The following is a 56,422-nucleotide window of genomic DNA, read 5'->3' as shown; positions in this document are numbered from 1 at the left end:
GGTGGCCACGATCGCCGCCGCTACCGGTCGCGCGATCGGGTATCGGCCGGCGAGCCTGGACGAATACGCCGCCGCGATGTCGGAGATGGGACTGCCTCGGGAAGTGGTCGACTCGCTGACCTATCTGTTCGGGACGGTTCTCGACGGCCGCAACACCGCCGTCACCGACGGTATCGAGCGGGCATTGGGGCGGGCGCCGCGATCGTTCGCCGACTATGCCCGCCGGACCGCGGCCGAGGGCGGGTGGCCGGTGACCGACGGTGGCGAGCCGGCCGGTGTGCCGCGCGGGTGATCGGCGATGCCGGTGATCGTGCGTGATTTCCCGGGGTTCCGTCGTCCCGCCGGTGCTGGGAAGCCGGTTGCCGCACCGGCCGCCATGGGCGATCGTCGTGGCATGGATGCCCTCGCCGACCTGCTCGACGGCCCGCGCGCTCGCGGTGCGTTCGTGATGCGCTCGCTGCTGGACCCGCCGTGGTCGCTGCGGATCCAGGACCGGGCGCCGCTCACGGTGGTGGTGGTGACCCGTGGATACGCCTATCTCGTACCGGACGGCGACGATCCGATCCGGCTCGAGGAAGGTGCGGTCGCGATTCTGCGCGGTCCGGATCCGTACACGGTGGCCGACGAACCGTCGACCCCGCCGCAGGCGATCGTTCACCCCGGGCAGACCACGACCACTCCGGACGGTGAACTGCTCTGTGAGACATGGGATCTCGGGGTTCGCAGCTGGGGGACGAATGCGGCCGGAACCACCGCGCTGCTGACCGGAACCTACGAGGTCGCCGGAACGGTCAGCGACCGTCTGCTGCGCGCACTGCCGCCGCGGGCCGTCCTCGACGGTCACGAGGTCGACGAACGTCTGCTCGGCCTGCTGGTCGACGAAGCCGGCCGCGACATCCCCGGGCAGGCATCCGTGCTCGACCGGCTGCTGGATCTGCTGACCATCGCCGCACTGCGCACCTGGTTCGCGCGGGCGGAGGCGCCGCAGTGGTACAGCGCCTACGCCGATCCCGTTGTGGGCCAGGCGTTGCGGCTGCTCGAGCACAATCCCGCCCACGATTGGACGGTCGCCGAGCTGGCGGCGACCGTCGGCGCGTCCCGGGCGGCGCTCGCGCGCCGGTTCACCGAACTCGTCGGGGATCCGCCGATCGCCTACCTGACCGAATGGCGGCTGGCGCGAGCCGCGGACCTGCTGCGCGGGACCGACGCCACCATCGAGTCGATCGCGCGGCAGGTCGGTTACGGGACGGCGTTCAGTCTGAGTGCCGCGTTCAAACGGCGTTACGGGGTCAGCCCCGGTATGCATCGGCGCACCGAAACCCTTGCGGCGGAACCGGAACGGGACGCTGGAGCAGGCGGCTGACGAGCCTTCAGCCGGCATGTCGATGGGCCCGCGCCGGGTGTTTTCCGGAGCGGGCCCATCGGGCGGGTGCGAGTTCAGTGTGCGGGGCGGCGTTCGTAGGCGATCCAGGCGAAGACCGCCATCAGGATCAGCGGGAAGATCGCGCCCGCCGGTGCGTCCATGACGAAGGCCTGGGTAGCAGCCGCGCAGACCATGGTGATCGACAGCCCGGCGGCGGCGAGCCAGGACAGGCGCGGCACCAGCAGGCCGATACCGCCCGAAATCTCCACCAGGCCGGTGAAATAGCGGAACCAGTCGCCCCAGCCGATGTCGTGGAAGATGCGGACGGCGTCGGACTGGCCGACCACCTTCGGCAGTCCCGAGGCGACGACGAAGAACAGGCCCAGCACGATCTGCAGGGTCCACAGCACGCGCGTGCGGATCTTGCCGGGACGAGTGGCGACGGACGGGGCGGAGGCGGTGATGGCGGTCATGATTCGGTGTCCTTCCGGATGCTCGGTGTCGGTTCGAGCGCGCTCACCACAGAAGACGGGCCACCCCGGAAGAATTCATCGGTCAGGAGAAAGCGGATCTCAGGGCGCTCAGGTGCACCCGGCTGGCTGTGGCCGCCGTCTCGGCCGACCGATCGCGAATCGCCTCGAACAGCATCTCGTGGGCGTGATGGTCCGCGGCGGGATCGGCCATCGGCCGCATGCGCAGCATCTGCGTCATCGCGCGGTGCACGCGCGGGACGAATGCGTCGAACAACTGCAACAGCACCTCGTTGTGCGCCGCCGCGATCACCGTGCGGTGAAAGGCGGTATCGGCGTCGACGAGATGGTCGACCGAATCGTCGGATCCGGCACGCACCGCCAGCGCCTTCCGCATGATCCGCAGGTCGGCGGGGGTGCGCCGCTGCGCCGCCAGAGCCGCGGCTTCGGCCTCGATGGCGATGCGGGCCTCGATGACGGCGGCGATGTCGGCACGGCGCAGCACCTCGTCCCAGTCTTCGGCCACCTCCAGCGCGGTGACGAAAACGCCTGCCCCCTGGCGGCTTTCGAGCACGCCCTGACCGGACAGTTCCCGGATCGCCTCGCGCAGCGTGGAGCGTCCCACGCCCAGCTGGGCCGCGAGGGTCGTCTCGCCCGGCAGTTTGTGTCCTAGCGGCCATTCACCCGAGCGGATCCGGTCGAGCAGGAGCTGAGCGGCCTGGGCCGCCAGCGGTTGCCTCTGCACGGTCGCCATCGGCCCTCACCTCTCTACTTGTCTGAGGAGTTGTTACTCGCTATGGTAGCCGACATGGGACAGGGACTGCTTCTGCTCGGCCGCCGCGGCGGGGTCTGAACGACCGGCACCCTGCCCGCGGGTTGCTGGGCTGCGCCGGTCGACACCTCCGACGCAGAAAGCCGATCCCGTGCCCGACCACACTCCCCGCTGGAATCGCCAGCGCCACTCTGCCATGCCCTCGCATCGCTATCACGATGTGTATCACCGAGTTTCGGTGCCGCTGACCGAGCGCAACTGGCCCTCGAAACGCCTCGAATCCGCCCCGCTGTGGGTGCCGGTCGACCTGCGCGACGGCAATCAGGCCCTCGCCGAACCGATGGATCCGGTGCGGAAGCGCCGATTCTTCGAGATGCTGGTCGCGATCGGCTACAAGGAGATCGAGGTCGGCTACCCGAGTGCCTCGCAGACCGATTTCGACTTCGTCCGCCTGATCCGCGACGCCGAGCTCGCGCCCGCCGACGTCACCTTGGTCGTCTTCACCCCGGCCCGTGCCGATCTGATCGCGCGGACCTTGGAGTCGGTGGAAGGGATCCCCAACGACGTGGTGATCCACATGTACACCGCGACCGCGCCGCTGTGGCGCGATGTCGTGCTCGGACGGTCCCGGGCCGAGGTGGCGGAGATGATCCTCGCGGGCGGCCGCGAGATCGCGCGGCTGGCCGGCGACCGGCCGAATCTGCGATTCCAGTTCTCCCCCGAGGTTTTCATGCTCACCGAACCGGATTTCGTGCTGGAGGTGTGCGATGCGATGACGCAGCTGTGGGACGCGGGCCCGCAGCGCCCGGTGGTGCTGAATCTGCCGGCGACGGTCGAGGTGGCCACGCCCAATGTCTACGCCGACCAGATCGAATACATGGATCGCAATCTGAGCCGCCGCGACGGTGTGATCCTGTCGGTGCATCCGCACAACGACCGCGGCACCGGCATCGCCTGCGCGGAATTGGCGATGCTGGCCGGAGCCCAGCGCGTGGAGGGCTGCGTCTTCGGCAACGGTGAGCGCACCGGAAACGTCGACATCGCGACGCTGGCCTTGAATCTGCACGCCCAGGGTGTGGACCCGATGATCGATTTCTCCGATATCGACGGCATTCGCCGCACCGTCGAGTACTGCACGCGGATGCCGATCCCGGAGCGACACCCCTACGTCGGCGATCTGGTCTATACCGCGTTCTCCGGGACGCACCAGGATGCGATCAAGAAGGGTTTCGCCGACCATCGCCGGCGGGCCGAGCTGGCCGGGGTGCCGGAATCCGAGATCGAGTGGCAGGTGCCGTATCTGCCCATCGACCCGGCGGATGTCGGACGCAGCTACGAGGCGGTGATCCGGGTGAATTCACAGTCCGGCAAGGGCGGTATCGCGTATCTGCTGCAGACCGGATACGGACTGGAGCTGCCGCGACGGTTGCAGATCGACTTCGCCCGGCACGTGCAACGCCATACCGACGATACCGGCGCCGAGGTGAGTGCGCGGTGGTTGTGGGAGCTGCTGCAGCAGGTGTACGGCCCGACCGGCGACGGTATCGACTGCGCCGGAGGCCGGATCCACTGGCGATTCGGCGAGTCCGGCGACGTGGTGATCACCGCGCCGAATGCCCGGGCCGAAATCGAGACGACCTGCACGGCCGCCGATGCCAATCAGCTCACGGAAATAGTTGCCGCACACGGCATCTCGATCGAGCCTTTGCAGTCTACCCACCATCGGCTGCCCGCCGGCGCGGGTGCGGAATACGTGGTCTACGGCGAGTTCCGGGTCGGCGGTGACACTCGATGGACACTCGCCGTCGCCGATACGGTCGCGGCGGCCGAATCGGCGGCGACGATCGCGGCCGCGCAGCGCGGGCGGATCCGCGCCGAGATGACGAGCTGACAGCTCAGGCCGACCGCCCGACCTCCGGGGCGCGCGGACTGCGGCGGTAGGCCGAGACCGCCGGGGAGTCGCGCAACCACAGCCGCCACGGGCGGTCGGCGGCCAGGCTCACGCCGACGCGGGGGCCCACCCCGATCGCGGCGGAGTCGGTGATCTCGGGGCCCAGTTCCAATCTGATCGGCGCCGCGGGGTCGAACAGGGCGGTGCCGTAGTCGGAGAGCGAAATTCCCAGGGCACTGCCGAAGTTGCCGGGCCCGCGCGCCAGATCGGTATCGGCACGGGCCGCGGGGCGCCGGGAGCGCGCGGCCTCGTGGCCCTCGATCACCTCGCCGGCCCGCAGCAGCACGGCACTGGCGACGCCGTCGGGGCCGCTGGTGACGTTCACGCAGGTGTGCATGCCGTAACTGAAGTAGACGTAGAGCACGCCGGGCGGACCGAACATCACGGCGTTGCGGGGGGTGCGCCCGCGGCCGGAGTGGGCCGCCGGGTCGTGCCACGGTCCGGCCGGGTCACCGCCGTACGCCTCGACCTCGACGATGCGCACGGCGACCGGGCCGGACCGCATCGTCGCGCCCAGTACGCGGCGAGCGGCGGCCAGCGGTTCCACGGCGAGTTCCTCGGCAGACACGGGTTCTCATTCTTACTCGAGCACCCGTGGTGACCGACGCCACGCCCGCCGTGGACGGGGTTCGGTCAGAGCCAGCGCTCGACACCGCCGTGATGGGAGCAGGTTCCGCTGCGGTGGCGGCTGTAGCTGTAGGTGCCGTCGCCGCACTGCGCGGTCGCGCCGTCGGGATCCGAGCCGGGACGCGGGACGCAGGCGTGGTCGACGTTCTCGTAATCGCCTGCGGGGCAGGAGATGAAGGCCGGGGCGGCCGTCGCGGTCGCCGTGGGGGCGAAGACGGCGGCAAAGCCGACACCGGTGGCGAGCAGCCAGCCGGTCAGGGTGGTTCGGCGGGTGCGGCTCGCTACGCTGTGCACTTGTGAAACTCCTACCATTCTAATTTCGGCCGGAACTGTCCCGGCGGATGACAAAAATAGCGCATCCCGTAGCCGCACAGGACATTTCGGGCGAATCGGTGGTACCGGCTCTACTGCGGTGGGCGCAGCCCGGCGAGTTTGTCGGGGTTCACCTGAAAGCGCAGGTTCTGCACCCGACCGTCGAGGATGTCGAAGGTGAGCGCGCCGACCGGGAATCCGCCGATCTCGCCGACCACGCTCAGTTCGCCGTTCAGCACCGCGGCCCGCATTCGGATCCCGGTCAGGATGGGTTTGGCCAGCACACCGAGCAGCCAGCGGGCGACGTGGTCGGGGCCGTGCAACGGGCGGCGGGCCGCGGTGACCTTGCCGCCGCCGTCGCTCCAGAGGGTGACGTCGGGGGCCAGCAGCTGCATCAGCGCGTTGACGTCGCCGCCGTTGGCGGCCGCCAGGAACCGCTCGGTGATCTCCTGCCGCGCAACGGGATCGGTGTCGTAGCGGGGCCGGCGCGCCTGCACATGATTGCGGGCGCGATGCGAGATCTGCCGGACGGTCGGCTCGGGGCGATCGAGAAAGCCGGCGATCTCGGCGGGTGAGAATCCGAAGACGTCGCGCAGCACGAACACCGCCCGTTCGACCGGGCCCAGTGTCTCCAGCACGACCAGCATGGCCGTGGACACCGTGTCGACGATTTCGACGCGCTCGGTGGCGTCGGGTTCGCTGAGCAGCGGTTCGGGCAGCCACGGGCCGACATAGGTTTCGCGTACCGCGCGGGCGCTGGTGAGCCGGTTCAACGACAGGTTGGTCACCGTCCGCACCAGGTAGGCCTTGGGGTGGCGGACCCGCTCCCGGTCGACCTCGTGCCATTTCAGCCAGGCGTCCTGCAGCACGTCCTCGGCGTCGGCCACACTGCCGAGCAGTTGATACGCGGTGGCGAACAGCAGCGGGCGATGCGTGTCGAACGCATCGCCGGGGTCCGCCGGTGGGTCCGCGGGCCGCGCGGTCACCGCACCGGCGTCCTCGGCGTCACCGTCCATGCGCTCATCCTCTCCCGATCGATCGAGGGCCCGCAATATCGGTGCAGGTCCCTCACGCCGCGATCCGGCCGGCCGCGCGCGTCGCGCGTCCCCCTCGCGACAGCGTGACCGACACATTGGCGCGGCGGCTCAGCCGGAATGTGGGGACCGGGCTGCTGCTCACGAACTCCTTGTAGCGCACCGCGGCGCGGCCCTTCAGGTAGGCGCGGCGGGGGCTGTCATCGGCGTGCGTGAATCCGATGACCGCATCGCGGCGGCCGAGGCTGACCGGCTGATGGAAGTATCCGAACCGGAACGGCCGCACCGACTTTCCGCGCAGCCGCCGCGCGATGGCGTCCGCGGCGTAGGCGGCCGTCGGCATACCGCTCTGGCAGGTGCCGTGCATACGCCCCCACGGCTGGGTGATGGCGGCGGCATCGCCGATGGCGTAGATGTCCGGATGCGAGACCGACCGCAATGTCGCGTCGGTGACGACGGCCCCCGCCGCATCCGTGGTGATGCCGGCCGCGGCGGCCAGGGCTGCTACGCGCACTCCCGCGGTCCACAGCGTCAGCCCGGCGGGCACCATCACGCCGCTGTCCAGGCGCACCGCGTCGGGTAGCACCTTCGTGACGCGAGTTCCGCTGCGGCGCACGATGTTCAGGCGGTCCAGGGCACGCTCGACGTAGGCGCGCGGGCGCTCGCCCAGCATGGCGGCGGGTTCACCGGTGCTGATCAGGGTGACGGTGAGGGCGGGGTGGGATTCGGCGATCTCGGTGGCGGCTTCGACGCCGGTGAGACCACCGCCGCAGACCGCGACCGCTCCCCCGCCGGCCTCGAGTTCGGCGAGACGCTGCGACATCCGATGCGCCGTGCGCGGATCGTCGAGGGTCCACGCGTGCTCGGCCACACCCGGCACGGTGGTGGTGTCGGCGCGGCTGCCGAGGGCGTAGACCAAGGTGTCGTAGCCGAGTTCGACGCCGTCGTCGCAGATCACGCGATGGGCGACCGGGTCGATCGCGGTGGCGGCGGCGCGGCGGAAGGCCACACCGGTTCCGGCCAGCAGGTCCGGGATCCGGTGATCGGCGAGTTCGGCGCCGGCCGCGACCTGATGCATACGCAGCCGTTCGGTGAACCGGTCCGACGGGTTGACCAGCGTGATGTGCACCGCCTGCTTGCGGGTGCGGCGCGCGAGCCGGATCGCCGCCAGCATTCCGGTGTAACCGGCGCCGAGGACGACGATCTCGTGCGGACGCCCGGCGTCCGGCTCGAACCGAGTCTCGTGGTTGCTGCGCTGGGTCTTCCGATCACTGCGCTGGGTGTCGCTCATGGTCCTGTCCTTTCGCGGCGGGTCGACTGTGCGATTCGGTGATGGGACAAGTCGGCCGCGGCTTTCGTGACACGTCCCGATGTGATGCCGATCACACTCTCGGGAACAGGCCGGATACCCGCCCGGTTGACATGTCGGGACTTCCGGAAGACGCGAATGAGGTGACCATGGCCGTACAGGTCGAGATCTGGACCGATATCAACTGCCCGTTCTGCTACCTGGGCAAGCGGCGCTTCGAGCAGGCGCTGGCCGGCTTCGAGCACCGCGACCAGGTGCGGGTCGTGCATCGATCCTTCGAGCTGGATCCGACACTGCCGGCCGGGCACAGCGGCCCCGTGGTCGCCCATATCGCCGAGAAGTACGGCATCAGCGAGGCTCAGGCAGCTGCCAACGAACGCGGCATCGCGGCCCAGGCGCAGGCCGTCGGCCTGCCCTATCGCACCGAGGGACGCGACTTCGGCAACAGCTTCGACACGCATCGGCTGCTGCACTTCGCACTGGAGCGCGAGCGGCAGGAGGAACTGCTCGACGCGCTGTACGAGGGCAATTTCGCCGACGAGCGGCCGGTGTTCGGGGACCGGGAACGGTTGATCGAACTGGCCACGCGAGCCGGACTGGACGCGGCCGAGGTGCGCGCGACCCTCGACGACCCGCGGGCCTACGCCGAGGCGGTGCGCGCCGATGAACAGACCGCCGCCGAACTCGGTGCGACCGGCGTGCCGTTCTTCGTCTTCGACCGCACCTACGGCGTATCGGGGGCTCAGCCGCCGGAGGTGTTCACGCAGGCACTGGAGCGGGCGTGGGCAGATCAGGCCCCCGCGCTGCAGGTGCTCAGCGACGGCGAGACCTGCGGTCCGGACGGCTGCGTGGTCGAGCCGGGCGGGACCGCCGCGGCGCCGCCGCGCGATCACCACTGATCCCTCTTGCGTCGCGACCGGACCCCAGGCAGAATTCACCACACAATGAATTCAACGCTCGGTGAATAATCTCGCCGGTCGTGTGACGTGAGAGGTGGACCGTGGCGAACCCCGATTCGTCCCCGGCGATCACCGTCGAGCACCTGCGGGTGCGTCGCGGGGGACATGAAGTGCTGCACGATATTTCGCTGACCGTTCCGGCGGGCAGCATCACCGGCCTGCTCGGGCCCTCCGGCTGCGGTAAGACCACCTTGATGCGCAGCATCGTCGGCACCCAGCTGATCGAGGCCGGCAGTGTGCGGGTGCTCGGCGAGGAAGCCGGCACCCGCGGACTGCGTGCGCGCGTCGGCTACGTCACCCAGGCGCCGAGTATCTACGACGATCTCAGCGTGCTGGACAACGTCTCCTACTTCGCCGCGCTGTACGGCCGCGACTCCGAAGCGGTGCACGCGGCGATCGAACAGGTCGGCCTGAGCCCGCATATCCGGCATCGCGGCAATCAACTCTCCGGCGGGCAGCGCACCCGGGCATCGCTGGCGTGTGCGCTGGTCGCCGATCCGGAACTGCTGGTCCTCGACGAGCCGACGGTCGGACTGGATCCGGTGCTGCGGGTCGAGTTGTGGAAGCAGTTCCACGAACTCGCCGCTCAGGGCCGCACACTCGTGGTGTCGAGTCATGTCATGGACGAGGCCGAGCATTGCGACCAGCTAATGCTCATGCGCGACGGCCATCTCCTGGCCCAGCTCACTCCCGACCAACTGCGCGCCGACACCGGCGAAACCAGTTTGGAGAACGCATTTCTCGCCCTGATCACGATGGGACAGCCGCGATGACAACGACATTCGCCCCGCCGTCACGCCCGCCGCTGCGCTGCTACACCGCGACCTCGGCGCGCATCCTGCGTCAGTTGCGCGCGGACCGGCGCACCGTCGCCATGCTGCTGCTGGTGCCGACTCTGCTCATGGCACTGCTGTATTTCGTCTATCACGAGACGCCGACGATGCCGGGAGCGCCGTCGCTGTTCGACCGCGTCGGCATCAGCATGCTGGGCATCCTGCCTTTCATCGTGATGTTCCTGATCACCGCGATCGCGATGCAGCGCGAGCGGACCTCGGGCACGCTGGAGCGGCTGATGACCACACCGCTGTCGAAGCTGGATCTGCTGGGCGGATACGGCACGGCGTTCTCCATCGCCGCGGCGGCGCAGGCGGGTCTGGCGTGTCTGGTCTCCTTCTGGTTGCTCGGATTGCATGCCGCGGGCAGCGCATGGCTCGTGCTGCTGATCGCCGTGGTGGACGCGGTGCTGGGCGTGGCGCTGGGACTGCTGGCGAGCGCCTTCGCGCGCACCGAATTTCAGGCCGTGCAGTTCATGCCGCTGGTGGTGGGCCCGCAGTTCTTCCTCTGCGGGCTGCTGGTGCCGCGCGATCAGCTGCCGCGCTGGCTGGAGATCATCAGCGATGTGCTGCCGCTGAGCTATGCGGTCGACGCGCTGCAGGAGGTCTCCCGGCATCCGGGCGCGACCGCCGCGATGTGGCGCGATCTCGGCATCGTCGCCGCATTCGCCGCTGTCGCGCTGGCTTTGGGCGCCGCCACCCTACGCAGGCGAACAGCATGAGCGATGTGACCGAGGGTGTGAGCGCCCGCAGTGGGCGGCGGGCCGGTGAATCGGGTACCCGGGAGGCGATTCTGAATGCGGCACGCACCCGTTTCGCCGAGGTCGGATTCGACAAGGCGTCGATCCGCTCGATCGCGGGCGCGGCGGGGGTCGATCCCGCACTGGTGCATCACTACTTCGGCACCAAACAGCAATTGTTCTCCGCCGCACTGAATCTGCCGATCGATCCGGAGCTGATCCGCGCGCCGATCCGGGCCGCCGAACCCGACCGGCTCGGCGAGACCGTGGTCCGGACCGTGGTCGGCGCGTGGGATTCCTCGGTCGGCGTGCACGCGGTCGCGGCCTTCCGCGGCATCCTTGCCGGCGGCGATGCCGCGCTCGCCCGCAGCTTCCTGCTGGAGGTCGCGCTGAAAGATGTTCGGGAGAAGGTGGATTCGCCACCGGGCAGCGGGACCACGCGAGTGGTGCTGGCCGTGTCGCAGATGATCGGCCTGCTGGTTGCGCGCAAGATTCTGCAGGTCGAACCCGTGGCGTCGATGCCGCTGGACGAGCTGGCCGCGGCGGTCGGGCCGACCATCCAGCGCTATCTGACGGGCGATCTGCCCGTCGCCGGCGGCTGGGCGGACTTACCGCCGTCCGGAATCAGCCCTGGGCGGTGAAGGCCTCGTGCTCGGCGTCGCCGACCGCACGGGCCTCGTCCACGAGCAGCACCGGGATGCCGTTGTCGACCGGGTAGGCGCGACGCAGGCGCGGGTTGTAGAGCACGCTGTTGCCCTCCGCGTCGCGCACCAGCGACAACGGCCCCTTGTCCTCCGGACAGGCCAGCAGGCTCAACAACGTCGGGTCCAGGGTTTGCTCCGCCATATCCGACAACCTACCCGCCCGTCGAATCCGCGGGCCGGGCTGCCCGCCGGAACGAGATGTGCCGATGCCCGAAGAAGCTGAGCACCGCCACCGCGCCCATCACGACCACCGTGGCGGGGGTCTCCGGCAGGTCGAACACCCCGACCGCGACCTGCACGCCCGCCATGTTCAAGATCAGCCCGCCCGAGTTGACCGCGACGAATCGCAGGAAGTCGGCGATCAGGTGACCGCGCACTCGAAAGACCAGGGTGCGATGGGCGAAGAAGGCGAACACGATGCTGATCGCGTAGGCCAGTGCCACCGCCACCGCGGGCGGCCAGCCGCCGGGCAGCACCTTCAGCCACATCACCGTCAGCACCATGCCCAGCAGCGTGTTGGCCGCCCCGACCGCGGCGAACGCGATCTCCTGGCGGCGAATCAGTCGCAGCAGCAGACCCGGTGGCGGGGTGTCCGGCTCCCCCGCCACCCGCGCCGCGGCCGTTCCGTCCGCGCCGACGCTCACGAAACCACTTCCGCTGCTTCCTGTTTCACCGGATCGGCGGGTCCGCTCGCGCGCCGGCGGGAACGCAGGTACAGCCACTGCATCACCGCCAGCAGCGCCAGGCCGCCGACCGCGCCGGCGACACCGATACGCCAGCCCGGCGGCTCCCAGGAGACCTCCAGCGTGGCGTCCCGGGTGCCGGCCGGGATATCCACGGCGATGATCGATTTCGCGATCTCGCGGATCGGGAGTTCATGGCCGTCGAGGGTGGCGCGATAGCCGGGCCAGTTCAGCCGCGCGAGTACCACGCGACCGCCGTCGGCCGAGCTCACGCGCACCCGGCTGGTGCGGTCCGATTCCGACAGTGAAGTCGCCTGTACGTCGTGCGCGTCGGAGATGCGGCCGTTCGTCGTCGAGACCGGACCCTGCTCCCGCTCGAGCACCCAGATGTAGCGTTCGTGGCCCGGATAGCCGACCCACTTCCAGCCGGGCGGCGCGGGCTGGTTCCCGAGGTCGGGGAACATCGCCCGCTGCAGCACGACCCGGTCGAGTTTCATCAGGTCCACCGGGGCACGGCCGGTGATCGGCTCGGGGGTGAACAGCCGCCGGAACGAGTCCGGACAGACGCTGGAATCCCAGCGCATGCACAGCATTTCGCCGAACCAGTAGTGCCCGTTGGGTGTGTAGCCGTTGACGTAGTTGCGATGCACGTCCTTGGCGAAGTTGCCGAACACCAGCGATCCGTAGGCGCCCTGCAGACTCTTGTCCGCCGGCTGCAGCAGGCCGCGGTCGCCGAGCTGAATGGTGACACCGTCGAATGCCGGGAACGCCGCCTCCGCCTCGGAGCGGTGCACGGGCAGATTCCAGCCCATCGGCGTCGGCTGGACCAGACTCACCTGCAGATAGGCGATCGGGAGCATGGCGACGACGGTCGCCAGCGCGGCCGCCCCACTTCCGCGCCGCGCCCACAGCCACACCACGCCGGCGCCCAGTGCCGCGACCGCGAGCGCGGAGAGCACATGCCACCAGATGTGGTGCGGGTCGGCGGAAAACGTTCGCACCCAGAGCAATCCGATCAGCACCGCCGCCGCCACCGCGCGCGGGCGCCAATCCCGCACCGTGCCGAATCGGCCCAGCAGCACGCAGACCAGGATCAGCAGGCCGACCGCCACCATCGGCAGCACCCGCGCCGGCCAGCGCAGCGGGCCGACCGTGCCCGGTCCGGCCGTCCACATCAGGAACATGATCGCGAACAGCGCCACCGAGATCAGTTCCCGCCACACCCGGCGCGCGCGATTCCAGTCGACGAATGCCAGCGCCGGAATCAGGAACCACGCGATATAGGTGACCGGCAGCGGCTGCACATACCCCCACCAGGAGGTGAACGCAGGCATCGCCGAGGGCAGGCTGGCATTCAGCGATTCCGACCACGGCACCGTGAGGAAACGGTCGTTGTTGATCTGCGAGTTGCCCCGCCAGCTCACCGCCGCGGACAACATGCTCGGCAGATACGTCATCAAACCGGCCATACCGGCCGCGCCCGCGACCACCGCCACCCGCAGCACCGGGCGCCAGGCGCGTTGGACGACGAGCTCTCCCACCGCCACGGCGACCAGCATCAGCGCCGCCTCGACGGCCGGAAAGACGTATTCGACCGAAATCGCCAGATACAGATAGACGAACAACGGAATCGGCCCGTACCCGCGGGTGCCGCCGTAGCGCGACCGATCGCCGGCCGGGCCGCGGGCGTAGCGGACGGCACTGGCCCAGGCGTGCAGCATCCAGGCGGTGCCGGTCAGCGAGGTGACCCAGCTGGCCTCGTCGAAGAACAGGAACCAGCCCGAGAGCGGAAAGGCGATGCCCGCCACGGCGGCCCAGGACGCGCGACTGCCGTAGACCAGGCAGACCCGGTACACGCCGAGTGCGGCGATGATCGAGAAGATCAGTTTGACGACCGTCGCCAGCAGCGCGAGGTTGTCCACCGACGGTGCGATCAGATCGATCAGCAGTTGCGGCGGGTTGAACAGGCCCGCCTCTTCCATGGTGTAGTTCCCGGTCATCCACTGTTCGGGCACCATCAGCGGCAGATGGCCCTCGCGTAGGTGCCGGCCGAGCATCACCCACAGCGGGGTGTATTGGGATTCGGTGTCGTCGGTGTAGAAGTGCCGCGCGTTGGCGAGCAGCACCGCGACATATCCGGCAATGACCCCGATCGCGGTGACCGCTCCCCATCGGAACACGGTCCGCCGCGGATGCCCCACGACGCTCGACTCGGGCCGGGGAGCGGCGGGCCGCCCATTCTCGACGGCGACATCGCGCCGATCCTTCCCGGGCTCCGCGAGCGCCGTCGTCGACACTGCACTTTCCACCACGATTGACAGACCCTACCCGCCCGCGCGCTCGCGGGCATCGCCCCCGGAACCGCCGCCCCTCTCGCGGAGCCGAAGCCGGTGACCAGCGGCGTGTTAGAGTTCACCCCGATTCGGGCTCTGGATACAGGCGAGGAGTTCCGGTGCGCACCGTCATCGAAAGTCGAACCAGCTGATGCCGATTCCGTCCGCAACCGCATATCCCCCTGCCGCCGGGCAGGCTTCGACACCGAATGTTCACCCGCCGGTCACCGGCGGCGGCGAGCGAGTGCATGCGGTCTCGGTGGTGATCCCGGTGTATCGCGGCGAGCAGACCATCGCCGGACTGGTCGCCGAACTGCACGGATTGGCGGAGTCCTCGCGCACGCCGGACGGCAACAGCTTCGCGGTCGAGGAGATCGTGCTGGTCCACGATCACGGCCCCGACCGCTCCGACGTCGTGCTGCAGCGGCTCGCCGCCGAATACCCGCAGGTGCGCGTGATCTGGCTGAGCCGCAACTTCGGCCAGGACGCGGCCACTATCGCCGGTATGGCCGCCGCGCGCGGCGAATGGATCGTCACGATGGACGAAGACGGCCAACACGATCCTGGATTCATCGGCGCCTTCCTCGACACCGCGCTCGCGCAGCGCGCGGATCTGGTCTATTCGAAGCCGACCAACACCCGCCCGCACGGCGTGCTGCGCAACCTCACCTCACGCGGCGCCAAGGTGGTGCTGGCGACGGTCTTCGCCTTCCCCGATTCCACCCGTTTCGAAAGCTACCGGCTGATCCGCGGCGATATCGGCCGTCAGCTCGCCGAGGTCGCCTCCAACGGGGTGTATCTGGATGTGGCGCTGACCTGGGTGGTGGACAACACCGCGCAGGCGCCGGTGGTCCTGCGCGCGGAGGGCCGCGAAGAGTCCGGTTACAACTACCGCCGGCTGTTCTCGCTGTTCTGGAAGATGGTGCTGTGCAGCGGAACCCGCGGCCTGCGCCTGGTGAGCCTGCTGGGCGTGACCCTGGCCGCCGGTGGTGCGGTGATGGCCGCCGTGGTGATCTGGAATGCCCTGTTCGGCAACGGTCACGACCCCGAGGGCTGGGCCTCGATCATCGTGGTGCTGCTGCTGGTCTCGGGCGCGATCCTGTTCTCGCTCGGCCTGATCGCGGAGTATCTGGGTGTGGCGTTGCACGTGCTGGTGGGCAAACCGCTGTATCTGACGGTAGATTCCCCGACACCGCGTCCGCATGCCGAGGCGCGGGTTCCGACCACGGCCGCAGCAATCGGGGGACACAATCCGGGTGAGCACTGACCGCATCCTCTTCAGCCGTCCCTACCGCGCCCAGGCCGAGCTGACAAATCTGGCCGCCGTCCTGGCCTCCGACCACAGTCACGGCGACGGGCCGTTCACCGCGGCGGCGACGGCGAAATTGCGCGCCATCACCGGCGCCCCGCACACCCTGCTGACCACCTCGTGCACCCATGCGCTGGAGATGGCCGGGCTGCTGCTCGAACTGGGGCCCGACGACGAGGTGATCGTGCCCAGTTTCGCCTTCACCTCCACCGCCACGGCGGTCGCGATGCGCGGGGCCACCTGCGTCTTCGCCGATATCGACGAGCGCGGCAACCTCGATCCGGAGTCGGTGGCCGCGGCGGTCACCGAACGCACCAAGGCGATCGTGGTCATCCACTACGGCGGAGTGGGCGCCGATATGGACCGGCTGCTCGAGATTTCCGAGGTGCACGGCCTGGCCATCGTCGAGGACACCGCGCACGGCCTCGGCGGGCGGTGGCGCGGACGGCCGCTGGGCACGATCGGCACGGTGGGCGCGCTCAGCTTCCACGACACCAAGAACGTGCACTGCGGTGAGGGCGGGGCCCTCCTGCTCACCGACGAGATCCTGATGGGGCGCGCCGAGATCATCCGCGAGAAGGGCACCGACCGGGCCCGGTTCCTGCGTGGGGCGGTCGACAAGTACTCCTGGCAGGACATCGGATCGAGTTATCTTCCCAGTGAGTTGAATGCCGCGGTGCTCGATGCGCAGCTGGCCGAATTCGACCGGATCCAGGCCGGGCGCATGCGGGTGTGGAACGCCTACGCCGCCGCACTGCCGCAGTGGGCAGCACGCAACGACGTGCGGCTGATGCGGGTACCGGACGATCGCGAGCACACCGCGCATCTGTACTACCTGCGCACCCCCACCGAGGACACCCGCGACGCGTTGATCGGATACCTTCGCGAACAAGGCATTTCGGCCCCGTTCCACTACGTGCCGCTGCATTCGAGCCCGGCCGGGCAGAAACTCGGCCGCACCACCGTTCCCTGTCCGCGCACCGACGAATTCTCGGCGACTCTGCTGCGCCTGCCGCTGTGGCCGGATCTGAGCGATCAGCAGGTCGCGCGCGTCATCGAGACGGTCACCGCGTTCACGGTGTGAGCGTGGGAGACCTCGTGGCACCTATCCCAGCAGTGCGGCCGCGACCTCCGGGGTGAGCACTTCGTAGCTCTCCGATTCCCGGTTGTAGTACCAGGTGTTCTCGTTCGGTTCCAGGCGAAGGGCCGATCGCACCGCGTGGGTGGCGGGACGGAAGCTCGAGCTGCGCGGGATTTCGTCGACCACCTGCACGATGTCGGGACGCTGGGCGGGGTCGAGGGGGCGCAGGCCCTCGGTGACGTCGGCGGGTTCGAGGCGGTGGCCCGCGCGCACGCTCACCACGGCGACCGCGAGCGTGGTGCTCGGGGTGCGGCGGCCGAAGGCGACCTCCATATCGACGGCCGTGATGTCGTTGAGCGCGTCCACGATCGGCTGGGAGTAGACCGGCCCACGGGCGGTCGCGATGACGGTGTCGCGGCGGTCCATCAGCCAGTAGTCGCCGTCGCTGTCGCGGCGGAACAGATTTTCCGTCGGCATCCAGGCATCACCGGCGGTGAAGACCCCACGCAGGCCGCCGCGGGAGATGTCGACGGTGTCGGCGGCCCGCCCGATCAGCAGGCCCACCTCGTTGTCGGCGGCACGGCGCGCGAAGCCCCGGGTGTCGGTGACGATCTGTTCGGCGATCGGATCGTAGGAGATCAGTTCCACCTTCGCCGTGCCCGGCACCGGCCGGCCCTTGCAGCCGATCTTCACGCCCGCCACATTGGCGAGCACGACGTCACCCTCGATGGAGGCGTAGAACTCCAGCACCCGCGCGGGCGCGAACCGCTCCGTGGTGCGCCGCCACAGACCGGCCGGCATGCCGGAGCCGATGAACAGCCGGATCGGATGCGAATGGCCGGCGGGGAAGGTCTCCACATCGAGGATGTCGCGCAGCATGGTCCAGGTGTAGGTGACCACGGTGACCCCGTAGCGGTGCACCTCCGCGGCGAAGCTGGGCGGATCCAGCGAGCGGGCCAGCGCGATCCGGCTGCCACCGGCCACCGCACCGCCCAGACTCACCAGCAGGCCCGACGAATGATGCAGCGGCGCAAGGCAATACACCGTATCGCGACGGTCCAGGTCGGCCGCCGTCGCGGTGCCGAAGGCCGACAGCGCCCACCGGTGGTTGGTGATGTACTTCAGGTCGAGTTTGTCGCCGGTACCGGTGACCAGGATGAACGCCAGCTCGCGCGCCAATCCGGGATCGGGCCGGAACCACCCCGGCAGGTCCACCGCCGCCGGGTCGACCTGCTCCAGGTCGACGACATCCGCGCCGTCCGGGATGTCGAGCGTGCGGGCATTGCCGCCGCCGAGAACCAGGACCCGGGTTCCGGCGGCGGCCGCGGCCGACAGGTTCTCCGGATCGGCCACGATCACCGTGGTCCCGGTCGATTCGACCGCCCGCGCGGTCTCGCCGCCGGGCGCCAGTAGCACCGCCACCGCCCCGATCCGCGAGAGTGCCGCGACCGAGGCCAGCGCGCTCGGGCGGGTTTCCATCAGCACTCCGACGCGGGTGCCGGGGCGCACGCCCGCCGAGATCAGCCCGCGCACCACGTTGTCGATGCGGGCGCCGACCGCGGCGTGGGTGTGCACCCGGTCGTCGAAGAGAAACAGCTCGCGCATCGGCGCGCTGCGCTGTTGTTCGGCGAGCAGGCGGCCCAGCGAGATCCGGGTGTGCGGCTGGATCATGCCGAGCCGGGTCAGCCGGGGCAGCGCACGGGCGGCCTCCCCCGTCAGCTCCTTGGAGCCGCGCAGCGCGTTTCCGGCCAGGCTGCCGAACGCCGCGCCGATTCCGGCGCCGGCCTCGGCCAGCGTGGCCGCGGTGTGCACGACCCGGGTGGCCGCGGTGGTCTGGCGGTCGGCGGCGACGTGCTCGTGCATGGGCGCGATCTGTTCGGGCAGGTCGGCGTTCCCGCCCAGCCAGTTCACCCAGTCGCGCACCAGCGGCCAGGTCTGGTTGGTGGCGGTACTGCCCGCCACCAGGCCGAAATGCCCGGCCACCAGCGTGGCCTCGTAGACCTCGGCATTGGGCGCCGCGCGCACGATGCCGCGCACCGCGGCCGGCTGGCCGATATCGTCGACCTCGCCGACGAAGGCGAGGATGGGGCATTTGACTTCGGCCAGCGAGATCGGCTGATCGCGAATGACGAAGCCACCGGACATCATTCGGTTGTGCGCGACGAACTGCTTGAGCAGATCGGCCGCCGCCGGTCCGGAATAGCCCACCCAGCCGTCGTGTTCGAGGAAGCGGCGCTGACGTTCCTTGGGCAGCAACGCTTCTCGGTCGTGCAGCTGGCGCAGGAAGTCGATGCGGGCCTTCGCCGTCTTCACCGGGTCGAGCAACTGGAAACCGACGCGCACCATCGCATCGGTGATCGGCAACCGGGTGAGGACGTGGTCGGCGACGAAATCGGCCACCTCCGACACCAGCCCGTAGGGCAGTCCGAACGGCAGTCCCGCGACGATGTCGACCGGGCTGCCGAAGGTGACGATGCTCTGCACGCCCTTGCCGTAGCGGAAGGCGGTGGCCTGGTAGGCGAACATGCCGCCCTGCGAGTACCCCATCAGATGCACGCCGTGGCCGGTCAGTTCGTTGACCGTGTCGATCGCGCTCGACAGGGCGAGGACGTGGTCGGCCAGATCGCGCTGCCAGCCACCTTCCTCCGTGGCGGGCGAGCCGAAATCCAGTACCCAGCAATCGATTCCGGCGCGATGCAGGATACCGACAGCGCCGCCCTCGGCGTTGACGTCGTAGATGTCGGCATTGACCATCAGCGGCGGCACCAGCAGCGCGACGGGCCGGTCGGCGGACGGGTCGTCCGGGAAGTAGTGGCGCAGCCGGTACATCCGCTTGCGCTCGGTGACCTCGAAGGGCGAGGACTCCACATCGTGGGCGAGGCCGCCGAAACGGATGACCTCGAGACCGTTCTGCGCGGTCGCCATCAACCGTCGCGCCGGTCCCGTCAGGGTTCTCGTATCGAATTTCACAACCACTCCCAGCCCTTGCGCCCTGCGCTCACACCTTCACGCCCCCTGCGTGCGGGTCGAGCCTGCCACATCGACAGCCTACTGCGGGCCTGGTGTGATCGGTCCCATCCGCGATCACAGGTTGCGCACGGACGGGGTGCGGATGCGGCAGGCGGCGCCACGTTTTCGCGAATTCGGTCCCGCATCGCCGACCGTGCCCCGGCCGGTAGGCGACCTGGCCGCGATGGCGCCCGAAGGCCTCTCCCGCGGAGAGGAATTCACCGCGCCGGCGATTTCGGCCATCGCCCGGGCCGATCGCCGCGCGGGCTTCCCCAGCGATATCGGCCCCGGCGAGCGGCCGGCGGAGGCCCGGGCCGGCTGCGGTGGCACCGGCGTGGCCGATCGCATATCGCGAGGGCAGGTTCCTTCACCTGGTGACAGCCGCCGATAAGGTGGGACCGTGACCGGCACCCACATCACCTCCACCGACAGCATGGTCGACCGCGAGTCCCTGCCCACCGACAGCACGGTCGACCGCGAGTCCCTGCCCGTCGAACTGGTCGACGAGCAGGGCCGCGCGACCGGAATCTGCCCGGTGTCCGATGCCCACACCGCGCCCGGGCGGCTGCACCGCGCGTTCTCGGTGCTGCTGTTCGGGCCGGACGGCCGGGTGCTGCTCCAGCAGCGGGCCACGGTCAAGACCCGGTTCCCGCTGCGCTGGTCCAACACCTGCTGCGGACATCCGGCGCCGGGGCAGTCCCTCGCCGAGGCCGCCGCGGTCCGGCTGGGTGAGGAACTGCGGGTGAGGGCGGAACTGCGCGAGGTCGGCGTCTATCGCTATCGGGCCGAAGATCCGGCGACCGGGCGGGTCGAGGACGAGTGGGATCATGTGCTGATCGGCGAGTTCGCCGGCGTGCCCGACCATCCCGACCCGGCCGAGGTGGCCGCGGTGCGCTGGGCGGAGCCCGATCGACTGGAGGCCGATATCGCCTCCGCCCCAGCGGATTTCACTCCCTGGTTGCACGGAGTGCTCGCCGCGGCGCGCGCCGGCCGCTGACCGCTCAGAGATCCAGCAGCCAGTCGTTGGGCGCGAACAGCTCGAAGTGGACCCGTTCGTCGGACACACCGGCCGCCTTCAGCTGGGCCCGTGCCGCCTGCAGGAAACCGGTGCCGCCGCACAGATAGATGTCGGCGTCCTCGGGCAGGTCGATACCGGCCAGCGACAGCAGGCCCGCGTGCGCACCGGCGGTGGGCTCCTCGTACCAGACGTGCAGCTCGGCATCCGGTAGACCGGCGACCAGATCGGCCTGGGTGCCGCGCAGCGGGTGCGTGGACGCGGCGCGGTCGGCGTGCAGCGCCAGCACGCGGCGCGGCGACCCGGCGGCCGCGAGATATTCCAGGATTCCGACCATCGGGGTGACGCCGATACCGGCCGAGATGAGCACCAGCGGCGTCCGCGCGGCGGTGTCGATGGTCAGATCGCCGAACGGCAGCGTGATCTGCAGCCGGTCGCCCACCTCGACGTCGGTGTGCAGCCACGACGACACCTCACCCTCGGGGCGGTCGCCGACGGCGGTGACACGGCGCACCGCGAAGGCCAGCCGGCCCGCGCCGGGAGCGTTGACGAGGCTGTACTGGCGCAACTGCCGGGCGCCGTCGGGCAGATCGGCGCCGACCGAAACATATTGTCCCGGAACGAAGTCGGGAAGCGGCGCGGCCGCGTCGGCGGATTCCACGACGAAGGTGACGGTCTCGGCGGGGTCCTCGACGCGCTGCACCACCCGGACCTCACGGAAGACCGCGCCCGGTTCGACACCGGCGCCCGAGTACAGCTCGTTCTCGAATCCCATCAGGGTGTCGGCCATGAGCCAGTAGACCCGGTCCCAGGCGGCCGCGACCTCGGGGGTGACCGCCTCGCCCAGCACGTGCACGATCGCCGCGAACAGATGCTCGTGCACGATCGGATACTGGTCGGGCACCACCCCGAGCGAGGCGTGCTTGTGCCCGATGCGGGCCAGCAGCTGGCGCGGATGCGGCAGGTTCGGATCGACGAGGTGGGTGGCGAACGTGGCGATCGAGGCGGCCAGCGCGCGCTGCTGCTCCCCCTGGGCCTGGTTGCCGCGATTGAAGACGTTGCGCAGCAGATCGGGGTGTGCCGCGAAGAGACGCCGATAGAACTCGGCGGTGATGTCGTCGATCCGCGCCCCGATCACCGGCAGGGTCGCCCGCACGATCTCGGCGTGATGCGGTTCCAGTTCGGCGCTGGTGTCCAGGGCCGATGTCGACGCGGTCGTCATGGTGAAACTCCTCTTCGAGCAACAATTCCGGTGCATCACCGGGCGAATTCCACGGTAACCATTTCGGGTGCCTCGAATCCATTTTTGAGCCCGTGTGTTCAATTACGGTTCCGGGTGCGGATTATGTTGTCCCCGCCACATTTTCGTTCGAATACAGCGAAATGCGCTGTGCTCCCGAAGATGTTGGTGCACAGCGCATTACGAGGATGCGATGATGTCAGGACACGGCGGGAATATCGGCCGCGAAACCGCCGAACGGCAATTTCGGGGACGCCGACAGATGCAGTAATTGCTGTGTGCGCTGATCGACCAGATCACTGAGGGTGTAGCGGTCGAGTTCTCGATAGAACGACTCCTGCGCCTCCGCCAGGATCCGCCGCAGGCGGCACGCCCCGGCCATCGGGCACGGGTGCTCGCCCACACAGTCGACCACCTCGGCCGCCCCCTCGAGGCCGCGCACGATCTGCCCGACGGTGGCGGTGCGACCGGCGTCGGTGAGGAAGATGCCACCGGCGCGGCCGCGCTGCGAGGCCACCAGGCCCAGCTCGGAGAGTTTGGTGACGGCCTTGGCGACGTAGTGCTCGGAGGCGTTGACCTGCCGGGCGATCAGCTTCGCGGTAACCCGCTCCTCGACGCCGCTGCTCACCGCGAGCCGCATCATCGCCCGCAGCCCCAGATCGGTGAATCGCGACAACTGCATTCCCCCAGGCTACTTAATTCCGCCTTTCAAAAGCGCATTCAGCGGTGTGCGTTCAATTACCCCGCATCGTGCGGATTTTGCGGGCCGGCTCACACCACCATCGCGCGCCCGGCTGCGGAGATTCACCGCAGGTGTCTGGCAGCATGGCCGCATGGAGCTGATCGGATTCGATCGCATCAGCGCGGCCCGGCAGATGCTGGCGCCCGTCATCCGCCGCACCCCGGTGATCGCCTCGCGGGTGCTGTCCGAGCGGACCGGCGCCGATGTGCGGCTCAAATGCGAGAATTTGCAGCGGACGGGGTCGTTCAAGCCGCGCGGCGCGTACTTCCGGATCGCGAATCTCGCCCCGGCAGAACGCACCCACGGGGTGGTGGCCGCGAGCGCCGGCAATCATGCGCAGGGAGTCGCTTGGGCCGCAACGACTTTGGGCATCGCCTCGACGGTGTTCATGCCGGTGGGAGCGCCTCTGCCCAAACTCGTCGCCACTCGCGCCTACGGCGCCACCGTTCATCAGGTGGGCGAGACGGTCGACGAGGCGCTGCTCGCGGCCCAGGAATTCGCCGATCGCAGTGGGGCGACGCTGATCCATCCCTTCGACCATCCGGATATCGTCGCGGGCCAGGCGAGCGTCGGATCGGAACTGCTGGAACAGTTTCCGGACGTCGGGACCGTACTGGTGCCGACCGGGGGCGGCGGACTGCTCGCGGGGGTCGCCGCGGCGCTGCACCCGGTCGCACCGCAGGTGCGGGTGATCGGCGTGCAGGCGGCGCTGGCGGCAGCTTGGCCCGATTCGCTGCGTACCGGGGAACCCGTTGCCCTGCAGCGTATGTCGACCATCGCCGACGGCATCGCCGTCGGGCGACCCGGTGAGGTGCCGTTCGCCCATGTCATCGCCCATCAACCGACGATCGTCACCGTCGGCGAGGACACGCTCTCGGCGGCCGTGCTGCTGTGCCTGGAACGGGCGAAACTCGTCGTGGAACCGGCGGGCGCGGCGGCGGTCGCGGCGCTGCTGAGCCTGCCCGCCGAGGAACTGCGCCTGCGCGGACCGGTCTGCGCGATCATCTCCGGCGGCAATGTGGATCCGATCCTGCTCACTCGCATCATCGGCCACGGGCTCAGCACCGGCGGGCGCTACCTCGCCGTGCGGATCACCATTTCGGATCGGCCGGGCAGTCTGAGCCGGTTGCTCGATGCCGTCGCCGGCACCGGCGCGAATGTGCTCGACGTGGTGCATTCGCGCACTCCCGCCGTTCTGGCCATCGACGAGGTGGAGGTGCAGCTGACCCTCGAGACCCGCGGCCCCGCCCATCGCGACGATGTTCTCGACGCGCTCGAGCGGGCGGAATACGCTGTGCGCGTTCAGGACTGAGCGCGCGTCAGTGCGCGCCGCCCAGTTCCAGCGCCAGCACCCCGGCGATCAGCAGCGCGATGCCGCCGATCTGCACCGCGGACAGCGGCTCGTCGAGAAACAGCACGCCGATCGTGGCGACCAGCGCCACCCCGATCGCCGACCACACCCCGTAAGCGACACCGACCGACATCCCCCGCTTCAGCGCCTGCGACAGGAAGATGAACGCCGCCACGTAGCCGACCACCACGACGAGGGAGGGCACCAGCTTGGTGAACCCCTCGGACAGCTTCAGCGACACCGTCGCCGACACCTCGGTCACGATGGCCAATCCGAGAAAGAGGAACATCATGCGCGCACGATATCGGGCGCGGTGACCGAAGCGCGGGCAACCACCCGCTGGGTCAGCGCAACCAGGTACGTGCTTCGGCGGCGGTGCCGCGGACCTCGCCCAGCTGTTCGGCGACCCGCACCCCGGCGGTGCCACCGCGGGAGTTGCGGGAGGCGATGGACCCCTGCACCGTGAGCACCTCGCGTACCTGCGGCGTCAACGCCGGATCCACGGCGGCGAACTCGGCATCGGTGAGCTCGTCCAGCCCGACGCCCCGGGCCTCGGCGGCGCGCACGCACGCACCGGCCGCCTCGTGCGCCACGCGGAACGGAACGCCCTGGCGCACCAGCCATTCCGCGATATCGGTGGCCAGGGTGTACCCGGCGGGCGCCAGTTCCGCCATCCGCTCGGTATGGAAGGTCAGGGTGGAGACGAGACCGGCGATGGCGGGCAGCAGAAGTTCCAGCTGCGCCACCGAATCGAACAGCGGCTCCTTGTCCTCCTGCAGGTCCCGGTTGTAGGCCAGCGGTTGCGCCTTGAGGGTGGCGAGCAGGCCGGTGAGGTTGCCGATCAGGCGCCCGGCCTTACCGCGGGTCAGCTCCGACACGTCGGGATTCTTCTTCTGCGGCATGATCGACGATCCGGTGGACCAGGCATCGGCGAGGGTGATGTAGCCGAATTCCGGTGTGCTCCAGATGATGATCTCCTCCGCCATGCGCGACAGATCGACCGCGATCATCGCGAGGACGAAGGCGGCCTCGGCGGCGAAGTCGCGCGCGGAGGTCGCATCGATCGAATTGGCCGCGGCCGCATCGAAATCCAGGTCGGCGGCGATGGCCTCGGGATCGAGCCCCAGCGACGATCCGGCCAGCGCGCCCGAACCGTACGGGGAGATCGCCGCGCGCTTGTCGAAATCGCGCAGCCGGTCGACGTCGCGCAGCAGCGGGTGCGCGTGGGCGAGCAGCTGGTGCGCCAGCAACACCGGCTGGGCCGCCTGCAGGTGGGTCTTGCCGGGCATCACCGCATCCGGATGCGCGGCGGCCTGCTCGACCAGGGCGTCGACGACCTCGAGCACGCCGAAGGCGATGCGGCGCACCGCATCACGCAGCCACATGCGGAACAGGGTGGCCACCTGATCGTTGCGGGAGCGCCCCGCGCGCAACCGGCCGCCGAGTTCGGCGCCGACCCGATCGATCAGACCGCGCTCGAGCGCGCCGTGCACATCCTCATCGGATTCGGCCGGAGTGAAGGCGCCGGAGGCGACATCTGCCGCGAGCCGGTCGAGTCCGTCCAGCATGCCCGCCAGATCGGCCTCCGACAGCAGTCCGGCCTTGTGCAGCACACGAGCGTGGGCCTTGGACGCACGAATGTCGTAGGGCGCCAGCGCCCAGTCGAAATGGGTCGATTTGCTCAGCGCCGCCATGGCCGCGGCGGGGCCGGAGGCGAAACGCCCACCCCACAGCGCGCCCTCGTTGGTGGCTTGGCTCATCGGTTCTCGTCTCCTCGTGTGGCGGTCATCAGAATGTGGCGGTTCAGTTCGGCGCGAGCGGCCTCGGGCTGCTCGCGGCCGTGGTCGGACAGAACGGCGACCGGATCGCCGGCCGTCACGGCCCAGCCTTGCGCGGTGAACCAGTCGCGCGGGTCGGTACGGCCCTCCCACGGGTACCAGAGTTCTTCGAGGTTCAGCGTGATCCCGGCCTCGGCGAGCAGTCGCTTGCGACGCTCCCGCATCGCTTGCAGTGCGGGCGAATCCTCGCTCCGCCCGCGCCCGATGTTCAGGGCGATCCGGCTGCCGGGCGCGCTGAGCGCCGCGATATCGCCGAACAGCCGGTCCTGCGCCTCGCCGGGCAGGTAACACAGCAGTCCCTCCGCCAGCCAGGCGGTCGGTGCGGTGGGATCGAAACCGTTGTCCCACAGCTCCTTCGGCCAATCCTGGCGCAGATCCACGCCGATCGCGCGCCGGTCGACGGCGGGTTGCTCATCGGCGAGCACGGAGTTCTTGAACTCCAGCACCTTCGGCTGGTCGATCTCGAAAACCACAGCGCCGGAAGGCCATTCGAGCCGATAAGCGCGGGCGTCGAGTCCGCTCGCGAGGATCACGACCTGCCGGATACCGGCGGCGGAGGCGGCAGCGAAGTACTCGTCGAAGTACACCGTGCGCGCGATGAGCATCGCGGCCAGCGAGCTGTAGGCAGGCCCGCCCTCGCCGGCGGGATCCGCACCGGCCGATGTCGCCGCGACCTGAGCGCGCATGATGTGGCTCCAGCCCGAACCGGCGGCCTCGACCAGACGCGCGGCGTAGGGATCACGGAACAGCGCATCGCGGCGCCGGGTCTCGGCCGCCCGCATCGCGGCCACACCGATGGCGGTCGCGCCGACACTTTCGGTGATATCCCAGCTGTCGTCGTCACTGCGCACGGACATCTCCTCCCGTTCGGGCTGCGTCGCCTTCTACACGATGCGCACCCTGCGGTCGTGCGGTTTCACCCGGTGGCAGGCTACTCCGCGGCTGGTGCGGCGCCGGACTCCGCATCACGGATGTACACGCTCGGCGAGGAGTGGGTGCGGCCGGATCACGGCGACTCCCCGCCGGAGGCGATCCGGCATCGCGGCGACGACCGGCTGCCGCTGCTCCCGACCGGACGCACGGCTCGGCCGATCGTGCGGCCGAGCCCGCCGGTTTCCTACTTCTTGGACAGGTCCCGGCGCGCGGCGACCTTGGAGGACAGGCCGTGGATCTGGACGAAGCCCTTGGCCAGCGACTGGTCGAAGCTGTCGCCCTCGTCGTAGGTGGCCAGGTTGAAGTCGTAGAGCGACTCCTCGCTGCGGCGGCCGTTGACGACGACATTGCCGCCGTGCAGCACCATGCGCACCTCACCGGAGACATGCTGCTGAGTGTCGCGCACGAAGGCGTCCAGGGCCCGCTTGAGCGGGGAGAACCACAGGCCGTCGTAGACCAGCTCGCCCCAGCGCTGCTCGACCTGGCGCTTGTAGCGGCCGAGTTCGCGCTCGACGGTGACGGCCTCGAGTTCCTGGTGCGCGGTGATCAGCGCGATGGCGCCCGGCGCCTCGTAGATCTCGCGGCTCTTGATGCCGACGAGGCGGTCCTCGACCATGTCCAGCCGGCCCACGCCCTGGCGACCCGCGCGCTTGTTGAGTTCGGTGATGGCCTCGAGCACGCTGACCGGGCGGCCGTCGATCGCGATCGGCACACCCTTGTCGAAGGTGACGATCAGTTCGTCGGGCGCCTCGAAGTTGACGGTCGGGTCGACGGTGTAGTCGTAGACGTCCTTGGTCGGCGCGTTCCACAGATCCTCGAGGAAACCGGTCTCCACCGCGCGGCCCCAGAGGTTCTGGTCGATCGAGAACGGCGACTTCTTGCTGACGGTGATCGGCAGCGCGTTCTCCTCGGCGAAGGCGATGGCCTTCTCCCGGGTCCACGCGTAGTCGCGCACGGGGGCGATGACGTTCAGATCGGGCGCTAGCGCGCCGATGCCGACCTCGAAGCGAACCTGGTCGTTGCCCTTACCGGTGCAGCCGTGCGCGACGGTGGTCGCGCCGTGGTACTCGGCCGCCTCGACCAGGTGCTTGACGATCAGCGGGCGGCTGATCGCGGACACCAGCGGGTAGCGGCCCATGTAGAGGGCGTTGGCCTGCACGGTCGGCAGGCAGTACTCGTCGGCGAATTCGTCGCGGGCGTCGACCACGATGGCCTCGACCGCGCCGCAGTCCAGTGCGCGCTGGCGCACCACGTTCATGTCCTCGCCGCCCTGACCCAGATCGATCGCGACGGCGACCACCTCGGCCCCGGTCTCCTTGCCGATCCAGCTGATGGCAACGGAGGTGTCCAACCCGCCGGAATAGGCGAGTACGACGCGATCGGCCATATCTGATGCTCCTCAGGTTCGTGCGTATGCGTAGGGGGTGCGCGATGTCACCGGTGCGATGTGCCGCCGCTACCCGCCCTCGGACGGCTCACATCAACTGCAAATGATTATGCATGATGATGCAATCCCATTCATAACCGGGGGTGGGGACATTCCCGTCCGGGCGCCCCGGCGCCCCGGCCGGCCCGGACCGCGGATCGGACAACCGCGGACATTCACCCCGAAACCCGTGAGCGTCAATGAGATTGCCGCAACCGGGTATCACCGATATGTCACCCTGATAGCGAACGACCCCAGATGCCCCGGGAAAGGCGGACCCATGCTCTCCACGTTTGCGGGTTATTTCGGCACGATCGGCTCGGACGTGCTGGCGATCGGCCAATCGGTGATCACCCTCATCTCCGACCTCATCGGCGCGGGCGGCGCGGGCACGCCGGGCGGCGGCTTCGGCGGGAACTACCCGCCCGGGCAGTATCCGCTGGCCTGAGCCGCGGGACCCGAGCGCCGGGCCTGCGGCTCGTTGCGGGCCCGCTACTCACCCGAAGCTGACCCGATCGAGCCAGAAGTCGAACAGTTCCCGGTCGCCCAGGATCTCGATATCGGCGTCCTCGACCGGCCGGCGCCGATAGATCACCAGCAGGAGTTCGGTGAGCGGCCCGCGAATCGCGACCGCGGCGCGCTCGTGGGCGCGCCGCCAGCCGATGGCGTCGCCGGTGAGATCGACGATCCATTCGGCTTGCAGCTCCTCGGACGTGTCGGTGGCATGGAAGTGCAGCGTGCGACCGGGCCCCAGCAGTTCCCGCGCCTCCGGCTTGTAGTCGAACATCACCGGCAGCGAGCCCAGTTCCAGCCATTCGTCGATGGCGTCCGCGGCCACATCCGGCGCGGCGTGATATTCGGCACCCAGCGCGAGCGTGGCATCCGCGCGATGGATCAGCGTTTCGTGGGTGAAGCGGCGGGCATAGAAGTCCGTGGTCGGCACGACCGGCACCGGCGTCCAGAGCGCGAGGCCGGGCCCCGCCTCGAGCAGTTCGGCGGACAGCTCCGCGGCACCCTCGGCGAGCCAATCACGCAATTGTTCGGGGTCCTCGTCCAGATATCCGGACAGATCCCGGAACGCGAAGTCGTCCTCCGGCAACGGTTCTCGAACCCGGCCGGCCACGGCCACCCGTGCCCACCGCTGCGCACCGCCGAGGTGGCGTCCCAGCTGGCCCACGGTCCAGCCCGGACACGTCGGGACGGGAAGCGCGGTATCGGCATGCGCGACTGTGGCTCGCAGCAAGTCGGTTTGGGCAACGATCTCATCGCAGTACCGCTCGAAGGTCAGCGCCATGCGCACACCCTACGGACGGGCACCGACAGATTCACCGACTCGACGCGTCAGGCGTGCCCGAGTACTCCGGTGACGATCCGGCGAATTCGCTCGTGGTCCGGATCGGTCGTGGCCGGTTGCCGTTCGGGCCACTCGCCCGGCGCTTCCTCGATGCCGAACAGGACCGCCGTGAAGCGCGGATGGATTGCGAGAGAGAAGATTTCGTCGACGGCGGCGAGCGCCTCGGATTCGGGCAGCTGCCACTTCGCCGCCACGAATGCGGCGAGATTGCGCCGGGTGGTCGCGAAGATGGCGTCGTAGAAATCGGCGGCGGCCGCCGGTACCCGCTCCGCCTCGGCGATCACCAGCCGGCAGGTGCGCACCGACTGGACCCACACCACCGACCGGAGGAATCCGACGCAGTATCCGGTCACCGCGGCCAGTCGGTCGTCACCGTAGTCCTCGGGAGTCCCCAGCCGGTTCAGATGCAGCCCGCGCACGAAGTCGACGACGGCGAGGAACAGCGCGTCCTTGTTCTCGAAATGCGCGTACAGGGTTCGCTTCGAGGTTTCGGCGCGCGCGGCCAGCACATCCATCGACGTCCGCTCGAACCCCACCTCGAGGAAGACGTCCTTGGCCGTCCACAGGATGTGTTCGCGCAGCCGATCACCACGCCTCGCCATGCGGTCTTCCCTTCCGTCAAAGTAAACGGTACGGTGTAGTTTACTTACGTCGCACTCGTCCAGGAGTAGTTCATGATCGTCGTAACCACACCTACAGGCAGTATCGGACACCAGGTCCTCGATCTCGTCGCCGGCAGCGACCAGCCGATCCGGGTGATCGCCCGCGATCCGGCGCGCCTGGCTCCGCACCTCCGCGAGCGGGTCGAGGTGGTCCAGGGATCGACCTCCGATCGCGAGGTCGTCGCCGCCGCGGTGAAGGGCGCCGACACCGTGTTCTGGCTGGTTCCGCCGAATCCGTCGGCGCCCAGCGTGCCCGGTCACCTGCTGGAATTCGTGACGCCGCTGTGCGAGGCGCTCGACAGCATCGGCCGGATCGTCGCCGTGTCGAGCCTCGGTCGCGCCAACGGCCGCAAGGCGGGCCAGATCTCGGCGATTTTCGCGATGGACGCGCTGATCGAGAGCAGCGGAGTGCATTACCGGTCGCTGTGCCCGCCCGGATTCATGGACAATATGCTGCGGCAGGTCGATCCGATCCGGAACCTCGGCACCTTCTTCGGCACCGTATCCGGCGATCGCCGGTTGCCCGCCTGTGCCACACGGGATATCGCGGGCGTCGCGGCCCGGCTGCTGCTCGACGATTCCTGGACCGGACAGGACAGCGTGGAGATCCGCGGTCCGGAAGATCTGTCGCACAACGATATGGCGCGCATCATGTCCGAGGTACTCGGCCGCCCGATCGGCTACCAGCAGGTCTCGGCGGCCGACTACACGGCATCGCTGACGGCGCACGGGATGAGCGCGGCCTGGGCGCAGGGGCTGGCGGATATGTCGGCCGCCGTCGACGACGGCCTCTACGACACGCCTCGCACACCGGAATCCTACTCCCCCACCGGTTTCCGGCAGTGGTGCGAGGAGGTGCTCGCTCCGGCGGTCGCCGGCTGATTCGCCCGATTCGGTCGTCGGGTCCGGAATGTCGCCCGCACCATCGGCGGCCGCCGTTCCGGATCCCCAAACCCTTTGATCGGCAACGCCTTCCGGTCGGCGCGGAATCCGTGCACGAGCGCTTGATTTCGAATACCATCCGATCGAGACGATCCCGTGCCGACAGGAATGTAATGAACGCGTCCGACAGCAGTGCGACCTCCGATGCCGAGGCGCCCAGCAGTGCCCGCATCTACGACTACGCACTGGGCGGCAAGGACAACTACGAAGTCGACCGCCGCGCCCTCGAGAAGGTCATGGAAGGCTTTCCGACGGTACGGATCGCGGCCCGGCACAACCGGCAATTCATGCACCGCGCGGTCGACGCCCTCGCCGATGCCGGGGTGAAGCAGTTCCTCGACATCGGCACGGGCATCCCGACCGAACCCAATCTGCATCAAGTGGCACAGGAGCGCGCGCCGGAGGCCCGCGTGGTGTACGTCGACAACGACCCGGTGGTGCTGGCACACGCGCGTGCCCTGCTCGCGGGATCGCCCGAGGGCCGCACCGCCTACATTCAGGCCGACCTCACCGATCCCGAGGCGATCCTGGCCGCACCGGAATTGCGCGAGACCCTCGATCTGGCCAGTCCGGTGGCGTTGAGCCTGGTCGCGGTGCTGCATTTCCTGTCCGCCGAACAGAATCCGGCCGGCATCCTCGAGACTCTGCTCGACAACCTCGCGCCCGGCTCGTTCGTCGTCGCGTCACACATCACCGCCGATCTGGATCCGGAAGGGATGGACCGGGCGCTCGAGATGTATCGCCGCAGCGCCGTGTACGCGCAGGCCCGCACCCGCGACGAATTCGCCGCCTTCTTCGACGGCCTCGAACTGCTGGATCCGGGCGTGGTCGCGGTCAACCGCTGGCGTCCCGGCATCGAGCCCCCGTCCTGGCTCGACGCCCAGGTCAACTGCTGGGGCGCGGTCGCCCGCAAGCCGTAGCGTTCGACGCTCAGCCACGCCAGTCCGGGTCGCGGCCGAGGAGGGCGACGATACGGTCCAGTGGCGGGCGTGATTCGTCCTCGGCCAGCCGGGGCCGGTAGGCGCCGCCGGGGCCGGTGAGCGGGCTGCCGGGCGCGGTGATCGACCGGGCGATCGGCAATGCCACCGCCGCCAATCGCTGCGGGACGGGACAGGGACGGTGCAACGCCCGCGCGAGGTCCCAGCGGTGAGTGAGCATGTCCACCAGATGGATGCCCAGCACTCGTTCGGTGGCGAGCGGGCCGGACCGCGGCAGTTCCACGACCTCACCGGAGCGCTCGATCGCCGCGACCCACCGGGCCGTGACGTGCGCGAACGCGGCGCGCGGATCGTCCGCGAATTCGGCCGAGGTGCCGAGCACGGAGGAGTTGACCGCCTCGTGCCGCTCGTTCATATGCGTGATCAGGTCGGCGACATTCCATCCCGCGCACGGCGTCGGCGCGGTGAGATCCGCGTCCTCGAGTGTGACCACATCGTGGCCGATCAGGGCCAGAGCCATCGCGTCCAGCCGCAGAAGTTCGCTCATCACAACACCTTTCACTGTTTAGCATACGAGCGTTCGCCAAATGACTATAGCGAACGATCGGACGCTATGCTGAACGGATGTCACCTCGCCGTTCCGCCGTCGACGCATCTCGCACGCGAGAGCGCATCGTCTCCGTCGCCGTCGAGCAGGCCTCGCTGAGGGGCCTGGAGGGTGTGACGATCGGATCGCTCGCCGAGAGCCTGGAGATGAGCAAGGCCGGCGTCGTCGGCCCCTTCGGCTCGCGGGAACAGCTGCAACTCGCCGCCCTGGAACAAGCCGGGAAGATCTTCCGCGAGGCGGTGATCGCACCGCTGGAAGGATTGCCGCCGGGCACCGAACGGCTGGGCCGGCTGATCGACAACTGGATCGCCTATCTGGCCGAATGCCCTTTTCCCGGAGGCTGTTTCGTCACCGCGGCCTCGACCGAACTCGACGGCCGGCCGGGAGTGCTCCGCGATCGCCTCCGCGCGTACGTGGACGGCGCTCGCGCAGCGCTGGCATCCGAAATCGTTGCCTGCCGAGCAGAATCGGACGGCCCCCATCGCCCGGTGGACGAACTGGTCACGACTGTCATCGGAATCACGATGGCGGTCAACCAGGAGATTCAACTGCTGGACGACCCCCGCGCCGCCGATCGCGGGCGGGCGGCGCTTCGAGCCGCCTTGGGGCTGGCGCCGTGAAGCAGACGTCCGAGCCGGGTCGATCTCCGATTCGGCCGTCTACGCCAAATGTTCGATCTTCGCGGCCAGTTCGGCACCCGTCATGGGTTCGCGGGCGATGACCGCGATGGTGTCGTCACCGGCGATGGTGCCGACTACTTCGGGCAGGGCCGCGCGGTCGAGTGCGCTGGCCAGGAAGTGCGCCGCACCCGGCGGCGTGCGCAGGACAGCGAGGTTGCCGCTGTGGTCGGTGGAGACCAGCAGGTCGCCGAGCAGTTTGGAGAGCCGGGACGTGCCGCCGGTGACGCCGCGCACGGGGCTGCCGTCCTCGGGGACGACGTAGATGCCGGCGCCACCGTCGGCGGCGCGCAGTTTCACCGCGCCGAGTTCGTCCAGATCACGCGACAGGGTGGCCTGGGTGGTTTCGATGCCCTCGTCGGCGAGCAGGGCCGCCAACTCGGTCTGGCTGCGAACCGCGTTGGCGGACAACAGTTCCACGATGCGCTGCTGGCGCCCGGCGCGGGTGCGTGCGATGGCCGGGCCGGTGCGCGGACCCTCCGATCGGGCGCCCGACCCGTTCGTTCTCGCGGTGCTCACGCCGCACCGCCCGATCGTCGCTCCAGCAACCACACCAGCAGCGCCTTCTGCGCGTGCAGCCGGTTCTCGGCCTCGTCCCACACGGCACTGTGCGGGCCGTCGAGCACCTCGTCGGTGATCTCCTCGCCCCGATGCGCCGGAAGGCAATGCAGCACAACCACATCCGAGGCGGCATGGGCGAGCAGTTCGGTGTTCAGCTGGAACGGGCGGAACGGGCCGACCCGGTCGAGGCCGTCGTTCTCCTGTCCCATCGAGGTCCAGGTGTCGGTGACCAGGGCGTCGGCGCCGGTGGCCGCTGCGACCGGATCCTCGGTCAGGGTGATCGTGGCGCCGGTTTCGGCGGCCCGTTTGCGGGCGGCCTCGAGCACCCAGTCGTACGGCTGGAACCCCTCGGGCGCGGCGATGGTGATATCCAGTCCGGCGGTGACGCCGCCCAGCAGCAGCGAATGCGCCATATTGTTCGCGCCGTCGCCGAAGTAGGTGAGTTTGCGCCCGGCGAGTTCGCCCTTGTGTTCCCGCAACGTCAGCAGATCGGCCAGCACCTGGCACGGATGGAATTCGTTGGACAGCGCGTTCACCACCGGAACCGTTGCCGCCGAGGCCATCTCGTCGAGCCGGTGCTGTTCGAAGGTGCGCCAGACGACCGCGTCGACGTAGCGCGACAGCACCCGTCCCGTATCGGCGAGGGTTTCCTCGCGGCCCAGCTGGGTGTCGCGGCCGTCGACCACCACCGCGTGCCCGCCGAGTTGCGCGATGCCCATCTCGAAGGAGAACCGGGTACGGGTGGAGTTCTTCTCGAAGATCACACCCACCCCGCGCGGCCCCTCCAGCGGCCGACGGGAAATCGGCGCGGCCTTCAATTCCGCTGCCAGCGCTAAGATTTCGGCCTGTTCGGCGGGCGTGACGTCGTCGTCACGCAGGAAATGCCGCACCATGGTCACTCACTCTCCTGGGAAGCCGCGTCGAGGATGCCGGGCAGGTCGGCGAGGAAGCCCTGCGCCTGCGCCTCGGTCAGGATCAGCGGCGGGGCCAACCGGATCACATTCGGCTTCGGCGGGTTGATCAGATAGCCGGCGGCACGCGCGGCCGCCTCGACCTTCGCCGAAACGTCCTCGGTCAGTTGGATTCCGATCAGCAGCCCCGCGCCGCGCACGTGGTCGACCAGCGGATGGCCGAGTTCCTCGATGCCGTCGATCAGCGTCTTGCCGACCGATTCGACGTGCGCGGCCAGCCCCTGCTCGTCGATGGTCCGCAGCACCGCCAGCGCCGCCGCGGCGCTGACCGGATTGCCGCCGAAGGTGGTGCCGTGCAGTCCGGGGGTGAGCAGTTCCGCCGCCCGGCCCTGCGCCAGCACCGCGCCGATGGGCAGACCGCCACCGAGCCCCTTGGCCAGCGTGATCACATCGGGCACGATGCCCGCGGCCTGATGCGCGAAAAACGGTCCGGTGCGGCAGATTCCGGTCTGCACCTCGTCGAGGATCAGCAGCGCGCCGTGCTCGGAGGTGATCCGGCGGGCCTCGGCCAGATAGTCCAGCGGCGGCACCACCACACCGCTCTCCCCCATGATCGGCTCGAGGAAGACCGCGGCGGTATCGGAGTCCACCGCGGCGGCCAGCGCGGCGGCGTCACCGTAAGGCACGTGCACGACACCGGGCGGCATCGGTTCGAACGGCGCCCGCTTCGACGGCTGCCCGGTGAGCGCGAGCGCGCCCATGGTGCGGCCGTGGAAGGCCTCGTCGCAGGCGACGATCTTGTGCCGCCCGGTGAGGCGCGCGATCTTGAACGCCGCCTCGTTGGCCTCGGTGCCCGAATTGCAGAAGAACGCCCGGCCGTTGCCGTCACCGAAATGCGCGAGCAGTTTCTCGGCCAGTTCCAGAACCGGTTCGCTCACATACAGATTCGAGACGTGGCCGAGGGTGCCGAGCTGCTGGGTGACAGCATCCACGATCGCCGGATGGGCGTGGCCCAGGCTGTTGACCGCGATACCGCCCAGGAAGTCGACGTAGCGGTTGCCCTCGGCGTCGTAGACGACCGCGCCCGAGCCGCGCACCAGCGCCACCTTCGGGGTGCCGTAGTTGTTCATCAGCGCGGACGACCACCGCTGCTGCAATTGCTCTGTGCTCATGACGTTGTCGCTCATGACGTTGTCGTTCCTGCCGTCTCGGGTGGGGTCACCATCGTTCCGATACCTTCCCCGGTGAACAGTTCCAGCAGTACCGCATGGGGTACCCGGCCGTCGATCACATGTGCGGTCGGGACACCGGCTTGCACCGCGCGCAGGCAGGCCTCCATCTTCGGCACCATGCCCGCGTCCAGGCTCGGCAGCAGGGCGGCCAAGGCGTCGGTGTCGATATGGGTGGTCAGCGACGAGCGGTCGGGCCAATTCGTGTACAGGCCTTCGACATCGGTGAGTACCACCAGCTTCTCCGCGCCGATGCCCTGGGCCAGCGCGGCGGCGGCGGTGTCGGCGTTGATGTTGTGCACTACGCCGTCGGCATCGGGCGCGATGGTCGAGACCACCGGAATGCGCCCGGCGCGAACGAGATCCAGCACCGCGTCCGGGTTGACGGCGGTGACGTCGCCGACCAGGCCGATATCGGTCTGCTCGCCGTCGACGGTGACGGTGCGGCGGGTGGCGGTGAACAGCCGCGCGTCCTCACCGGAGATGCCGACCGCGTACGGGCCGTGCGCGTTGATCAGCCCGACCAGTTCCCGGCCGACCTGACCGAACAGCACCATCCGCACCACATCCATCACCTCGGGGGTGGTGACGCGGAAGCCGCCGCGGAATTCGCCCTGCAGCCCCAGCTTCTTCAGCATGGCGCTGATCTGCGGGCCACCGCCGTGCACCACCACCGGGTGCACGCCGACGGTGCGCAGGAACGCCATATCGGCGGCGAAGGCGTGTTTGAGGGTGTCGTCGACCATGGCGTTGCCGCCGTATTTGACGACCACGATCTTGTCGCGAAACTTCTGCAGCCACGGCAGCGCGCCGGCCAGCACGTGCGCCTTGTCCAGCGCCGACAGGTCCTGGGTGGTCACCGGAACCTCCGGTGTCGCTTCGGTGGTCATGAGCTGTAGGCCGAATTCTCTTCGACGTAGCCGTGCGAGAGGTCGGTGGTGCGCACGGTCGCGGTGCCCTCGCCGAGCCCCAGTTCCACCAGCACCGCGATATCGGGCCCGGACAGGTCCACCTCACGTGCGCCCGGAGCGCCGGTTCCGTTGACGCACACCGGATTTCCGTTGAACGACACGGTGACCCGATCGGGATCCAGTTCGATGGGGGCGATGCCCACCGCGGCCAGCACCCGGCCCCAGTTCGGATCGGAACCGAAGAACGCTGTCTTGACCAGCGAGTCGCGGGCGACCGCGCGGGCGGCGATCAGCGCCTCGTCCTCGCTCACCGCACCGGTGACGGTGATCTCGACGCGCTTGGTGACGCCTTCGGCGTCGGCCATCAGCTGCGCGGCGAGGTCGTCGCAGACCGCCAGCACCGCGGCGTCGAGTTCCTCCTGGCTCGGGGTGACGCCGCTGGCTCCGTTGGCCAGCAGCAATACGGTGTCGTTGGTCGAGCAGGAGCCGTCGACGTCGAGCCGGTCGAAGGTCAGCCGGGTGGCATTGCGCAGCGCCGTATCCAGCTGCTGCGGGGTGGCGGCGGCGTCGGTGGTGATTACGACCAGCATGGTGGCCAGGGACGGGGCGAGCATGCCCGCGCCCTTGGCCATCGCGCCGACATTCCATTTGTCGGCGTGATGGAACGCGGTCTGCTTCGGCACGGTGTCGGTGGTCATGATGGCGTGCGCGGCGTCGGTGCCGCCGGACAGGCCGCCCGCCATCTCGTGCACGATCTCGGTCACGCCGGGCAGCAGTTTGTCCATCGGCAGCCGGTCACCGATCAAACCCGTTGAGCAGACCGCGATTTCGCCCGCGCCGGTTTCGGTTCCCCAGTTGCTCAACGCTTTCGCCAGTTCCTCGGCGGTGGCGTGGGTGTCCTGGAATCCGCCCGGGCCGGTGCAGGCGTTGGCGCCGCCGGAATTGAGGATCACCGCGCGCAGCCGCCCGCTGGTGAGCACCTGCTGCGACCACAGCACCGGGGCGGCCTTCACCTTGTTGCGGGTGAACACACCCGCCGCGGCATAGTCGGGTCCCTCGTTGAAAACCAGTGCCAGATCGAGCTTTCCGTTGGCCTTGATGCCGGCTGCGATGCCGGCGGCCCGGTATCCGAGCGGTGCGGTCACACCCTGGGTGCGGACCAGTTTGCCGCCGGCGATATCGGTGTCGGTCACGGTGCCACTCCTACGGTGGAAAGTCCGGCGGTCTCCTCGAGACCGAGAGCGAGATTCATCGATTGCACCGCGGCGCCCGCGGTGCCCTTGGTCAGATTGTCGATGGCGCCGATCACCACCAGCGTGCGGGCGGCGGTGTCGACGGCGACCTGCAGGGTGATGGCGTTGGAACCGACCACCGAACCGGTCTGTGGCAGTACGCCTTCGGGCAGCAGGTGGATGAACGGTTCGTCGCCGTATGCCTTGTCGTAGATCGCGCGGGCGGCGGCCAGGTCGGCCACCGCGCCCGCGGCGTCGGGGCGCAGGCGCGCGGTGCAGGTGGCCAGGATGCCGCGCGGCATCGGGGCCAGCACCGGCGTGAAAGAGACTGTGACATCGCCGATGTCGGCGCCCGTCGCCGCGGCCGCGGCCTTCAGGTTCTGCGCGATCTCGGGGGTGTGCCGGTGCGCGCCGGCGATGTTGTAGGCGCGGACCGAGCCCATCACCTCCGAACCCAGCAGCCCCACGTCGAGTTTGCGGCCCGCGCCCGAGGTGCCGCTCACGGCGACCACGGTCACATCCGGTTCGACGATGCCCGCCCCGACCGCCGGGGCCAAGGCCAGACTCGACACCGTCGGATAGCAGCCCGGGACCGCGATGCGAGTGGCCCCGCGCAGCTGTTCGCGCGCGCCGGGCAGCTCGGGCAGACCGTAGGGCCAGCTACCGGCATGCGGGGATCCGTAGTAGGTCTCCCAGTCCTGCGGGTCGGTGAGCCGGAAATCGGCGCCGCAGTCGATGATCACCGTGGACTCCGGCAGCTGCTGCGCGATGGCCGCGGACTGCCCGTGCGGCAGCCCGAGGAACACCACATCGTGCCCGGCCAGCACCTCCGCCGTGGTCGCCTCGAGGACGCGATCGGCCAGCGGCAGCAGATGCGGCTGCAATTGCGCCAGCTTGGTCCCGGCATTGGATCCCGCGGTCAGCGCCCCGATCTCGAGGCGCCCGGCTCGGTACTCCGGATGCCCCAGCAGCACACGCAGGACCTCACCGCCCGCGTATCCGCTCGCACCAGCTACCGCGACCCGCACCACGGGCCCACTCGAGGTATCCGCCATGTGATGATTATGCACGATCATGCAAGCTCATTCACGGGCGGGTTGCGGATCCATGCGCGCGGGATCGCTTCGGCCGGCGAATACCCAGTTCGGCAACGATATGTGACAACCGGCCCTTCCCGCCGTAACAGCCGGTTCGCGACGCTGAGATCATGAATCGCCGCACCCACGCGGATCCGTTGCTCGCGGCCGAGGCCGCCGCGGCATCGGGTGCGCCCGCGCTACGAATGACAGGAGTCGGTAAGACCTACGGTTCCGGTGCGGGCCAGGTGGTCGCGCTGCGCGATGTGGATCTGAAGATCCGGCCGGGCGAGTTCGTGGTGATGCTGGGTCCGTCGGGGTCGGGTAAGACCACGTTGCTGAACCTGGTGGGCGGGATCGAGGAGCCCTCGGGTGGTGTCGTCGAAGTGGCGGGCATGGATATCGGCGCGCTGAACGACAAGCAGCGCACCGCCTTCCGGCGGGACCGCGTCGGATTCGTCTTCCAATTCTTCAATCTGGTCCCGACCTTGACCGCGCTGGAGAACGTGGAAATACTGGCGGAGTTGACGGGGCCGGATGCCGCCGCCCGCAGTCGCGCCGCGCTGAACCTCGTCGGTGTCGCAGATGTCGCCGAGCGATTTCCGGGACAGCTGTCGGGTGGACAGCAGCAGCGAGTGGCCATCGCCCGGGCGATCGTGAAGGAACCGCCGCTGCTGCTGTGCGATGAACCCACCGGCAGCCTCGACCTCACCACCGGCCGACAGGTGCTGGCCGTATTGCGCGGTCTCGCGCGGGAGGGCCATCACACCGTCCTGATCGTGACGCACAACTCCGAAATCGCCCGGATGGCCGACCGCGTGGTGTGGCTCCAGTCGGGTGAGATCAGCCGTTCCGAGTGGGTGGACCATCCGGTCGAGGCGTCGGAGTTGCAGTGGTAGGCCGGACGCTGCTGCGCAAGCTGCGCCGGGATCTATGGCGGCAGCGCTGGCAGTTCCTGGCCGTCGCCACGGTCCTGGCCATCGGCGTCGCGGCGTTCGTCGCGGCCGCGAGCGCCTACCGCAATCTCGATCAATCCTTCTCCCGGGCCTACAGTGCGCAACGACTGCCCGACGCGGTCGTCTCCGGCCCGGGCGCCGGACAATCCGTTGCGGCATTCGAGGCGCTACCGGGCGCGCCGGTGGCCGAGGTCAGGCATCAGAGCGAGGTCGGTATTCGCATCGGCGGGCGAACCTTCCTCGGCCGCGCGATCGGTATCCCGGACGGGTCACAGCCCGAGGTCTCCCGGCTCTCGATGCGGTCGGGAACACTGCCGTCGGCGGGCCGGCTCGTGGTCGAACAGCACCTCGCCGATCACTACGATCTGCACCCCGGCGACAGCGTCGAACTTCTGAATCCCGGCGGCTGGCAAGCGATTCCGGTGGCGGGTTCGGCGTTGTCGACGGAGTACTTCTGGCCCGCCCGCTCCACGCAGGAGATCATGACCACCCCCGAGCACTTCGGCGTCGTGTTCCTTCCCGACCGCGATCTGGTCCGGAATCTGCCCGATCCGGTGGAACAGGTCGCGTTGTACGCGACCGATCGTGCTGCGGCGGGTGATCTGGTCAATGCAGTCGAACGCTACACGCGAGCACACGGACTGCAGCTTGTCCCGCGCGATCAGCAGCCGTCGTATCGAGCGTTGCAGGACGACGTCGAGGCATTCGGGACCTTCGCGAATCTGTTGCCGTGGTTGTTCCTGGCCGCAGCGGTGCTCGGTACCTACGTGCTGCTGTCCCGCGTGGTGGCAGCGCAGCGGGCAGTCATCGGAACCCTCGCTGCCAACGGCTTCTCCGCCGGGCTACTGCGCCGGCATTACCTCGGATACGGCGTGGCGTGCGCGGTGCTCGGCATCGTTCCCGGCCTGGCCGGGGGCTATCTACTCGGCGGCTGGATCACCACCCGCTATACCCAGGCTCTCGGACTGCCCTTGCATGTGACCGCATGGCATCCGGGCATCCTGTTCGTCGCTTCCGCCGCGACCCTGGCCGCCGCGACCGTTGCCGCGTGGGCGCCCGCGCGGGCCGCAGCGCGAATGTCGCCCGCCGAGGCCATGCGAGTCGCGCCGCCGTCCCGGCGCGGAGGACGCAGCGTCCTCGAACGCCTCGTTCCACCGCTCGAACGCGCACCGGCACGCTGGCGGATGATGCTGCGGGCCGTGCTGCGGAATCGTCGCCGCGCGGTGTTGACCATCGTCGGTGTGGCCGTCTCGGTGAGCCTGGTGATGGTGTTCGCCGGGTTGCGCGACACCGTCGCGACACTCATCGACCGGCAGTACGGCCGGATCATGCTGCAGGACGGCGAGATCGCGACCGCCCCCGGCTCTACCGATTCGGTGCTGACCCGCGTCCGGCAGGACCCCGACGTCGCCGCGGCCGAGCCGATGGGCCGCTACGACGTGGCACTCTCGGCCGGGGATCGTCACTACGACACCCTCGTGATCAGCTTGCCGCCCGCGACGCAGATGCACCGGTTCATCGCAGAGTCCGGTTCGAACCAGTTGTCCGACAAGGGTTTACTGCTCGGCTCGGGGCTGCACGACACCCTGGGCGTCTCGGTCGGGGACACCGTCGATGTCGCCGATACCGCTACCGGACAACACCTATCGGCACCGATCGCCGGATTCGTCGACGAGCCGCTGTCCCCGGTTGTGTACGTTTCGGCCGACTACCTGCGGCAGGCTATCGGTCCCGTACCGGATACGGGCGTGCTGGTAAAACTGCGGCCCGGCGTGACCGATGAGCGCGCCGTCTCCGATCGGCTCACCACGATCCCCGGTGCGGTCGCGTACCTTTCCACGGCCACCGTGGCCTCGGCCATGCGGCAGGCATTCGCGATGTACGACACGCTGGTGGGAATCATGCTGCTTTTCGCCGCCGCCATGGCCGCGGCGCTGCTCTTCAACGCGATGTCGGCCAACATCGGCGAGCGGCTGGGAGAACTCGGCGCCCTGCGGGCGGCGGGCATGGGTACCGGCATGCTGTCGCGCCTGATCGCCGCCGAGAATCTCGTCCTCGTCGTGGTCGGCATTCCGCTCGGCATCGGGTGTGGCATCCTGCTCGCCCGCAGGCTGCTGGCCACCTACGAAAACCAGGGCGCCCGTCTCGAATTGGCGATGAGTTCGCCGACACCGGCACTTGTCGCGTCAGCCGTTCTGGCCGCCGCGATCACCGTCCAACTTCCCGCACTGCGCCGCGTCCGCAACCTCGACATCGCCCGCATCGTTCGCGAGCGCTCACTCTGACGAGGAGCGCTCCGGCCGGCGTGGCGGACCGCCCGAGCAGCACCGGAGCCATCCGGCTGTCCCCGCTGCCGCCGGATCGCATCCGTTGCCGCAGAAGCCGACGACGAAGGTCGCCTAAGCGATGGGACCGAGGACCCTGCCCGAACGATCACCCTGGACGGACAGTTGGTCTATGGCATCCGATCAGAGCGAGCACACGGTACTCATCGTCTACGCCTCCGCGGCGGGTTCGACCGCCCAGATCGGCGAGTTCATGGCGCGCCGGATGCGGGACGCGGGATTGCACGTCCGGGTGGAGCCGGTGGATCGGGCACCGGACCCCGGCGGCTTCGAGGCGGTCGTGCTGGGCAGCGCGATCCACAACGGAGGCTTTTTACCCGGGTTCGCCGACTACATCGAGCGCTATGCGACCACCTTGAGACAACGCCCGAACTGGTTGTTCAGCGTCGGCATGGGGCCGGCCCTGCGTGGCCCGGTGGGAGCGTTCTTCAAACGCCTCACACCGCCCGTCGTCACCGAATGCCGGACTTCGGCCGGCAGCAAGGGATATCGCGGTTTCGCCGGTGTCGTCGTCCGGCCCCCTGAGCTGCGCAACCGGCTGCTGATCCGCCTGTTCGGTTGCCCGTACGGCGATCTACGCGATTGGGCCGCGATCACGGCTTGGGCCGACGAGATCATCTCGTGGATCGACGATGCCCTGCCCGCTACTCGATTCCCGGCGACCCGCGACCCGGCGGACACCACGATCGGCGACGGCAATCCGGGCCTGGCCTGAGCCGCACCGGACCCCGTCGGCGCACGATCCCTGCGGATCGCTGAATATGTTGTGCTACAGGGTCATTCGATATCCCCGAGCTGGCCACGCCGCCGATCGGACGACGGCGCCGATGATCGCGCTGCCGATGACGGCCTCAGCAAGGCCGGGTAGGCAGCCGGTGATCATCGCGGCGATCGGCTGAATGTGGCGATCTTCGCGGGCGATCACGGCGTTCCGGACTTCGGGCGGGGGGTGTTCGGAAAATGGGTTGGCGCCGGATATCGGAGTTGTTAATCTTCTGCGGTCCGACCTGATCACGCGAGGGGGTGAGTCCCATTTTCACGACATTCCTTGGGCGCTCCCCGTTCTCACGATCGGACGATTGACGCACGTCGTCATCGGGAGTGCTCGTCCGAGCGATCCCGAGAGGGGACGACAATGCACTCTTCCGAACTCATGGTGACGCGCATCGCGGACCGGCAGTGGCATGCGCTGACGGGCGACCGGATGGTCGGTTGTGGCGAGGCATCGCCGCGGCCCGATGGGCGACTGTTTCTCAGCATCGACTCCTGGCAGGCCGACGCCTTCGATCGGCTCGCCGCCGCCATGCTGGCCGACCTGCCCACACCGCTCTACACGGTGGTCGACGAGTCCGATCTCGAACTGACCGCGCACTGGCGCCGGGCGGGTCTCGCGATCCGACGGCGCGAATGGGAATACCGGGTTCCCACCGATCCGGCGATCACGGGACTCGATTCGGCATCGCCGCCGGGTATCGAGATCCTGAATTTCGGTGCGGCCGAGGCGCATTCACTGCGCGAACTGGACCGCACCGTACGCGCCGAAGTCGAGGCCGCCGCCGGTTGGCAGACCATGCCGGCCGAGGTGATCTCCCCGCCGATCGATCCCGCGAACTATGTAGTGGCGGCCCAGGCCGGCCGCTATGCAGGGCTGTGCCGGGTGACGCAGCCGACTCGGCTACCGCGCATCGGCCTGATCGCGGTTCGCGCCGACGCGCACCGGCGCGGCATCGCTCGCGCCCTGCTGGGGCGGGCGCTGGGCTCACTGCATCGTGCCGGAAAGGCTTGGGCCTCGGCCGAAATCGACGAATCCAACGCGGCGGCGACCGCCCTGTTCGAAGGCATCGGCGCCGAGCGGTCGAACAGCGCCCTGGAGTTGGTGTGGCGATGAAGAAAGGAGCGATCGAAGTTCAGGGGCACGTCGTGGAATGCCTGCGCAACGCGACTTTCACGGTGGAACTCCCCAACGGACACAAAGTCCTCGCCCACCTGTCCGGCAAGGTCCGGATGAACTACATCAAGATCCTCCCGGACGACCGGGTCCTGGTGGAGCTGAGTCCCTACGACCTGACCAGGGGCCGAATCCTGTTCCGTTATCGGAGTTGATGCCCCGTCGGGCGAGGTAAGTCGACGATCTGCGCACCCGTTTCCGTGTGCGCAGGTTCGCCGCCTACCGGGCCGAACTAATCGTGCAAACCTCCGCGGAAATGCGCGAAAACTGCCTATTTCGTCGAGGTTTGCACGGTTGGTTCGCGGCCCGCGCGCCTGGACTGCTCATCCACGACTGAGCTAGCGGGTATCGGCCATCTCATAGGATTGTTGCTGCAACAACAGTTATTGTTGTTGCAGCAACAATTAGGGAGGCAGCCATGATGTACTCGTTCACCGAAGAAGCCGTGGTAACGGGCGAGATCGACCGCATCTGGGCGGTGGCCACGGACGTGGCCCGCTGGGCCGAATGGGATCCGCACGAGGAGAAGGCGCGTATCAACGGGCCGTTCGAAGCGGGAACCAGGGGGTGGGTGAAGCCCAAAGGAGCACCCGCGGGACCGTTCACGATCGTCGCGGTGGAACCCGGACGGTCATGGACCAGCGAGGCGGGCCTGCCGTTCGGCAAGTTGCGGGGCCGGCGCACCTACGAGTCACTCGGCGACGGCACCGTGCGGGTATCGGAGAACGTGGAAGTCCACGGGCCGATGGGACCACTGTTCAAGCTCATCTGGGAAAAGGGTATGCGCGCCGATATGCCGCGCACCTTCGCGGCCCTCGCGGCGGAGGCGGCACGGCGTGGCTGAGCGATCGGCACAGGCCGTACCGCGGGGCCCACTCGTCTCTCCGGGGTTCTGGTTGCATCACGCCGCCCTGGAATGGCGGGCGACGCTGGAGCGAAACCTCCGTCCGCTCGGACTGACGCCCACTCAGTTCAATCTGCTGGCCTCCGCCGGATGGCTGGCCAACCGCGGCGGGCTCCCCACTCAGCAGCAGGCGGCGGATATGGCGGGTGTCGATCGAATGATGGCGTCCCGGGTGATCCGCGCCCTGGAGGAGCGCGGCTTGCTCCGGCGTCACCCCGACCCCGCCGACGCCCGCGTCTTCCGCCTCGAACTCACCTCCGCCGGAAGGAAATTGGCGAGTACGGCGATCCAGGTCGCCGTAGACACCGACGAACAGATCTTCGGCGCGGACGCTGACCTCCTGCGCGAACACCTCCGCCCGATCGCCGCCCACCGTGTACCGGCGGACCGACCGACCGAATGAAACCGACACCGAGCGACCTGATCCGGTAGCGCCGAACGAATTACGTTGTCCGCCGGGTGAAGGCGGCTGCGATCCGACGACCGGATGGCAGCCGGATCCGCACCGGGCAGCATCACCGGCTCGCGGGTGCTGATGGGTCACCGACCGGCGAGGGCGAGCCGAGCCGCGTTCTCCGCACGCGGAACCCCTTCCGCGGCCGAACTATTCGTGCAAACCTCCGTGAGATCGGGCGAAAAGCGGTAACTTCGCCCAGGTTTGCACGATTAGTTCAGCGTCGCTGCAGCGGTATTCGGTCTGCCCGGTCGACACCGCCGTCGACGCGGCATGGGCAGGACTACATCGACCCAGTACACAACATCGGCTGGACCACGAAGTTGTTGCCGGGGTTCGTATCCGGCGTCGTGCTCGTCACCGTGGCGGTGATCAGTTCCAGCGTGCGCGCGGTGCCGACCGTGTAGTTGGCGATTTCTCCCGGTGCCAGAGTGGGTTTGATGATGGATCCGGACGGGCCGAACGGCGTCCAGTAGTTCACCGCGACATTCTCCGCGGTCGCGGTGCCGATATTGCGGACGATCACCTGCAACGGCGGCGGGAAGCCCGGCAGCACCCCGCCACAGTAGGTGTAGACCTCCACATCGGCACCGGCCGGTTCGGCCTGCGCCGCAACGCCGAAACCCACCGCGGTCGTGGCCGCCATCGCCACCCCGGCGGCCAGCACGCCGATACGCCCGATCTTCATAGGAACCTCCCGCTCGACGAACTCTCGTACGGAATATCGAGACCTCGGCAAACCTGTTATGCCCCGAAAAAGGTGGGCGCCGGGCACGCGAGCGTTCGTGTGCTCTCGAGCGGTTCACAAGTTTGGCGATAACTCACGAATCGTCGTTCACTTTCCGCTATCGTCGCGCTCGTCGGGACGGTGTCTCGGCGGGGCCGGTGTCGCGGCGGCGAGCAGGTCCCTCTCGACCGGCGGTCGCGCTAGAGCCGTCGGCGGTGTTGTGGAGGAGCAGGATGTACCCCGGTGCGCATGTCGATCGATTCCCTGATAAACCGGCGGTCGTGCTGGCCGGGAGCGGTAGCACGCTGACCTACCGCGAGCTCGAGGACAACTCGGTTCGCCTCGCGCGCCATCTGTACGAGGCGGGCCTACGCAAGGGCGATCACATCGCGCTGCTGTCCGGCAATACGCTCGAGGTGTACGAGGTTTACTGGGCGGCGTTGCGATCCGGTCTTTACATCACGGCGGTCAACCGGCATCTGTCCGCGGACGAAATCAGCTATATCGTCAACGACTGCGGCGCGCGGGCGCTCATCGTGTCGGCGGAACTGGCGGAGGTGGCCCAGCGGGTGGTCGAGCAGACTCCCGCGGTCGGGATCCGGCTCGCCTTCGGCGGGGATGTCCCCGGCTACGATTCGTATGAAAAGGCTGTGGCCGCAGCGTCTCCCGAACCGCTGCCGGATCAGCCACGCGGCGCCGACATGCTGTATTCGTCGGGCACCACCGGCCGCCCGAAGGGCATCAAGCATCCACTCCCGGATCGGCAGGTCGGCGATGCGCCGGGTGACACCTATACCGCCGTCTTCGGCCCGCTCTACGGATTCGACACCGACACCGTCTACCTGTCGCCGGCTCCGCTTTATCACGCCGCGCCGTTGCGATTCGGCGGCGTGGTTCATGCCCTCGGCGGAACCGTGGTGGTGATGGAACGCTTCGACGCCGAACAGGCGCTCGCCGCGATCGAACGCTATCGCGTCACCCACAGCCAGTGGGTGCCGACGATGTTCGTGCGCATGCTGAAACTGGACGAGAGCGTGCGTACCCGCTACGACGTCTCGAGTATGCGAGTCGCCGTGCACGCCGCCGCGCCGTGCCCGGTGGAGGTGAAGCAGGCGATGATCGACTGGTGGGGGCCGGTGCTGTACGAGTACTACGCCTCCACCGAGGGCAACGGCGCCACCTTCATCGACAGCGAGCAGTGGTTGCGCAAACCCGGCTCGGTCGGGCCGGCGGGCCTGGGCGCCGTTCGCATCTGCGACGACGACGGCCACGAGTTGCCCGCCGGCGAGATCGGCACCATCTATTTCGAGCGCGAAGAAGTCCCGTTCGACTACCACAACGATCCGGAGAAGACCGCGAAGGCAATCCATCCCGAGCATCCGACCTGGACCACCACCGGCGATATCGGCTATATCGACGCCGACGGATTCCTGTTCCTGACCGACCGCAAGGCGTTCATGATCATCTCCGGCGGGGTGAACATCTACCCGCAGGAAATCGAGGACGCCCTGGCCCTGCATCCGGATGTCCTCGATGTGGCGGTGATCGGGGTCCCCGACGAGGAGATGGGCGAATCGGTGAAGGCGGTCGTCCAGCCCGCACCCCGCGTCGAGCCGGGACCCGAACTGGCACAACGACTTCGCGACTTCCTGCGCGAGCGCATCGCCCACTACAAGGTGCCGCGCAGCGTCGATTTCGCCGACGAATTGCCCCGTACGCCGACGGGAAAGCTGGTCAAGGGCAAGCTGCGCGAGCAGTACGTGTGAGGTTCGCCGGCGGCCCCGGCAACCACGAATCCGGCTGGCACACGGCGCGTTTCAGCGCGGCACGTTGCGCAGGTTCGATCGGGCCATGTCGATCATCCGGCCCACGCCGCCGGTCAGCACGATCTTGCTGGCCGCGAGCGCGAAGCCGCGTACCTGCGCGGCGGTGATGTGCGGCGGGAGGGACAGGGCGTTGGGGTCGGTGACGAGGTCGACCAGGGCGGGGCCCGGATGTTCCAGCGCTTCGGCGATGGCATTCCGGATCGCGAACGGATCCGTCACCCGCGCCGCGTGGATGCCTGCGGCGCGGGCGACGGCGGCGAAATCGACCGGGGCGTGGTCGGTTTCGAAATTCGGCAGGCCGTCCACCAGCATTTCCAGCCGGACCATACCCAGCGACGAATTGTTGAAGACGATGATCTTCACCGGCAGCCGATGCAACGCCACGGTGAGCAGCTCACCCATCAGCATGCCCAGACCGCCGTCGCCGGACATCGAGATCACCTGCCGGTCCGGATAGGCGAATTGCGCGCCGATGGCATGGGGCAGGGCGTTGGCCATGGTGCCGTGCAGGAACGACCCGATCACCCGGCGGCGGCCGTTCGGGGTCAGATAGCGGGCCGCCCACACATTGCACATGCCGGTGTCGACGGTGAAGATCGCGTCGTCGGAGGCGAGTTCGTCGAGAATGTCGGCGGCGTACTCGGGGTGAATCGGCTTGTGGTCGGCGACATTTCGGGTGTAGGCGTCGACGACCTGCTCGAGCAGCCGGTAGTGCTCGCCGAGCATGCGGTCCAGGAATTCCCGGTCGGATTTCTGCGCCAGGAGGGGAAGGACCGCGCGCAGGGTTTCGCGAACGTCGCCGTGCACCGCCAGCCGCAGTGGCGTGCGCCGGCCGAGGCGGGCGGCATCGTGGTCGATCTGCACGGTATTGGCTCCCGGCAGGAATTCGTCGTAGGGGAAATCGGTGCCCAGCAGCAGGACCAGATCGGCTTCGTGCATGGCCTTGTAGCAGGCGCCGTAGCCGAGCAGTCCGCTCATCCCCACGTCGTAGGGATTGTCGAATTGGATCCATTCCTTACCGCGCAGGCTGTGCCCGATGGGTGCGTGCAGCGTCTCGGCGAGCCGCATCACCTCTTCGTGCGCGTCGCGAACGCCGGCACCGCAGAACAGGGTGACGGTTCGTGCCGCGTTCAGCGCGTCGGCGAGCGCCCGCACCTGTTCGGCGGCGGGCATGACGCGACCGAGTTCGGAGACGAGGCTCGTTTCGCCGGTCGGATGCGCGGTGTCCAACTGGGCGACATCGCCCGGGAGCACCACCACCGACACCTCATGGCGCGCCAGCGCATGCTGGATCGCGATCCGCAGCATGCGCGGCATCTGCTCGGGCCGGCTGATCATTTCGCAGTATCCGCTGCATTCGACGAAGAGGCGTTCCGGATGCGTTTCCTGGAAGAACTGCGTGCCGATCTGATCGGAGGGGATGTGGGAGGCCAGCGCCAATACCGGCGCCCCGGTGCGGTGCGCGTCGTAGAGGCCCTGGACGAGATGGGTGTTGCCCGGGCCGCAGCTTCCCGCGCACACGGCCAGGCGGCCGGTCAACTGCGCCTCCGCCGCCGCGGCGAAGGCGGCGGCCTCCTCGTTGCGCACATGCACCCATTCGATCTGCGGGGTACGGCGCACGGCGTCGACGATCGGATTGAGGCTGTCGCCCACCAAGCCGTAGATCCGCCGCACTCCGGCCTGTACGAGAACGTGCACGAATTGGTCGGCCACATTCGTTTTCGCCATGCGCACTCCTCCACCGCTGTGGTCGGCGCCGGCGTATTCACCTTCGCCCGGAGCCGAAGCTCCCTTCCGGATGAACAGATCGCGATCGCCACGAATACTACCGGGCGGGGTGGAGCGGAAATGGCGTCGCACAGCACGCGGACCGCTTGCCGCAGCTGAGCAGATTTCGCACAGAGCGCCGAGGCGCGCCCTGCTATTCGATGTCGTAGGCGATTCACGGCCAAGGTGCGCCGACCGTTGGCGAAATTGCCCCCTGAATATTCACAGCACATTCCAGTCAACCGGCCGAGCCATCGTCCGGCACGATCTTGCGGCGGCAAAGACGTTGGCGGACAGTAGATATCGGCCACCCCGCATACGGCGCCACCCACTTGCCGATACGACCGACGACGCATACACGACATCGAGCAACCACCACCGTGATCTCGATGTGATCGGCGATCGGAGGTCCGTACATCCATGCGCTCCTGAGGCTTTCGGTAATGGCATGCCCGATAGCCGGGGCCGGAGACCGCCGCATCGCGGAAAACGACCGGAATTCGGCGGTTGGTTCTTCCCGGCTACCGAGGCTGATGCCAGTACACTCGAAACGTCCCGCATCCGGAATGGGCAAGTGCCCGAATGTTTTTCACGGATCCCGGACATTCACTACGGGGACAGAACTTCGAACGCCACCACAGGGTGGCTTCCAGAAACAGGCTCGATCGTCAGGGAGGCTAAAGATATGTCCGTCACCGGCAGCACCCTCGCCCGCCGCGCCCTGGGGCGCGAACTGCGTCGCCTCCGCGAGGCCAAAGGACTGAAACAGGCCGCCGCCGCCCGCGCCGCCGAAACCTCACCCCAGTCCATCGGCCGCATCGAGGAGGGTCTGTCGACGAGAACCACTGGGCTGCAGGTGAATGCGCTGTGCGACTTCTACGAGGCGTCGGACGAGGAGCGCCGGACACTGCTGGGATTGGTGTCCGAGGTACGGGCATCGCGGGAGCGCGGAGGCGGGTGGTGGAGGGCATATGCGGACGCCAAGATCCCCAGCGGGTTCGACCACTACCTCGCCCTGGAAGAGGCCACCAGTCGTTTGACGGCATGGAAAACCGAGATCGTGCCCGGCTTGTTGCAGACAGCTGCATATCGGCGCGCACTGGCCTGGTCGGAGATTCCCGAACTGGCCCCCGAAGCTGTCGAAGGGCGTCTGGAAGTGACTGCTCACCGGCAAAAGCGCCTCGAAGACCCCACTTTCATGCTGGATGTTCTACTGTCCGAAGCCGCTGTGCGAGACCAAGTCGGTGGCCGAAACGTGTTGGCAGAGCAGCTGGTTCACCTAGCGAAGATGTGCGAAAGGCCGAACGTCTCCATACGGATCGTCCCGTTCAACGCTCGCCGCCACACCGGGCCGCTCGCCGGGTCGTTCATTCTCCTCGAATTCCCCGACCTGCCGCAGTCGAAATTGTCGGAACCGCCGGTGGTGTACATCGAAGCGTATGCGGGCGATCTGTACTTGGAGCGGCCCGAGGAAGTGACTCGCTATCGCGCTGCGTTGAGCGCGATTCAGCAGGTAGCGTTGGACGAACACGACAGCAGGAACATGATCCTGGCACTAGCTGAGGAGTTCGCGTGAGCATTGATCTATCCGGCGCCCAGTGGTTCAAGTCCAGCCGCAGTTCGTCAGGCAAGGAATGCGTCGAGGTTGCCCACCTTTCCGAAGGTATGGTCGGCGTCCGCGACTCCAAGAACCCCACCGGTCCCGCCCTCGTCTTCGCCCCCGCCGAATGGGATGCGTTCACCGCCCGCCTCGAGCGCGGCAACTTCGACCTCACCTAACCTTCTGTGCCACAAGGGCGTTCGAGCACCATCGCTCGAACGCCCTTGTCATATCAGGAGGTGCGAGCGTCGTGGTTCTCACGGTGGGCCAACACCTCGTCCATATGGTCCTGCGCCCAGGATCTGAGGCCGCGCGTCAGGTGGTGGAGTGAGAGGCCGAGTTCGGTGAGCTCGTAGGTGACCGTGACCGGAACGGTCGGCGTCACTGTGCGGGTGAGCAAGCCATCACGTTCGAGAGCCCGCAGGGTTTGGGTCAGCATCTTCTGGCTGACTCCGACCAGCAGCCGCGATAGTTCGGAGTAGCGCATCGCCTTCGCGGCAGCCGCGACACCGGGCCGATCGGAGGGGTCGCCCGCATCCCCGCTCAATGCGCACAAGATCAGCACGACCCATTTGTCGGAGATTCGATCGAGGAGTTGACGACTGGGGCATGCCGCCAGGAATGCGTTGTACTCCGCGCTGCTTCGAGCCCCCTCGAATACCTTCGCTGTCACCGGTCTCGCCTTTCACTTTCGGAGAGTTACGCACTTTCAAGTGCCTACTTCCCGAAAGGAAGTAGCTCTCCAACAATGGTGCCAGGAGGTCGGAGACTCCCGATCGGAGACGAAAGGCACCACGTGAGCACACCCCTACTTCCCGGCGGTACCCGAATGCTCGGCGACGCGACTGTCACCCGGTTCGGCTACGGCGCCATGCAGCTCGCCGGCCCCGGGGTCATGGGGCCGCCCGCCGACCGCGACGGCGCGCTGGCCGTGCTACGCGAGGCAGTCGATGCCGGTATCACCCATATCGACACCAGCGCCGCATACGGGCCCCACGTGACGAACGAGTTGATCCGTGAGGCGCTGCACCCCTACCCGGACACGGTGTACATCGCCACGAAGGTCGGGGCGCGCCGCGACGCGCAGGGCGGCTGGCCTACGGCCCGGTGTCCCGAAGACCTGCGCGAACAGGTGCACCAGAACCTTCGGTCGCTCGGAGTCGAGACCCTCGATCTGGTCAACCTGCGCATGGGCGATGCCGCAGGCACCCAGCCCGGCTCGCTCGCAGACGCATTGGAGACGCTCGCCGACCTTCAGCAGGATGGCCTGATACGCCATCTCGGAGTCAGCAACGTCACCGCGGATCAAGTCGCCGAGGCGCGGAGCATCGCGTCGATCGTGTGCGTGCAGAACATGTACAACCTCACCCACCGCCACGACGACGACCTCATCGACCGGCTCGCCGCCGACGACATCGCCTACGTGCCGTACTTCCCGCTCGGTGGCTTCACGCCGCTACAGTCGGAGACACTCGCCCAGGTCGCGAGCCGAGTGGGTGCCGCGCCGCTGCCGGTGGCGCTGGCCTGGCTGTTGCGGAGGGCACCGAACATTCTGCTCATCCCCGGTACGTCATCCGCGACTCACCTGCGCGAAAACATCGCGGGGGCCGGGCTTTCACTGTCGGACGAGGACGTCGCCGCGCTGGACGGAATCGGCCGCTGACCATGCCGCCGAGGAGCCGCTCACCCGTGGCCGCTCATACCTCGTGGCTGGGTCGGCGCCGGCCCGGATCCTCCACGATCACCTCCGGCTCCGCCGGCCTTCCCGGCCACGGCCGCTCGGCGACCACCGGGAACTGGCCGGTGTGGTCGTGGCGAATCGCCGCTATTCGCAACACTTTCCGGCGTGTCAGGAACCATCCCCCGACGAGGACGGGGCCCATCACACAGACCGTCGCCACGACCGCCCAGCGTTGGATCGGGTCGCTGCTGCAGGCCATCAGTGCCACCACGGCCACCAGGAAGACGAGGGTGGCGATACCGCTGTAGGGCGCGCCGATCATGCGGTACGCGGGGCGATGGGAGATGCCGTCCCACCAGCGGCGCCACAGGCGCAGCTGGCAGAGCAGCACCACCATCCACGAGACGATCGTGCCGAGAGCCGAGACGTTCAGCACGATTTCGAAGGCCTTGTCCGGCACCACGGCGTCGAGCCCCACGCCGATCAGCGCGATCAGGCCGGTGGCCAGGATGCCGATGTAGGGCACGCCGGTGCGGGACATGCGGCCGGCCACGGCGGGGGCGCTGCCGTTCGCCGACATCGAGCGCAGGATGCGGCCGGTGGAATACAGGCCGGCGTTGAGACTGGAGAACGCGGCGGTGAGCACGATCAGATTCATCATCGACCCGGCAGCGGGGACGCCGATGCGGGCGAAGAAGGTGACGAACGGGCTCTCGCCGTCACGAAAGGCGGTGTAGGGCAGCAACAGTCCGAGCAGGACGAGTGAGCCGACATAGAACACCCCGATGCGGGCGATGACCGAATTGATGGCGCGCGGCATCACCTCGTGCGGATTCTCGGTCTCCCCCGCCGCGATACCGACCAACTCCACTGCCGCATAGGCGAATACGACGCCCGTGGTGACCGTGACGAGCGGCAGCACACCGGTCGGGAACAGTCCGCCGTGATGAGCGATCACGCCGACCCCCGTGGCTTCGCCCCGGATGGCGAACCGGCCGTCGAGAAAGACCGAGCCCACGATCAGAAATCCGATGAGGGCGACGACTTTCACCAGCGCCACCCAGAATTCGAGCTCTCCGAACCATCGCACCGAGATCAAATTCGTGCCGACGACCGCGACCAGCGCCACGAGTGCGATCACCCACTGCGGCACCACCGAGAACGCACCCCAATATCGGACATATGTCGCGATCGCGGTGATGTCGACGATGCCGGTCATACACCAGTGAAAGAAATACATCCAGCCGACGGCAAATGCGAGTTTCTCGCCATAAAATTCGCGCGCGTAGGATACGAACGATCCCGACGACGGCCGATACAGTACCAACTCCCCCAGCGCGCGCAGCACGAAGAAGACGAAGACACCGCAGACCGCGTAGACCAGAAAGAGCCCCGGACCTGCATCGGCGAGACGTCCGCCCGCACCGAGGAACAGCCCGGTGCCGATCACTCCACCGATCGCGATCATCTGCAACTGACGGTTACGTAACGACTTTCGGTAACCGTCCTGCTCCGTATGCAACGCCGCGGCCAGAGCCGATAATTCGACGGGTCGGTGGTCTGTGCTCATGACCGGACCTTCCGGTGGACAACATTGAATCTTCAAACAACGTAGCGCCGGACATCGGTACGTTCACCGGTGGGAATATCTATATACCGCGCGGTCGGTTCTCAGAAAATGGACACCTCTACCCCCGATGTCGAAAATTCAAACGTGCATAATCGAATTCGACGAGGGGGCAATTCGATGTCGCCGAATCGTTGCCGGTCTGCTCCGGCGACCGCGATAGCGGCACCGGCCATACCCCGCAGGGAATTGCCGGCACTCGCACCGCGGCCCACGCTGGTCTCGTGAACGACATTCGATACGGCCTGCTCCTCCCCGGCGGCGTCGCGCAGTTGGAACGCGGCGGCGCGGCCCGCAGCCTGGCCGAGCTGGCGGTGACAGCCGAAGGAATGGGATTCGATTCGGTGTGGCTGGGCGATTCGCTGAGCCGGGCTCGGATCGAACCCCTGACGGTCCTGGCGGCCGCGGCGGCGGTGACCGAGCGGATCACGCTCGGGACGGCCGCGCTGATGCCGGCCTACCGGCACCCGGTACAGGCCGCCGCCACCCTCGCATCGCTGGACCAGCTCGCCTCGGGCCGGCTGATCCTCGGCGTCGGCGCGGGATTCCCGGAACTCAGCCGCGCCGAATTCGACCTCGTCGGCGTGAACTACCGAACCCGCTTCTCCCAGCTCGACGACACCGTCGACCTGTGGCGGCGGCTGTGGTCCGGCAACACCGACCCCTTCCACGGCAAGGTTCTCCATTACGACTGGTTGCCGGACGTCCCGCAGCCGCATCGGCCGGGCGGACCGCCCATCTGGGCCACCGGCATCACGCCCGCCGCGCTCGCCCGGACCGGACGGCGCTACGACGGCTGGCTCCCCTACCCACCGGATGTGGCCGCCTATGCCGACGGCCTGGCCGCCGTCCGGTCCGCCGCCTCCGCCGCCGGCCGCGCCGAAACATCCATTACTCCGGCACTTTTCGCGACCGTCTACCTCAGCGACGACGTGCAGGAGGGCCGGGCGGCGCTGGACCGCTACGCGCAGGCGACCTACCGGATGCCGGTGGAGACGGTCGAAACGATCCAGGTCCTGCTGACGGGCACCGCCGAAGATGTTGCGGCGCAACTGCATCGGTACACCGACGCGGGCGCCGAACACATCCTCCTGCGCATCGCCGCCCTCGACCCGGCCGAGTTCACCGGGCAATTGGCCCAGATCGAGTCCTTGCTACGGCCCATGACGATCTCGCGCTGATGTGCCGCACATCACTTTTCCGCACTGTCACATCGATCGCGTGAGCGGCATCTCGTGTTCGTTCCCGACAACGATCACGACAGCAAGGACGACGTCATGGAATCCCGCTTCACCCTCACCGACAGTGCACTCGGCGCCAAGTTCGCCAAGCGATTCGGCAACACCAGCATGGTCATCCTTACCTTTCTTTCGTGGTGATAGAGCCCGCAGCCATCGGGTTCCGAATCACCTGGGAGCGGTGGGTTTGGCTTCATGGTCGTTGCCGAGGTTCA

At 68.3% G+C, this 56,422-nt stretch carries 57 protein-coding genes (1 of these 57 cut by a window edge); 28 read left to right on the top strand and 29 right to left on the bottom strand.

The annotated features are described in order from the left end of the window. Both IG65_RS0129750 and IG65_RS0129745 read left to right on the top strand, forming a co-directional pair. Positions 1-292 carry the end of an NAD(P)H-binding protein gene (locus tag IG65_RS0129750; RefSeq protein ID WP_231509517.1) on the top strand. It extends 674 nt beyond the left edge of the window, so 292 of the gene's 966 nt are visible here — the last part of the coding sequence; its start codon lies beyond the left edge, outside the window; the stop codon is at positions 290-292. 102 nt (positions 293-394) lie between these two features. Then, the gene (locus IG65_RS0129745) at positions 395-1,363 is read left to right on the top strand and encodes an AraC family transcriptional regulator (protein WP_030518268.1); all 969 of its coding nucleotides are present in this window, start codon (positions 395-397) and stop codon (positions 1,361-1,363) included. 74 nt (positions 1,364-1,437) lie between these two features. Here IG65_RS0129745 and IG65_RS0129740 read toward each other — a convergent pair whose 3' ends face one another. Continuing rightward, a complete protein-coding gene (locus tag IG65_RS0129740) occupies positions 1,438-1,836 on the bottom strand; it encodes a DoxX family protein (RefSeq protein WP_030518267.1) in 399 nt (132 codons plus the stop codon). Between the two features lie 82 nt (positions 1,837-1,918). After that, positions 1,919-2,587: a FadR/GntR family transcriptional regulator gene (locus IG65_RS0129735; RefSeq protein WP_030518266.1), complete on the bottom strand. Its 669-nt coding sequence runs from the start codon at positions 2,585-2,587 to the stop codon at positions 1,919-1,921. A 214-nt stretch (positions 2,588-2,801) separates the two neighbouring features. Here IG65_RS0129735 and IG65_RS0129730 point away from each other — a divergent pair, with 214 nt between their 5' ends. After that, entirely contained in the window at positions 2,802-4,496 is a 1,695-nt protein-coding gene (locus IG65_RS0129730) for a 2-isopropylmalate synthase (RefSeq protein WP_051757209.1), read from the top strand. 4 nt (positions 4,497-4,500) lie between these two features. Here IG65_RS0129730 and IG65_RS0129725 read toward each other — a convergent pair whose 3' ends face one another. From IG65_RS0129725 to IG65_RS0129710, 4 genes are all read right to left on the bottom strand, one after another. Then, positions 4,501-5,124: a DNA-3-methyladenine glycosylase gene (locus tag IG65_RS0129725; protein ID WP_030518264.1), complete on the bottom strand. Its 624-nt coding sequence runs from the start codon at positions 5,122-5,124 to the stop codon at positions 4,501-4,503. A 65-nt stretch (positions 5,125-5,189) separates the two neighbouring features. After that, complete coding sequence (locus tag IG65_RS0129720; protein WP_231509515.1) at positions 5,190-5,477, bottom strand: DUF3761 domain-containing protein; 288 nt, start codon at positions 5,475-5,477, stop codon at positions 5,190-5,192. Positions 5,478-5,587: 110 nt separating this feature from the next. Then, a complete protein-coding gene (locus tag IG65_RS0129715) occupies positions 5,588-6,511 on the bottom strand; it encodes an RNA polymerase sigma-70 factor (RefSeq protein ID WP_030518262.1) in 924 nt (307 codons plus the stop codon). Positions 6,512-6,563: 52 nt separating this feature from the next. Further along, positions 6,564-7,820, bottom strand: a complete 1,257-nt coding sequence (locus tag IG65_RS0129710; RefSeq protein WP_051757208.1) for an NAD(P)/FAD-dependent oxidoreductase — start codon at positions 7,818-7,820, stop codon at positions 6,564-6,566. A 167-nt stretch (positions 7,821-7,987) separates the two neighbouring features. Here IG65_RS0129710 and IG65_RS0129705 point away from each other — a divergent pair, with 167 nt between their 5' ends. From IG65_RS0129705 to IG65_RS0129690, 4 genes are all read left to right on the top strand, one after another. Beyond that, entirely contained in the window at positions 7,988-8,737 is a 750-nt protein-coding gene (locus IG65_RS0129705; protein ID WP_030518260.1) for a DsbA family oxidoreductase, read from the top strand. A 101-nt stretch (positions 8,738-8,838) separates the two neighbouring features. After that, on the top strand, positions 8,839-9,570 hold the full coding sequence (locus IG65_RS0129700; protein WP_030518259.1) for an ABC transporter ATP-binding protein: 732 nt from the start codon (positions 8,839-8,841) through the stop codon (positions 9,568-9,570). Then, on the top strand, positions 9,567-10,352 hold the full coding sequence (locus IG65_RS0129695) for an ABC transporter permease (RefSeq protein ID WP_051757205.1): 786 nt from the start codon (positions 9,567-9,569) through the stop codon (positions 10,350-10,352). Before IG65_RS0129700 ends, IG65_RS0129695 begins: the two co-directional genes overlap by 4 nt. Further along, complete coding sequence (locus IG65_RS0129690; protein ID WP_051757202.1) at positions 10,349-11,011, top strand: TetR/AcrR family transcriptional regulator; 663 nt, start codon at positions 10,349-10,351, stop codon at positions 11,009-11,011. Before IG65_RS0129695 ends, IG65_RS0129690 begins: the two co-directional genes overlap by 4 nt. Here IG65_RS0129690 and IG65_RS0129685 read toward each other — a convergent pair. Genes IG65_RS0129685 through IG65_RS0129675 form a run of 3 tightly spaced genes read right to left on the bottom strand, consistent with a single transcriptional unit; the run spans position 10,995 to position 13,937 of the window. After that, positions 10,995-11,216, bottom strand: coding sequence for a Trm112 family protein (locus tag IG65_RS0129685; RefSeq protein ID WP_030518256.1), 222 nt, complete (start codon positions 11,214-11,216; stop codon positions 10,995-10,997). The genes IG65_RS0129690 and IG65_RS0129685 overlap by 17 nt on opposite strands. 10 nt (positions 11,217-11,226) lie before the next feature. Beyond that, entirely contained in the window at positions 11,227-11,718 is a 492-nt protein-coding gene (locus IG65_RS0129680) for a GtrA family protein (RefSeq protein ID WP_369801612.1), read from the bottom strand. Further along, the gene (locus IG65_RS0129675) at positions 11,715-13,937 is read right to left on the bottom strand and encodes a membrane protein (protein ID WP_030518254.1); all 2,223 of its coding nucleotides are present in this window, start codon (positions 13,935-13,937) and stop codon (positions 11,715-11,717) included. Before IG65_RS0129675 ends, IG65_RS0129680 begins: the two co-directional genes overlap by 4 nt. A 397-nt stretch (positions 13,938-14,334) precedes the next feature. On the opposite strand from IG65_RS0129675, the gene IG65_RS0129670 reads away from it, so the two are divergent. Beyond that, the gene (locus IG65_RS0129670; RefSeq protein ID WP_081879864.1) at positions 14,335-15,357 is read left to right on the top strand and encodes a glycosyltransferase; all 1,023 of its coding nucleotides are present in this window, start codon (positions 14,335-14,337) and stop codon (positions 15,355-15,357) included. Further along, positions 15,347-16,483: a dTDP-4-amino-4,6-dideoxygalactose transaminase gene (gene rffA, locus IG65_RS0129665; RefSeq protein WP_030518252.1), complete on the top strand. Its 1,137-nt coding sequence runs from the start codon at positions 15,347-15,349 to the stop codon at positions 16,481-16,483. Before IG65_RS0129670 ends, rffA begins: the two co-directional genes overlap by 11 nt. Before the next feature lie 21 nt (positions 16,484-16,504). Here the strand turns inward: rffA and IG65_RS0129660 are convergent, their stop codons facing one another. Next, the gene (locus IG65_RS0129660; protein WP_030518251.1) at positions 16,505-19,456 is read right to left on the bottom strand and encodes an AMP-binding protein; all 2,952 of its coding nucleotides are present in this window, start codon (positions 19,454-19,456) and stop codon (positions 16,505-16,507) included. A gap of 433 nt (positions 19,457-19,889) precedes the next feature. Here IG65_RS0129660 and idi point away from each other — a divergent pair, with 433 nt between their 5' ends. After that, a complete protein-coding gene (idi, locus tag IG65_RS0129650) occupies positions 19,890-20,486 on the top strand; it encodes an isopentenyl-diphosphate Delta-isomerase (protein ID WP_231509513.1) in 597 nt (198 codons plus the stop codon). A gap of 4 nt (positions 20,487-20,490) precedes the next feature. Here idi and IG65_RS0129645 read toward each other — a convergent pair whose 3' ends face one another. Both IG65_RS0129645 and IG65_RS0129640 read right to left on the bottom strand, forming a co-directional pair. Beyond that, positions 20,491-21,726 carry a globin domain-containing protein gene (locus IG65_RS0129645; protein ID WP_030518248.1) on the bottom strand — a complete coding sequence of 412 codons (1,236 nt, stop codon included), beginning with the start codon at positions 21,724-21,726 and terminating at the stop codon, positions 20,491-20,493. 217 nt (positions 21,727-21,943) lie between these two features. Then, positions 21,944-22,426 (bottom strand): Rrf2 family transcriptional regulator, encoded by a 483-nt coding sequence (locus IG65_RS0129640; protein WP_030518247.1) that lies wholly within the window; start codon positions 22,424-22,426, stop codon positions 21,944-21,946. Positions 22,427-22,577: 151 nt separating this feature from the next. Between IG65_RS0129640 and ilvA the strand changes: the two genes are divergently transcribed. Continuing rightward, entirely contained in the window at positions 22,578-23,798 is a 1,221-nt protein-coding gene (gene ilvA, locus IG65_RS0129635) for a threonine ammonia-lyase (RefSeq protein ID WP_030518246.1), read from the top strand. A gap of 7 nt (positions 23,799-23,805) precedes the next feature. On the opposite strand, the gene IG65_RS0129630 is transcribed toward ilvA, so the two are convergent. The 4 genes from IG65_RS0129630 to IG65_RS0129615 all read right to left on the bottom strand — a co-directional run bounded on the left by IG65_RS0129630 (position 23,806) and on the right by IG65_RS0129615 (position 27,995). Beyond that, positions 23,806-24,129: a multidrug efflux SMR transporter gene (locus IG65_RS0129630; protein WP_030518245.1), complete on the bottom strand. Its 324-nt coding sequence runs from the start codon at positions 24,127-24,129 to the stop codon at positions 23,806-23,808. Between the two features lie 52 nt (positions 24,130-24,181). Then, positions 24,182-25,597: an argininosuccinate lyase gene (argH, locus tag IG65_RS0129625; RefSeq protein WP_030518244.1), complete on the bottom strand. Its 1,416-nt coding sequence runs from the start codon at positions 25,595-25,597 to the stop codon at positions 24,182-24,184. Then, positions 25,594-26,526 carry an SAM-dependent methyltransferase gene (locus tag IG65_RS0129620; protein WP_369801610.1) on the bottom strand — a complete coding sequence of 311 codons (933 nt, stop codon included), beginning with the start codon at positions 26,524-26,526 and terminating at the stop codon, positions 25,594-25,596. The genes argH and IG65_RS0129620 overlap by 4 nt, the downstream gene beginning before the upstream one ends. Positions 26,527-26,792: 266 nt before the next feature. Continuing rightward, positions 26,793-27,995: an argininosuccinate synthase gene (locus IG65_RS0129615; RefSeq protein WP_030518242.1), complete on the bottom strand. Its 1,203-nt coding sequence runs from the start codon at positions 27,993-27,995 to the stop codon at positions 26,793-26,795. Between the two features lie 319 nt (positions 27,996-28,314). Here IG65_RS0129615 and IG65_RS38105 point away from each other — a divergent pair, with 319 nt between their 5' ends. Next, positions 28,315-28,482, top strand: a complete 168-nt coding sequence (locus IG65_RS38105; RefSeq protein WP_156055842.1) for a hypothetical protein — start codon at positions 28,315-28,317, stop codon at positions 28,480-28,482. A gap of 48 nt (positions 28,483-28,530) precedes the next feature. On the opposite strand, the gene IG65_RS0129605 is transcribed toward IG65_RS38105, so the two are convergent. Next, positions 28,531-29,328 carry a maleylpyruvate isomerase family mycothiol-dependent enzyme gene (locus tag IG65_RS0129605; protein WP_030518241.1) on the bottom strand — a complete coding sequence of 266 codons (798 nt, stop codon included), beginning with the start codon at positions 29,326-29,328 and terminating at the stop codon, positions 28,531-28,533. A gap of 47 nt (positions 29,329-29,375) precedes the next feature. Continuing rightward, entirely contained in the window at positions 29,376-29,990 is a 615-nt protein-coding gene (locus IG65_RS0129600) for a TetR/AcrR family transcriptional regulator (protein WP_030518240.1), read from the bottom strand. 72 nt (positions 29,991-30,062) lie between these two features. Here IG65_RS0129600 and IG65_RS0129595 point away from each other — a divergent pair, with 72 nt between their 5' ends. Further along, positions 30,063-30,932 carry an NmrA family NAD(P)-binding protein gene (locus tag IG65_RS0129595; RefSeq protein WP_030518239.1) on the top strand — a complete coding sequence of 290 codons (870 nt, stop codon included), beginning with the start codon at positions 30,063-30,065 and terminating at the stop codon, positions 30,930-30,932. A gap of 173 nt (positions 30,933-31,105) precedes the next feature. Then, entirely contained in the window at positions 31,106-31,912 is an 807-nt protein-coding gene (locus tag IG65_RS0129590; RefSeq protein WP_030518238.1) for an SAM-dependent methyltransferase, read from the top strand. Between the two features lie 10 nt (positions 31,913-31,922). On the opposite strand, the gene IG65_RS0129585 is transcribed toward IG65_RS0129590, so the two are convergent. Further along, positions 31,923-32,477: a TIGR03086 family metal-binding protein gene (locus IG65_RS0129585; RefSeq protein WP_030518237.1), complete on the bottom strand. Its 555-nt coding sequence runs from the start codon at positions 32,475-32,477 to the stop codon at positions 31,923-31,925. 77 nt (positions 32,478-32,554) lie between these two features. Here IG65_RS0129585 and IG65_RS0129580 point away from each other — a divergent pair, with 77 nt between their 5' ends. Further along, positions 32,555-33,157 carry a TetR/AcrR family transcriptional regulator gene (locus IG65_RS0129580; RefSeq protein ID WP_030518236.1) on the top strand — a complete coding sequence of 201 codons (603 nt, stop codon included), beginning with the start codon at positions 32,555-32,557 and terminating at the stop codon, positions 33,155-33,157. Between the two features lie 39 nt (positions 33,158-33,196). On the opposite strand, the gene IG65_RS0129575 is transcribed toward IG65_RS0129580, so the two are convergent. From IG65_RS0129575 to argC, 6 genes are read right to left on the bottom strand one after another with little or no spacing between them, the layout of a single operon-like run. Continuing rightward, positions 33,197-33,670 carry an arginine repressor gene (locus IG65_RS0129575; protein ID WP_030518235.1) on the bottom strand — a complete coding sequence of 158 codons (474 nt, stop codon included), beginning with the start codon at positions 33,668-33,670 and terminating at the stop codon, positions 33,197-33,199. Between the two features lie 59 nt (positions 33,671-33,729). Continuing rightward, positions 33,730-34,668, bottom strand: coding sequence for an ornithine carbamoyltransferase (gene argF, locus IG65_RS0129570; RefSeq protein WP_030518234.1), 939 nt, complete (start codon positions 34,666-34,668; stop codon positions 33,730-33,732). A gap of 2 nt (positions 34,669-34,670) precedes the next feature. Next, positions 34,671-35,873 (bottom strand): acetylornithine transaminase, encoded by a 1,203-nt coding sequence (locus IG65_RS0129565; protein WP_231509511.1) that lies wholly within the window; start codon positions 35,871-35,873, stop codon positions 34,671-34,673. Further along, entirely contained in the window at positions 35,870-36,805 is a 936-nt protein-coding gene (gene argB, locus IG65_RS0129560) for an acetylglutamate kinase (protein WP_051757197.1), read from the bottom strand. Before argB ends, IG65_RS0129565 begins: the two co-directional genes overlap by 4 nt. Beyond that, positions 36,802-38,019, bottom strand: a complete 1,218-nt coding sequence (gene argJ, locus IG65_RS0129555) for a bifunctional glutamate N-acetyltransferase/amino-acid acetyltransferase ArgJ (protein WP_030518231.1) — start codon at positions 38,017-38,019, stop codon at positions 36,802-36,804. The genes argB and argJ overlap by 4 nt, the downstream gene beginning before the upstream one ends. Then, a complete protein-coding gene (gene argC, locus IG65_RS0129550) occupies positions 38,016-39,113 on the bottom strand; it encodes an N-acetyl-gamma-glutamyl-phosphate reductase (RefSeq protein WP_030518230.1) in 1,098 nt (365 codons plus the stop codon). Before argC ends, argJ begins: the two co-directional genes overlap by 4 nt. Before the next feature lie 152 nt (positions 39,114-39,265). Between argC and IG65_RS0129545 the strand changes: the two genes are divergently transcribed. From IG65_RS0129545 to IG65_RS0129510, 7 genes are all read left to right on the top strand, one after another. Beyond that, positions 39,266-40,033 carry an ABC transporter ATP-binding protein gene (locus IG65_RS0129545; RefSeq protein WP_081879863.1) on the top strand — a complete coding sequence of 256 codons (768 nt, stop codon included), beginning with the start codon at positions 39,266-39,268 and terminating at the stop codon, positions 40,031-40,033. Continuing rightward, the gene (locus IG65_RS0129540; RefSeq protein WP_030518228.1) at positions 40,027-42,375 is read left to right on the top strand and encodes an ABC transporter permease; all 2,349 of its coding nucleotides are present in this window, start codon (positions 40,027-40,029) and stop codon (positions 42,373-42,375) included. Before IG65_RS0129545 ends, IG65_RS0129540 begins: the two co-directional genes overlap by 7 nt. A 172-nt stretch (positions 42,376-42,547) precedes the next feature. Then, positions 42,548-43,150 (top strand): flavodoxin domain-containing protein, encoded by a 603-nt coding sequence (locus IG65_RS0129535; RefSeq protein ID WP_051757195.1) that lies wholly within the window; start codon positions 42,548-42,550, stop codon positions 43,148-43,150. Positions 43,151-43,570: 420 nt separating this feature from the next. Continuing rightward, positions 43,571-44,323: an N-acetyltransferase gene (locus tag IG65_RS0129525; protein ID WP_030518226.1), complete on the top strand. Its 753-nt coding sequence runs from the start codon at positions 43,571-43,573 to the stop codon at positions 44,321-44,323. Next, positions 44,314-44,538: a translation initiation factor IF-1 gene (infA, locus tag IG65_RS0129520; protein WP_227462776.1), complete on the top strand. Its 225-nt coding sequence runs from the start codon at positions 44,314-44,316 to the stop codon at positions 44,536-44,538. Before IG65_RS0129525 ends, infA begins: the two co-directional genes overlap by 10 nt. Before the next feature lie 263 nt (positions 44,539-44,801). Continuing rightward, positions 44,802-45,227 (top strand): SRPBCC family protein, encoded by a 426-nt coding sequence (locus tag IG65_RS36260; RefSeq protein WP_051757192.1) that lies wholly within the window; start codon positions 44,802-44,804, stop codon positions 45,225-45,227. Further along, a complete protein-coding gene (locus tag IG65_RS0129510; protein WP_063833816.1) occupies positions 45,220-45,690 on the top strand; it encodes a MarR family winged helix-turn-helix transcriptional regulator in 471 nt (156 codons plus the stop codon). The genes IG65_RS36260 and IG65_RS0129510 overlap by 8 nt, the downstream gene beginning before the upstream one ends. Before the next feature lie 334 nt (positions 45,691-46,024). Here IG65_RS0129510 and IG65_RS0129505 read toward each other — a convergent pair whose 3' ends face one another. Further along, positions 46,025-46,429: a hypothetical protein gene (locus IG65_RS0129505; protein ID WP_030518222.1), complete on the bottom strand. Its 405-nt coding sequence runs from the start codon at positions 46,427-46,429 to the stop codon at positions 46,025-46,027. Positions 46,430-46,701: 272 nt separating this feature from the next. On the opposite strand from IG65_RS0129505, the gene IG65_RS0129500 reads away from it, so the two are divergent. Further along, positions 46,702-48,234 carry an acyl-CoA synthetase gene (locus tag IG65_RS0129500; RefSeq protein ID WP_030518221.1) on the top strand — a complete coding sequence of 511 codons (1,533 nt, stop codon included), beginning with the start codon at positions 46,702-46,704 and terminating at the stop codon, positions 48,232-48,234. A gap of 51 nt (positions 48,235-48,285) precedes the next feature. Here IG65_RS0129500 and IG65_RS0129495 read toward each other — a convergent pair whose 3' ends face one another. Beyond that, the gene (locus tag IG65_RS0129495) at positions 48,286-50,022 is read right to left on the bottom strand and encodes a pyruvate dehydrogenase (RefSeq protein WP_030518220.1); all 1,737 of its coding nucleotides are present in this window, start codon (positions 50,020-50,022) and stop codon (positions 48,286-48,288) included. A gap of 724 nt (positions 50,023-50,746) precedes the next feature. Between IG65_RS0129495 and IG65_RS38715 the strand changes: the two genes are divergently transcribed. After that, entirely contained in the window at positions 50,747-51,637 is an 891-nt protein-coding gene (locus IG65_RS38715) for a helix-turn-helix transcriptional regulator (protein WP_030518219.1), read from the top strand. Next, the gene (locus tag IG65_RS0129485; protein ID WP_030518218.1) at positions 51,634-51,840 is read left to right on the top strand and encodes a DUF397 domain-containing protein; all 207 of its coding nucleotides are present in this window, start codon (positions 51,634-51,636) and stop codon (positions 51,838-51,840) included. Before IG65_RS38715 ends, IG65_RS0129485 begins: the two co-directional genes overlap by 4 nt. A 53-nt stretch (positions 51,841-51,893) precedes the next feature. On the opposite strand, the gene IG65_RS0129480 is transcribed toward IG65_RS0129485, so the two are convergent. Continuing rightward, positions 51,894-52,334, bottom strand: a complete 441-nt coding sequence (locus tag IG65_RS0129480; protein ID WP_030518217.1) for a helix-turn-helix domain-containing protein — start codon at positions 52,332-52,334, stop codon at positions 51,894-51,896. Between the two features lie 75 nt (positions 52,335-52,409). Between IG65_RS0129480 and IG65_RS0129475 the strand changes: the two genes are divergently transcribed. Next, positions 52,410-53,324 carry an aldo/keto reductase family oxidoreductase gene (locus IG65_RS0129475; RefSeq protein WP_081879858.1) on the top strand — a complete coding sequence of 305 codons (915 nt, stop codon included), beginning with the start codon at positions 52,410-52,412 and terminating at the stop codon, positions 53,322-53,324. Positions 53,325-53,358: 34 nt separating this feature from the next. Here IG65_RS0129475 and IG65_RS0129470 read toward each other — a convergent pair whose 3' ends face one another. Next, positions 53,359-54,912 carry an amino acid permease gene (locus IG65_RS0129470; RefSeq protein WP_051757188.1) on the bottom strand — a complete coding sequence of 518 codons (1,554 nt, stop codon included), beginning with the start codon at positions 54,910-54,912 and terminating at the stop codon, positions 53,359-53,361. 281 nt (positions 54,913-55,193) lie between these two features. Between IG65_RS0129470 and IG65_RS0129465 the strand changes: the two genes are divergently transcribed. Then, positions 55,194-56,150 carry an LLM class flavin-dependent oxidoreductase gene (locus tag IG65_RS0129465; protein ID WP_197039975.1) on the top strand — a complete coding sequence of 319 codons (957 nt, stop codon included), beginning with the start codon at positions 55,194-55,196 and terminating at the stop codon, positions 56,148-56,150. Positions 56,151-56,204: 54 nt separating this feature from the next. Further along, positions 56,205-56,348, top strand: coding sequence for a hypothetical protein (locus IG65_RS38100; protein WP_156055840.1), 144 nt, complete (start codon positions 56,205-56,207; stop codon positions 56,346-56,348). Positions 56,349-56,422 lie beyond the last annotated feature (74 nt).

The sequence above is a fragment of the Nocardia sp. NRRL WC-3656 genome, from assembly GCF_000720265.1.
GTDB lineage: Bacteria > Actinomycetota > Actinomycetes > Mycobacteriales > Mycobacteriaceae > Nocardia > Nocardia nova.
Note: the sequence above shows the minus strand (reverse complement) of the source record. Positions and strands in the feature narration are given on the sequence as shown.

What these genes read in the sequence shown, in the direction of transcription:
- IG65_RS0129745 (WP_030518268.1), top strand. Translation starts at nt 395, where the DNA reads ATGGATGCCCTCGCCGACCTGCTCGACGGCCCGCGCGCTCGCGGTGCG.
- IG65_RS0129740 (WP_030518267.1), bottom strand. Translation starts at nt 1,836, where the DNA reads ATGACCGCCATCACCGCCTCCGCCCCGTCCGTCGCCACTCGTCCCGGC.
- IG65_RS0129735 (WP_030518266.1), bottom strand. Translation starts at nt 2,587, where the DNA reads ATGGCGACCGTGCAGAGGCAACCGCTGGCGGCCCAGGCCGCTCAGCTC.
- IG65_RS0129730 (WP_051757209.1), top strand. Translation starts at nt 2,802, where the DNA reads ATGCCCTCGCATCGCTATCACGATGTGTATCACCGAGTTTCGGTGCCG.
- IG65_RS0129715 (WP_030518262.1), bottom strand. Translation starts at nt 6,511, where the DNA reads ATGGACGGTGACGCCGAGGACGCCGGTGCGGTGACCGCGCGGCCCGCG.
- IG65_RS0129710 (WP_051757208.1), bottom strand. Translation starts at nt 7,820, where the DNA reads ATGAGCGACACCCAGCGCAGTGATCGGAAGACCCAGCGCAGCAACCAC.
- IG65_RS0129705 (WP_030518260.1), top strand. Translation starts at nt 7,988, where the DNA reads ATGGCCGTACAGGTCGAGATCTGGACCGATATCAACTGCCCGTTCTGC.
- IG65_RS0129695 (WP_051757205.1), top strand. Translation starts at nt 9,567, where the DNA reads ATGACAACGACATTCGCCCCGCCGTCACGCCCGCCGCTGCGCTGCTAC.
- IG65_RS0129690 (WP_051757202.1), top strand. Translation starts at nt 10,349, where the DNA reads ATGAGCGATGTGACCGAGGGTGTGAGCGCCCGCAGTGGGCGGCGGGCC.
- IG65_RS0129685 (WP_030518256.1), bottom strand. Translation starts at nt 11,216, where the DNA reads ATGGCGGAGCAAACCCTGGACCCGACGTTGTTGAGCCTGCTGGCCTGT.
- IG65_RS0129645 (WP_030518248.1), bottom strand. Translation starts at nt 21,726, where the DNA reads ATGACGACCGCGTCGACATCGGCCCTGGACACCAGCGCCGAACTGGAA.
- IG65_RS0129640 (WP_030518247.1), bottom strand. Translation starts at nt 22,426, where the DNA reads ATGCAGTTGTCGCGATTCACCGATCTGGGGCTGCGGGCGATGATGCGG.
- ilvA (WP_030518246.1), top strand. Translation starts at nt 22,578, where the DNA reads ATGGAGCTGATCGGATTCGATCGCATCAGCGCGGCCCGGCAGATGCTG.
- IG65_RS0129630 (WP_030518245.1), bottom strand. Translation starts at nt 24,129, where the DNA reads ATGATGTTCCTCTTTCTCGGATTGGCCATCGTGACCGAGGTGTCGGCG.
- argH (WP_030518244.1), bottom strand. Translation starts at nt 25,597, where the DNA reads ATGAGCCAAGCCACCAACGAGGGCGCGCTGTGGGGTGGGCGTTTCGCC.
- IG65_RS0129615 (WP_030518242.1), bottom strand. Translation starts at nt 27,995, where the DNA reads ATGGCCGATCGCGTCGTACTCGCCTATTCCGGCGGGTTGGACACCTCC.
- IG65_RS38105 (WP_156055842.1), top strand. Translation starts at nt 28,315, where the DNA reads ATGCTCTCCACGTTTGCGGGTTATTTCGGCACGATCGGCTCGGACGTG.
- IG65_RS0129605 (WP_030518241.1), bottom strand. Translation starts at nt 29,328, where the DNA reads ATGGCGCTGACCTTCGAGCGGTACTGCGATGAGATCGTTGCCCAAACC.
- IG65_RS0129600 (WP_030518240.1), bottom strand. Translation starts at nt 29,990, where the DNA reads ATGGCGAGGCGTGGTGATCGGCTGCGCGAACACATCCTGTGGACGGCC.
- IG65_RS0129595 (WP_030518239.1), top strand. Translation starts at nt 30,063, where the DNA reads ATGATCGTCGTAACCACACCTACAGGCAGTATCGGACACCAGGTCCTC.
- IG65_RS0129590 (WP_030518238.1), top strand. Translation starts at nt 31,106, where the DNA reads ATGAACGCGTCCGACAGCAGTGCGACCTCCGATGCCGAGGCGCCCAGC.
- IG65_RS0129585 (WP_030518237.1), bottom strand. Translation starts at nt 32,477, where the DNA reads ATGAGCGAACTTCTGCGGCTGGACGCGATGGCTCTGGCCCTGATCGGC.
- IG65_RS0129580 (WP_030518236.1), top strand. Translation starts at nt 32,555, where the DNA reads ATGTCACCTCGCCGTTCCGCCGTCGACGCATCTCGCACGCGAGAGCGC.
- argF (WP_030518234.1), bottom strand. Translation starts at nt 34,668, where the DNA reads ATGGTGCGGCATTTCCTGCGTGACGACGACGTCACGCCCGCCGAACAG.
- IG65_RS0129565 (WP_231509511.1), bottom strand. Translation starts at nt 35,873, where the DNA reads ATGAGCGACAACGTCATGAGCACAGAGCAATTGCAGCAGCGGTGGTCG.
- argB (WP_051757197.1), bottom strand. Translation starts at nt 36,805, where the DNA reads ATGACCACCGAAGCGACACCGGAGGTTCCGGTGACCACCCAGGACCTG.
- argC (WP_030518230.1), bottom strand. Translation starts at nt 39,113, where the DNA reads ATGGCGGATACCTCGAGTGGGCCCGTGGTGCGGGTCGCGGTAGCTGGT.
- IG65_RS0129545 (WP_081879863.1), top strand. Translation starts at nt 39,266, where the DNA reads ATGAATCGCCGCACCCACGCGGATCCGTTGCTCGCGGCCGAGGCCGCC.
- IG65_RS0129535 (WP_051757195.1), top strand. Translation starts at nt 42,548, where the DNA reads ATGGCATCCGATCAGAGCGAGCACACGGTACTCATCGTCTACGCCTCC.
- IG65_RS0129525 (WP_030518226.1), top strand. Translation starts at nt 43,571, where the DNA reads ATGCACTCTTCCGAACTCATGGTGACGCGCATCGCGGACCGGCAGTGG.
- IG65_RS36260 (WP_051757192.1), top strand. Translation starts at nt 44,802, where the DNA reads ATGATGTACTCGTTCACCGAAGAAGCCGTGGTAACGGGCGAGATCGAC.
- IG65_RS0129505 (WP_030518222.1), bottom strand. Translation starts at nt 46,429, where the DNA reads ATGAAGATCGGGCGTATCGGCGTGCTGGCCGCCGGGGTGGCGATGGCG.
- IG65_RS0129500 (WP_030518221.1), top strand. Translation starts at nt 46,702, where the DNA reads ATGTACCCCGGTGCGCATGTCGATCGATTCCCTGATAAACCGGCGGTC.
- IG65_RS0129495 (WP_030518220.1), bottom strand. Translation starts at nt 50,022, where the DNA reads ATGGCGAAAACGAATGTGGCCGACCAATTCGTGCACGTTCTCGTACAG.
- IG65_RS38715 (WP_030518219.1), top strand. Translation starts at nt 50,747, where the DNA reads ATGTCCGTCACCGGCAGCACCCTCGCCCGCCGCGCCCTGGGGCGCGAA.
- IG65_RS0129475 (WP_081879858.1), top strand. Translation starts at nt 52,410, where the DNA reads ATGGTGCCAGGAGGTCGGAGACTCCCGATCGGAGACGAAAGGCACCAC.
- IG65_RS0129470 (WP_051757188.1), bottom strand. Translation starts at nt 54,912, where the DNA reads ATGAGCACAGACCACCGACCCGTCGAATTATCGGCTCTGGCCGCGGCG.